Below are 57,671 nucleotides of genomic sequence, written 5' to 3' on the forward strand. Positions count from 1 at the left end.
CACCACCCCAGCCCCATCCGCCTCCGTGATGATGATGGTGATGGTGATCATAGTGATTGTGTCCTCCATGGTGATGATGTCCACCGTTATGATTGTGCCCACCATGATTGTGTCCTCCATGATGATTTCGATAATACAATCCATTATTTTCTATATAATTCATGTTTCTCCGCTCCTTTTCGATTTTTTCATTTTCATATGCGTTAAGAGTGGGATAAAAAATGGGATAGTACACTGTATGTAGGACAAATGCGGAAAGTATAGGTGAAATGTCTATATTTTGTAAAAAAAGCAAAACACCTTATAATAAAGATGTCATATTACATCTTCTATTTAAGAAGTCTATATTGAAAAAAGATTAGGGGAATTATATAGAAATGAAGAAGCCTATCGTTCAATTACTATTAATATTTACAATTGTATCTATCGTTCTGTTCCTATTAAATACATCGTATATCTCGTTATATACATTTGTCGGTGCTCTATGGTCCATCACAATCGTAGGAATTTCATTCGTTATTTTTATAGAAAATAGATCTCCACAAAGTACGTTAGCATGGTTTTTAGTATTAGCACTTCTTCCTATTATAGGTGTGCTATTATACGCTATTTTCGGGCGCAGCCGCTGGAGAAGAAAAAAACATCTCCATCGTTCAGAAGAACAAAGAAAATTATTCCGTGAAATATTAGAAGGAAGAAGACTAGAGTTATTACTCACAGTCCCACTAAATGAACGTTCCATACATTTAACAGAAGTCATACAAAAATTTGGAGGTGGTCCTGCCGCAGATAAAACAACTACAAAACTTTTAACAAACGGAGATCAAACATTTTCAGAAATTTTGCGAGCTATAGAGCAGGCAAAGCATCATATACATATTCAATACTACATTTATAAATCTGATGAAATTGGTACAAAAGTTCGAGATGCTTTAATACAAAAAGCAAAAGATGGTGTTATTGTACGCTTCCTTTATGATGGCCTTGGAAGTAATACGTTACGACGACGATTTTTGCAACCTATGAAAGAAGCTGGGATTGAAATTGTAGAATTTGACCCTATTTTTTCAGCTTGGTTACTTGAAACTGTCAATTATCGTAACCATCGAAAAATTGTTATTGTAGATGGAAAAATTGGTTTTACCGGAGGACTCAATGTCGGTGATGAATATCTTGGCCGTTCCAAGAAATTTCCTGTTTGGCGTGATAGTCATTTAAAAATAGAAGGAAAAGCATTATATAAATTACAAGCAATCTTTCTAGAAGACTGGCTCTATGCCTCTAGTGGTTTAAATACTTATTCCTGGGATCAATTCATGAATAGACAATACTTCCCAGGTAAAGAGATTTCAAATGCAGAAGGTGCTGTTCAAATCGTAGCAAGCGGACCAAGCTCCGATGATAAAAGTATTCGTAATACATTATTAGCTGTTATGGGCTCTGCAAAAAAATCCATTTGGATCGCTACACCCTACTTTATTCCAGATCAAGAAACTTTAACATTATTACGCTTAAGTGCAATTGCCGGAATAGATGTACGGATTTTATATCCAGGTAAAAGTGATAGCATCATTAGTGATCAAGCATCTCAATCCTATTTCACTCCGCTTTTAAAAGCTGGTGCTTCTATTTACAGTTATAAAGATGGTTTTATGCATGCAAAAATTGTACTCGTTGATGATACAATTGCAACTATTGGAACAGCGAACATGGATGTACGTAGCTTTGAATTGAATTACGAAATTATTAGCGTGCTTTATGAATCAAAAACAGTTCACGACATTAAACGTGATTTTGAAGAAGATTTTAAACATTCAACTGAAATTAAATGGAACTCTTTCCAAAAAAGAAGTATAAAAAAACGCATATTGGAGTCTTTCATGAGGCTCATTTCTCCTTTACTGTAGGCAATCAACTTCATCTTGATTGCTTTTTCTTTTCCCTTTATCCTCCTTCCTTTTCTTTGCATACCATATTAAAACAAGTTATCATAAGATGTATTACTTTATGAAAATAATGTTAGGTGGGAAATACATGTTAGAACAATTTCATATACATGCTGATTTAAAACAACAGCTTTCTACGATTCATGAAAAGAATAAACAAGAAGCTGGTGAAAATGCACATTTAATCGGAACGAAAATATATAAAGCGTCTGATAATAGCATTATTGAAGATGCGATTACAGCACTTCTTCTTGGCAAGAACATTCTATTAAAAGGACCGACTGGTAGTGGTAAAACAGTACTAGCGGAAACTCTTTCTTCTTTATTCCAAAAACCAATGCATAGCATTAACTGCTCTGTCGACTTAGATGTAGAGGGTATTTTAGGATACAACACACTACAAACGAAAGATGGTGCATCTGAAGTTTCATTCGTTAACGGTCCTCTTATGAAAGCAATGAAGAACGGTCACTTCCTATATATTGACGAAATCAATATGGCAAAACCTGAAACGTTACCACTTCTTCACGGCGCATTAGATTACCGTAAAATGATTACAAACCCATTTACACAAGAGGTTGTATACGGTGATGACGAATACCGTGTAATTGCTGCGATTAACGAAGGTTACGTTGGAACAAGTGAACTAAATGAAGCGTTAAAAAACCGTTTCGTTATTATTGAAGTTCCTTACATTCAAGGTGATACATTAAAAGAACTATTATTAGCAGAATCAAAATTAAATGATGTTGCAACAATTGAAAAGTTTGTTGCCTTTGCAAGCGACCTTATGCCTTTAGCTCGCGATGGACGTGTAAGTGAAGAAGCAGCAAGTATTCGTGGTATTATCGACGCATGTGATTTAGGTGTATATATTCCTGTTATGCGAGCGATTGAACGAAGCATAATTGCAAAACTTAATGATGAAACAGAACAAATGACTGTCCGTGAATTAGCAGAAAGTTATTTCTTTGAGGGATAATTTATGAGACAAATTTTTAGTGACAAAAAAATTGATGCGTCGCTGTTTCTACAAATGGAAAACTTAATGTATGCCCTTCTAAAAGAAGACGATGCCTATCTTGAATATGGCTATAAAGCATACTACGACGAAATTGAAAAGAAAGTTGTCATTAGTCACTTTTGGGATGATCGAAAAGAAGAAGATACAGTAATCGGATTAAAAAGCGAAGTGTTCTTAAAAGCACTTGGTAATAAACATTACTCGGACATGACTTTAATTCGTTCTTATGCGATTGAATTGCAAGAATCGCCCCTAAAAAAGTTTTTAACACAATTATTTGTTCTATTAGAAGATTTACGCGTTGAGGAAATCGTAAAGAACTTACGTCCTGGCACGAAGCATGTTTTTAAACGTCGAAAAGAAATGTACCGCAATTATTTCGGCTCTCAAAATGAAATAAACCGTGTTCGTAATTATCACGGTGATCGTCTATTTTGCCTATGCTATCTTTCATTAACTAGCGATAAATACGAAATGTTTAATAATGAATATTTTGAGCAAATTGAAGCGATTTTACATGAAACATTCCAAGCACGTAATACAGAAGATATTATGTATATCGTTGAGAAAATTCGCTATCGCTTAGAGGCGCTTCTTGAAAGCGATATGCTTAACAACTATTTCGGACATGCTCCACTTTACTTATCTGTCCTTGCAGACGAAAAGAACTGTCGCGTCGAAGATTTAGCAAATGATGATACGCAGCTTATAGATGACGATGAAAATAAAAACAAAATGGATGAAAGTTTCTCCACATGGCATCGTGAAAATAAAAATAACGAAAACGAGAACTTTTTACGCTTTGAATTAGAAAGCGGAACAAAAACTAATATGATGGGTGATACTGCCCGTGAATCAGAAGATGGCGACCAAGCACTTGGTTCTGTACAAGGTACTTCACAAAAAAGTACACAATCCAACTTTGATGGCGCTGATACAGAAGAAGCAAGGGCTTCACACGCTTCTAGCCAGCACGACGGTGCATACGGTAAGTATAATGTAGGTGCTTCTCATACATTTAAAGAAGCTCGCAAACCAAACTCAGATGAGAAAAAAGATTACCAAGCTATCAAATCAGTCGTCAATAAAGATGTAAAAGAATTAAAGAAAATTATCGAAAAAACAATTGAAAATAAAACGAATGCGAATAGTGATAAATATTACGGAAGACTTCGTAAGAAATTCCTTCGTATTTATACCGAAAAACAACCGCGTATGTTTTATAAAAAAGGACAAGAGTCACAAGAACTCGATGTTGCATTCCAACTATTAGTTGACTGTTCTGGTTCTATGTATAACAAAATGGAAGAAACGAAGAAGAGTGTTGTACTATTCCATGAAGCTTTAAAGTCTTTAAAAATCCCGCACGCTATTAGCGGATTTTGGGAAGATGCCTCTAGCGCTAAACCTGAAGATAAGCCGAACGTTATCCATGAAGTTGTAAATTATAAAAACTCAACGTTGCCAAACGTTGGTCCAGAAATTATGCAACTTCGTGAAGAAGAAGATAACCGCGACGGATATATTATTCGTATCGTTTCTGAAAAACTTGCCAAAAGACCTGAGAAACATAAATTCTTACTAGTCTTCACAGACGGTGAGCCTTCTGCGCTAGACTATCAACAAGACGGAATTTTAGATACGCATGAAGCTGTTAAACTCGCGCGTAAAAGTGGTATGGAAGTAATCGGTATCTTCATCGAAGAAGGCGAAGCGAAAGAAGCAACTTATCAATTGATGAAAAACATTTATAACCATCACTTCTTAGTTGCAAATCATGCTGAAGATTTACGATTGAAGATTAAACCATTGCTGAAAAAACTATTACTGAAGACGATTGAATAGAAAATAGGAGCCTTGTGGCTCCTGTTTTTTCGTTCAATTACTTTGTTTCTGGTTGAAACTTGTATGGAATGGCTACTTCTAATAAAGATTCAAATCCTCCGTCATAGTATGGGAAACGCTCATTCGCAATTGTTCGATCTACCCACTCTATTGCAGAAATTTCACCTTCATCTTCCGCAATAAGTTCCCCTTTTACTACATTCGCTCGGAATGTAAAAAATAGTGCATGATTCCCTGATTCTTCAAAGAATTTTTCATTGATCGCAACAAGCCCCCCAGCCAAGGCGGTTAAACCTGTCTCTTCTTTCACTTCTCTTATTAGTGCTTCCTCTAATATTTCACCTTTTTCCACAGCCCCACCTGGCAATGACCAAACGTTTTGTTCTACATTATGTACCATTAATATTTTATCTGTTTCTTCGTCATGTATTAGTGCGTATACGACATCAACTCTTTGCATAAGACTTCTCTCCTCCCAAAAATAATGAAGAGCCGATTCCTAAGAATCGACTCTTCCTATTAATTCATCACTAACTCAGCTGTGAGCTTTTTTTTTAACTTAGCCAGCATGTCAGTTGTCATTTTGTCTAAATCGTATTCTACTTTAAAGCCCCACTCTTTCATTGCTGCTGTTGCGTCAATAGAGTTCGGCCAGCTATCAGCAATTGTTTGACGAGCTGGATCTACTGCATAATCCATTGTAAACGTCGGAATGTGTTTACGAATTGACGCTGCAATTTGCTCTGGCTCGAAGCTCATTGCTGTAATGTTAAATGCATTTCTATGCACTAGCTTACTTGGATCAGCTTCCATTAATGAAATGATCGCTTGTAAAGCATCAGGCATATACATCATGTCCATATATGTTCCTTCAGCAATGTATGAGGTGTATGCACCTTTTTTAATCGCCTCATAATAAATTTCAACTGCATAATCAGTCGTTCCGCCTCCTGGAGGCGCTACGTAAGAAATTAAACCTGGGAAACGGACACCGCGCGTATCTACGCCAAATTTTTGATGATAATAATCACACAGTAATTCTCCTGCCACTTTGTTTACCCCATACATCGTAGTAGGACGCTGAATTGTATCTTGCGGTGTATTATCTTTTGGCGTTGATGGACCAAATGCACCGATAGAACTTGGCGTGAAGAACTTACAGTTTAATTCACGAGCTGCTTCTAGAGCATTTACAAGTCCACCCATATTTAAATTCCATGCAAATAACGGATTTTTTTCTGCTGTTGCTGAAAGTAAAGCTGCTAAATGAATAATTGTATCTACTTCATTACGCTTTGCGATATCATGTAGTTTTTGTCCATCTGTTACATCTAACGTTTCAAATGGACCAGACGTTACTACTTCACTATCTGTTTCACGAATATCTGTTGCAATAACATTTGATGCGCCGTATACATCACGAAGTTTCATTACTAGTTCAGAACCAATTTGCCCTAAAGAACCGGTTACTAGAATTTTTTTCATTTTCCCCACTCCTCATTTGCAAGCTATTCAAAAGATGTCGTTACTTAAATGATGCCCATTTCTTTTCCTACTTTTTCATACTTAAGAATTGCTTCATCTAACATTTCTTTCGTATGAGCTGCTGTAGGCATATTACGAACGCGCCCTGTTCCTTTTGCTACAGTTGGGAACACGATAGATTTTGCGTATACACCTTCTTCATTTAGACGTTTACTAAATTCTTGTGTTAATACTTCATCCCCAATGATACAAGGTGTAATTGGCGTTTCACTTTCCCCAATGTTAAAGCCAAGTTCTTTTAATCCTTGTTTTAAGTAGCGACCATTTTCCCATAAGCGATCGTGTAACTCTGTGCTTTCCATTAAGATTTCAATTGATCTCATGCAAGCTGCTGCATCAGCTGGTGTTAATGCTGTAGAGAATAAGAATGGACGTGAACGAACTTTTAACCAGTCAATTAAATTTTGTTTCCCTGCTACATATCCACCAATTACCCCAATTGCTTTTGATAATGTACCAATTTGGAAATCAACTTTATCAGAAAGACCGAAGTGCTTTACAGTTCCTGCACCTTTTCCAAGTACACCTGAACCGTGTGCATCATCTACGTATGTCATTAAATCTAACTCTTCTGCAATCTCAACAATTTCTGGTAGTTTTGCAACATCTCCATCCATTGAAAAGACACCGTCTGTAATTACCATTAATTTATTGTAAAGACCTGATTCTTTCGCCGCAATTGCTTTTTGGCGTAAATCTTCCATATCCGAATGTTTATAAACAATAATTTTTGCTTTTGATAGACGACTACCATCAATAATAGAAGCATGGTTTAATTCGTCTGAAAGAATTGCATCATTTTTATCCATAACAGCTGAAATCGCTGCCATATTACAGTTAAATCCTGATTGATAAGCAATTGCTGCTTCTGTATGTTTAAACTTTGCAATTGTTTCTTCTAACTTAATATGCAAATCTAAAGTACCGTTAATTGTACGAACAGCCCCTGCTCCAACACCGTACTTATGAATAGCACCAATTGCTGCTTCTTGCAAACGGCTATCTGTTGCTAATCCAAGATAGTTGTTTGAAGATAAGTTAATATATTCTTTTCCGCCAATTGTAATGATTGGTCCATTTGAACTCTCAAGCGGATCAATTACGTTATAAAGCCCCTTTGATTTTAAATCCTCTAAATTTTCTTCTAAAAATTTCGCAAGTGTTTTACTAGACATCGTGAAGCCTCCCATCGTTCATGTAAGCGGATTATTGTCTTAATAGTTCTAATAATCCCTCTACTAGCTTAACACGTTTTCAGAATTTATTATAGAAAAATAGTTTAAAGTAACCGCTTACAATTCTAGATTATATATGATTCATTACAATAAATCTATCATTTACTTTTCATATTTGATAGAATTAAAAAATATTTCGGGAGGTTTCAAACATGGCATTTACAGAATCTGATGTATACAATAACACAGCATTTTTCGAACAATATATGAAACGAAGATACCGAGAAAATAGCCCAAATGAATCCATTGAAAAACCAGTATTCTTTCAGCTCATTGGTCATGTACAAGGAAAACAAATTCTCGATTTAGGCTGTGGTGATGCTAAGTTTGGCGCGGAATTATTAGAGAAGGGATGCTACTCTTACACCGGCATTGAAGGCTCCGAACTTATGTATGAAAAAGCTAAAAAACAACTAGAAAATAAAAATGGATCTGTTCATTTTTTAAACCTCAAAGATTATACCTACCCCTCTTCCACTTTTGATTTAGTAACATCTAGACTCGCCTTACATTATATTGAACATCTTGATACTATTTTTCAAAATGTATTTCAAACTTTAAAAACAAATGGCACCTTTACCTTTAGCGTTCAACATCCCGTTATTACTTCTTCATTTGAAAGCTTACAAACAAGTGGTAAAAGAACGAGTTGGCTCGTCGATGATTACTTTAAACTAGGCAAACGGGTTGAACCATGGATTGACCAAGAAGTTATTAAATATCATCGTACAACGGAAGAGTATTTCACATTATTACAGCAAGCCGGATTTACCATTACATTATTAAAAGAAGCTACACCAAATCCAACCTATTTTCAAGATGAAGAAGAGTATAAACGTCGCTTACGTATTCCTCTCTTCCTCTTATTTTCTTGTACCAAATAAAAAAAACGATGAATCACTCATCGTTTTTTTATCTCATTGCCTGAGCAACTTCTTTAACTACACGTCTTCCTCTTCCGTGAGGGATACAAAGCGGTGTTCCAAACAACGGATCCGTACTAATTTGACACTCCATTCGGAATACATCACGTACTAGTTTCTCATCTACCACTTCTTCAGGTTTACCTTGTGCATATATTTGTTTATCTTGAATTGCTACAATGTTATCTGCATAGCGGCATGCTAAATTCAGATCATGTAATACCATAACAATTGTTCTTTGTTCTATTTCATTTAATTCGAATAATAAATCTAGCACTTCAATTTGGTGAGTCATATCTAAATATGTAGTAGGCTCATCCAGTAAAATAATATCTGTATCTTGTGCAAGCGTCATTGCGATCCAAGCACGTTGACGTTGTCCACCTGAAAGGGCATGCACATCACGCTCAGCAAATTCTGTCATACCTGTTGCTGCAAGTGCCTTCTGTACCATTTCCTCGTCTTTTTCTGACCATTGCTTCAGCCATGTTTGATATGGATAACGCCCTTGCTTTACAAGTTGTAATACTGTAAGTCCTTCTGGTGCTTGTGGCCCTTGCGGTAAAATCGCCATTTGACGAGCAATTTGCTTCGTTTGCATACTTTGAATTGCTTGATTATCTAACAAAATATCACCATTTGTTGGCTTTAATAATCTGGCTAGTGAACGTAATAAAGTTGATTTCCCGCAACCGTTAGAACCAATAAAAATTGTAATTTCTCCTTTTGGAATTTCTAAGTTCAGCTCATCAATAATAATTGTTTCACCATAAGACAACGTCAAGCGTTTCGTCTCCAATGCTTTTTGCATATTCATCTCCCTTTATGAATTCCGACTTTTATAAAGTAAATAAATGAAATAAGGTGCACCAATTGCTGATGTAAATACCCCTGCTGGAATTTCAAGTGGTGTGAAAATTGTACGCCCTATTAAATCTGCAGCAAGTACTAGAATTGCACCGACAATAGCTGCAACTGGGAGCAATGCACCGTATAAAGAACCAACTAATCTTCGTGAAATATGTGGTGCCATTAAACCGACAAATCCAATCCCTCCAGCAAAAGCTACCGCACCACCAATTAAAGCTGTACTAAGTAATAACATAAATACACGCGACTTTGTTAAAGGAACCCCAAGTCCTACCGCTATATCATCCCCTAGCTCTTGTGCATTTAAATGCCTAGCTGCGATAAATGATATTACTGTTAAAATGAGAACCCAAGGTGCAAGTACCATAACATTTTGCCAAGAAGAGCCATAAACGGTACCCGTAATCCATACATTCGCTTGGCTCGCTTGATAAATTGGTGCTAACAACATAAATAATGTTGTTGCCGCCTTCGTTAATGCCCAAAATCCAACACCAATTAAAACGAGAATAATTGGTGATAATCCATCATTTTTCCATGCAAATAAGTATACAAAAACCGCTACAATCGTTGCTCCTGCAAAAGCTGCTAACGGCATATAATGAATGCTTACAGTTAGCGCATTATTTTTATCACTAAATAGCGCTAAAAATAATACAACTGCGACACTTGCCCCGCCCGTAATCCCGATGATATCAGGAGAAGCAAGTGGATTTCGAACGAGCCCTTGTAAAATACAGCCCGCTACTGCAAGCGCAATTCCTACGAGGATAGCAATTAAAATACGTGGCATACGAAACTTATTTACAACCATATTTGACATCGCATCGCCATTTCCAGTAATTGCTTGCCATACGTCATAAGGAGCAATTTTCATGTCCCCCATACCTGCACTCGCAAAGAATAATCCTATTAAAACAACTAGTAAACTTAACAAGACGAGACAAGCTCGTTTATACATTAAAAACGAGAGCTCACCTTTTCCTATACGAAACGGAATATATTTCTTCATTTGCTAAGCCCTCTCTTACGTGCAATATAAATAAAGAATGGAGCTCCAATAAATGCTGTCATAACTCCTACTGGTACTTCTTGTGGCATAATGACATATCTTGCTGCTATATCAGCCAATATTAGTAGTATTGCACCTAACAATCCGCTATAAGGCACTCTCCATCTGTGGTCAACTCCAACAAGAAATCTCGCAAAATGCGGAGTAATAATTCCAATAAATCCAATTGGGCCAGCAACCGCAACTGAACCACCAGACAACAGTACAATAATAAGTAACACGAATGATTTCATTAAAATTGTTCGTTGTCCAAGTCCTTTCGCGACGTCTTCTCCCATCATCAATGTATTTACTTTCCCTGCCATCATAAGAGATGCAATCCATCCTATTAATAAATATGGGAATACAGATTGTAAAATTTCTAACTTTCTCCCTTGCACAGATCCAGCAAGCCAAAATAATACCTCTTCAAGTGCTTTTTCATTTAACACAAGTAATCCTTGTGTTAATGATGAAAATAATGCACTAATTGCGACCCCTGCTAACGTTAACTTAAGAGGAGTAGTCCCTTCTTTTCCTAAAGAACTAGAAGCAAATACAAGTACAGCTGCAACCGCCGCTCCTAAAAAGGCAATCCATGTGAAAGCTGATAATGATGTTACTGAAAAGATTACAATTGCTACAACTATAAAGAACGCAGCACCTGAATTTAATCCAATAAAATCTGGAGAAGCAAGTGGATTCTTAGTTAAAGTTTGCATAAGACAACCAGCAATGGCTAAACTAGCACCAACACTAGCTGCAATTAACGCCCTAGGCAGACGTACATTTTGAATAATAATATGTTCATTGGAACCGTTAAAATGGAAAAAAGCATCCAATGCTAGTTTCCAACTCGTATTTGTATATCCGAAAATAATACTTCCCCAAATACAAATAACGACTGCAATGATTCCAACAAATAATCCAATCCATTTTGCTCGATTTGTTTTTAATAACATGCAGCGTTTCCCCTTCAATGTATAATGATACGTTGTTAGTGTATTTCAACTTAATTCTCATTGTCAACGGAAATGAGAATTATTTTCACCCATATGTATTGACAATCAAAAGATAAAGGCTTAATATCATGCTTGCTATTGAAAAATATTCTCAACATATAGGGGGTACATAATGAATTTCATGCGGAAGAAATCGTTTACAGTATTTGTATTTTTACTAGCATTTTCAATGCTTTTAAGCGCTTGTGGAAAATCAAATAACAAAGAAGAATCTACAAAAGAAGATAATAAAAAAGAAGTGGTTACTGTAGAACATGCAATGGGTAAAACAGAAGTTCCTGCTAATCCAAAACGTGTAGTTATCTTAACAAATGAAGGAACTGAAGCTTTACTTGAATTAGGTGTGAAACCAGTTGGTGCTGTAAAGTCTTGGACTGGTGACCCATGGTATCCACATATTAAGGATAAAATGAAAGATGTAAAAGTTGTTGGTGATGAAGGACAAGTTAACGTTGAAACAATCGCTTCTTTAAAACCAGACTTAATTATCGGTAACAAAATGCGCCACGAAAAAGTGTACGAACAATTAAAAGCAATTGCACCTACTGTGTTCTCAGAAACATTACGTGGTGAATGGAAAGATAACTTCAAATTTTATGCAAAAGCATTAAATAAAGAAAAAGAAGGTCAAAAAGTTGTAGCTGATTACGAATCACGTATGAAAGATTTAAAAGGCAAACTTGGCGATAAAGTAAATCAAGAAATCTCTATGGTTCGTTTCATGCCTGGTGATGTTCGTATTTATCATGGCGATACATTCTCTGGTGTTATTTTAAAAGAACTTGGATTTAAACGTCCTGGAGATCAAAACAAAGATGATTTTGCAGAGCGTAACGTATCTAAAGAGCGTATTTCTGCTATGGATGGTGACGTATTATTCTACTTCACATTCGATAAAGGAAATGAGAAAAAAGGATCTGAACTAGAAAAAGAATATATAAACGATCCTCTATTTAAAAATTTAAATGCAGTAAAAAATGGTAAAGCATACAAAGTGGATGACGTTATTTGGAATACAGCTGGCGGTGTAATTGCTGCTAACCTATTACTAGATGACATCGAAAAACGCTTTGTTAAATAATATTTCCTTAACCAGCTCCCTTCTGTGGAGCTGGTTATTTTTCAATTCACTTAAATGTCACATTATTTCGTTTTGTATTTTTATTCCCAATATGTTATATTGAGAAAGTAAATAGAATATATTTTCTTTATATCAGAATAAATATTTTAATCTAAATTTTCTGATTAATCACTATTTTATTTTCTTTTAGAATTCAATTATTACATTTGAAAACGCTTATCATCTCGTTTTCAGGGCAAAATACAGTAACGGTTGAAGAAAAATAGAACTTTTTTAGAAATTTTCTTTCTATTTCCATATAATTCTATTGACTTCTAAATATTTTGTAAATTAAAATGATTACATAAATATCCGTTATACAGGATTAGGGGGAAACAAAAATGGATGCAGCTTTAAAATTAGACAAAGCTGGAGAGCAACAATCACCAAAAAAACATCCACCAGGGTTGTACTTGTTGTTCTTAACAGAAATGTGGGAAAGATTTAGTTATTATGGAATGCGTGGCCTTTTAGTTCTTTATTTAACAACTGCTGCGGTTAGTGGCGGGTTAGGATTTGATAAGGCATTTGCAGTGCAATTATACGGTTATTTTACAGCAGCAGTATATTTCATGCCAATTCTTGGCGGATGGCTAACTGATCATTACATTACAAGACGTCATGCCATTACTCTCGGCGGAATTATTATGGCAATCGGTAACTTTGTACTATTCTCAATGAACACAAAAACAGGACTTTTCCTTGGATTAATATTATTAGTTATTGGTAATGGATTCTTTAAACCAAATATTTCTACACTGTTAGGTGAATTGTATGATGAAAATGATTCACGTCGTGACAGTGCATTTACTATCTTCTATATGGGTATTAACGTAGGTGCTTTCTTTGCTCCACTTATTTGTGGATTTTTAGCAGAAGACTTCTTTAAAACAAGCGTTGATGGCGTTATGGTTATGGGATATAAATACGGATTCTTAGCAGCTTGTATCGGTATGATTGTTGGGCAAATTGTTTTCAACTTATTAGCTCCTCGCTACCTTGGTAAAGCTGGAACAACAGTTGTCGGTAAAAAATCAAAAAATCAACCTACAATTGAAAAGAAACCTTTAACAAAACAAGAAAAAAATCGCACTTGGGCAATTGTAATTTTAACTTGTTTCGTAGTATTCTTCTGGGCAGGCTTTGAACAAGCTGGTAGTTCTTTAACACTTTATACAGATAAATTTGTTGATCGTACAATTTTCGGATGGGAAGTGCCAACATCTTGGTTCCAATCCGTTAATCCAGCGTTCATCGTACTCCTTGCACCATTCGTATCTATGCTATGGTTAAAACTTTCTAAATCAAAGCGTGGCGATTTAAAAATACCAACAAAAATGGCATTTGGTATGATTTTACTAGGTATAGGTTACCTGGTTTTAACATTAGCGGTTCTAAAAACCGGAAGTAGTGAAGCTGATATAACTGTTAAAGCAAACTTATTATTCATCGTTATCACTTATATGTTCCATACAATTGGAGAACTATTCTTATCACCAATCGGATTATCTATGGTAAGTGCAATTGCACCTGTTAAATTAGCATCATTATTAATGGGTGTATGGTTAGCTGGTTCAGGTATGGCTAACTGGTTAGCTGGTAAACTTGCTTCCTTTACACAATCATTAGGATACCTTGAAGTATTTGCAAGTATCGGGATTATCGTTATCGTCTTAGGATTTGTACTTCTTCTATGCTCTAAAAAAGTTGCAAGTATGATGGAATAACAAAAAGACGCTTCTAAAATTAGAAGCGTCTTTTTTATTATTTCTCCTCTAAAGCTGTCACGTCCACATGAACGCTCTCACCAGGATTAGATACATCATACACTTGAGCACTCCCCTTCTGCTCATCACAGCTCTCAATCCATACTGGTACGCCCTCATATGTAACGTCAATTCTACTTGAAGAAGATAAGATTTGTTTCACACGTTTCACATCCATACTACTATCCCTCCTTTTGCTTACTACACTCCTTTTTATTTTTTCTTTTCCTTTTAGAATATATTCCGTAAGGCAGCATGTTGATTGATAGTCATTTCTTCCTAACATGCTAATATTTACTCTCTCGCTACCTTTCTGACAAATAAAAAAAGACGTATATTCTACACGTCTTTTTCCATAATATTCAAATTTTAAGAAAATAATGTTTTTACTACCGCACTTACTTTATCATTATGGATTTGATAATACACTTCTAATCCTCGTCTTTCAAAGCGTACTACTTTATTTTGCTTTAACTTCGTTAAATGTTGTGAAACAGTTGATTGTGGAATTTCTAATACTTCCTGTAGCTGTGTTACATTACATGTTCCTCTTTGCATAAGTTCCATTACTAGACGTAGGCGAAGTGGGTGAGCTAACGCTCTTAACATTTGTACATCTTCTTCTGAAATACGACATTCGAATTGATTTTGGCTCATAAAGTTCCCCTCATTTTCGTTTTTATTTGCGTTTTTATGTTCTTTTTATTTATTTATATATCTGTTCTTATATTTCCTGTTACGACATAACTTTATCAACCTATAAAGCCGAAAAATTTTTCCATCTTCATCAGCAAAAATTCAGGAAAAAATCCTTGCTGATTTTGAATATTATACTATATGATATAACGAAAAAGCAAAATAATGGCCTACGAATACTTTGCTTGCAAACGTTGTTTTATCAGGCTTTTTGTTATATTTTCACCTCATTGAAATGCACAGTAACGGTATTGTAAAATACCGTCTATAATTGATAACCTATCGTAATGTAGTTGAACTATAATTAACCTCTTTGTTACGCTAAAAGGAATTTTCAGTAAAAAGAGATGATGTGATATTAAAAATTTGTTTCTTATTTTTTATTCGTATTGCAAGCGGTTGGATTGTTGTGCAAAACTTCCTATTAAATCCACTCACCGTTCCCCCCACTAGATCAAACAGGACAGATAATTGCATATATCAAACTTTATACTTAATATAAAAGACTTCATCTAATATACGCCTATAAGGAACATGCCATCTGAATAAGCAAAATAATATGCACATAGTTTATACAGCACACTTAAATTCATTTGAGTGTGTTTTTTGTCTACTTTATGAACAAAGCTTTTCTTTTAACACTATTATGGAATAATTATACTTTTTTACGTTGACAATAGTGTTGAAGGAGAATATACTAAGCATGTAAGTTGATTGTGAATAGTTTCACAAATAATGTGAATTTCTTCACATATAATAGATAGGAGTTGTCATTATTATGAGTACTTGGACACAAATTTATGACCCATTAAACAATATTTGGTTATCTGCACTAATCGCAGCACTTCCAATCTTTTGTTTCATCATTTGTTTAATGGGATTCAAAATGAAAAGTTACATGGCTGGTCTTTATAGTGTGATTGTCGCTATTATCCTTGCAATATTTGTTTATAAAATGCCAGCAACAGTAGCTGTAGCATCTGCCGGATTCGGTGTTTTATCTGGATTTTATCCAATTTGTACTATCGTTATCGCCGCAATTTTCCTTTACAAATTAACTGTTAAAACAGAGCAATTCAATATTATTCGCGATAGTATTTCAAGCATTACAAATGATCAACGTTTACAAGTATTATTAATCGCTTATTCTTTCGGTGCTTTCTTAGAAGGCGCAGCTGGTCTAGGAGTTCCAGTTGCTATTACAGCTGCACTACTTGTAGGTATGGGCTTTAATCCATTAAAAGCAGCAGGTATTTGTTTAGTAGCTAATATTGCTGGTGGTGCTATGGGTGCTATGGGTATTCCAGTTACAGTACCAGCACAATTAACTCAACTTGACGCATTAACTATTGGTCGTCAAACTGTTCTTATTTTACCTTTCATTAGTGTTATCTTACCTTTCTTACTTGTTTCAATGGTCGATGGAATTAAAGGTATTAAAGAAACTTGGCAAGGTATTCTTGTAAGTGGTGTTTCTTTCGCTATTACTCAATTCGCTGTAACTTACTTCTTAGGCGCAGAACTTACTAATATTTTCGCAGCCGTTGTAAGTATGATCTCTCTTGCATTATTCTTACGTGTTTGGCAACCAAAATCTTCTACTAAAGAAGAAAAACAAGAAACTAAAGTATCACACACATTCAATCAAATTTTATATGCTTGGTCTCCATTCGTATTCTTAACTGCATTTGTAACAATCTTTAACTTAAAACCGATTAAAGCTTTATTTGCTCCAGATGGTGCGTTAGCAAACTTAGTATTTAACATTCAGTTCCCTGGTCTTCATAATGCTGTTATGAAAACTACACCAATTACAAAAGCTGATACACCTTTCGCAGCTGTTTTCAAATTTGATGTATTCTCTTCTACAACTACTGCGATTGTACTAGCAATTATCGTTTCACTTATCGTTTACCGCGTAAAAGGTAAAATGGTTAAAGAATTAATGATTGAAACAATGAAAGAATTAAAAGCTCCAGTATATACAATTTGTAGCGTTATCGCATTAGCTTACGTAGAGAACTACTCTGGTATGTCATCTACACTTGGACTTGCATTCTCTTCTACTGGTAATGCATTCCCAATTCTTTCTCCAATCTTAGGATGGATTGGCGTATTCATTACAGGTTCAGTAGTTTCAAGTGGTTCTTTATTCGCACCACTTCAAGCAGTAACAGCAGACCAGTTAAACATCGTTCCTTCTACACTCGTTGCCTTAAACGTAGTAGGTGGTACAATGGCAAAAATGGTTTCACCACAATCTGTAGCAGTTGCTTGTGCCGCAGTTGGACTAGTTGGTAAAGAATCTGCTCTATTTAAAACAGCAATGAAATACAGTTTAATCTTCTTAGCTGTTATTAGCTTACTTCAATTAAACGCTGTATTTAATATCTTTTAAAAATAAAACACCGATCCAAGTGGATCGGTGTTTTTCACATTACATTTTTTTATTTTTTAATAAAGAAGCCCCAGCAATTTCAGGGTGAGTCATTTCGAATGGATCTAAAATAATATCCAATTCCTCTTCTGTCAGTACACCATGTTCTAAACATAACTCCCTAACAGATTTCCCTGTTTCAATTGCTTCACGTGCAATACGAGATGCTACTTCATAACCAATATGAGGATTAACTGCTGTAATAATTCCAACACTTTTCTCAACATATTGCTTCAGCAATTCTTCATTTGCCGTAATTCCTTCAATACAATATTCACGGAATACACGGAATCCATTATTCATAATACTAATAGATTGAATTAAATTAAATACAAGCACAGGCTCCATTACGTTTAACTCTAATTGTCCTGCTTCTGATGCTAAGCAAATTGTATGATCGTTTCCGATTACTTGGAATGCGACTTGGTTAATCACTTCTGCCATAACTGGATTTACTTTTCCTGGCATAATCGATGAACCTGGCTGACGTGCTGGCAATTGAATTTCAGCTAACCCAACACGTGGACCAGACGCCATAATACGAAGATCGTTTGCAATTTTAGACATGTTCATCATACATACTTTAAGTGCTGCAGATACCTCTGTGTATGCATCTGTATTTTGCGTTGCATCAACTAAATGCTCTGCACCAACAAGTGGGAATCCACTAAACGTTCTTAAATGTTTTACCACTTGTTCAATATACGTAGGATTTGCATTTAATCCTGTACCAACAGCTGTCGCGCCCATATTCACTTCATATAAATGTTGACGAGACTGTTTAATTCTTTTTATATCACGCGCAAGCACTCGGCTATACGCTTCAAATTCTTGTCCAAGGCGAATTGGAACTGCATCTTGTAAATGTGTGCGTCCCATTTTAATAACATGATCAAACTCTTTTGCTTTTTTACGAAAAGCAGAATGAAGTTCTTCCATTGTAATAAGAAGCTTTTCTAACATCATAAGAGTTGCAATATGAATCCCTGTTGGAAACGCATCGTTCGTTGATTGGGCCATGTTCACATGAGTGTTTGGGCTAATTTTCGCATACGCCCCTTTTTCATATCCCATACGTTCTAACGCTCTATTCGCAATTACTTCATTTGTATTCATATTAATAGAAGTTCCGGCTCCACCTTGAATAGGATCCACGATAAATTGATCATGAAACTTTCCATCAACAATTTCTTGCGCTGCTTCTGCAATTTCATGCCCAATGTCTTTAGCTAAGTAACCAGTATCTATATTCGCAAGCGCCGCCGCTTTTTTCACAATTGCCATTGCTGTAATGAGTGATGGATGAATGCGATATCCTGTAATTGGGAAGTTTTCTACGGCACGTAATGTTTGTACACCATAATAAGCTGCACTTGGTACTTCTTTTTCACCTAAAAAATCTTTTTCTATACGTATATCCTTCGTTGCTATCATTTTTATCACCTATACTTTTTCATTCTAAATCCTTATCCAAAAAATCCGCCCTCTAAAAACACGAGTATCATTCAGAAGAATTTTTCAGTATCCACCTTCACTATATAGCACCTTTTTTGAAAGCGCAAACATTTATTTTTCTGTATATCCTTTTTATTAAAGTTTATAGAAAATCATTCTTCTACTTTCCTTATTTCCACTCGTTTAATTTGATGCATATCCTTTTCAAGGACTTTAAAATAAAAACCGTGTTTCTCAATAATATCTCCTTCAGCAACGATTTGTTTTTGTACCATAATCCAGCCACCAATTGTATCTACATCATCAGCAATTAAATGTATGCCAAGCAAATCATTTACTTCACTAATAAGCACTTTTCCCTCTACGATTTTATAACCTTCACTTACATGCTCTATAGGAGGATTCTCATCTTCATCGTATTCATCTCGAATTTCTCCAACAATTTCTTCTAAAATATCTTCTAGTGTAACAATCCCAGCTGTACCACCATATTCATCATACAATACAGCTAATGGAATGTGTTTTCTTTGCATTTGTAATAGTAAATCATGAATTGGAATATTTTCTAGCACTTCAATAACCGGCCTTGTATATGGCATAATCGAGCACTCCTCATCCCGATTACCATCCATATAACGAATAAATAAATCTTTTACATTAACCATCCCAATAATTTCATCTTTATCTTCACCAAATACAGGATATCTCGTGTACTTTTCTTGCGCGATTACTTTAATATGTGTTTCAAATGGTTCGTCCTCATATAAGCCTACAACTTCCGTACGAGGTACCATAATTTCTTTTGCTACTCTATTATCAAATTCAAAAATATTATTTACATATTTAAATTCCCTTTGGTTAATCTCTCCGCTCTCATAGCTCTCAGATAAGATTAACCTTAATTCTTCTTCTGAATGAGCTACTTCATGTTCAGAAGCTGGATGTAATCCGAATAAACCAGTTACAACCCTCGCTGAACCATTCAAAGCCCAAATAAACGGATACATAACTCGGTAAAAGTAAATAAGTGGTTTCGATAACAATAAGCTAACTTGTTCTGCTTTTTGTATAGCAAATGTCTTTGGAGCAAGTTCCCCAATGACAACATGTAAAAATGTAATTACTGCAAAGGCAATAATAAATGAAACTGTACTGGAAATTGCAGGTGAGAATTTTAATTTTAAAAACAACGGCTCGAGTAAATGTTTAATGGTTGGTTCCCCTAACCACCCAAGCCCTAAAGCAGTAATTGTAATACCTAGCTGACAGGCCGATAAATATTCATCTAAATTTGAAGTTACCTTTTTAGCTGCCAGTGCACCTCGTCTTTTTTCGCTAACGAGTTGATCAATACGACTGCTACGTACCTTAATAATTGCAAATTCAACAGCCACAAAAAATGCTGTTAACCCAATAAGAATGACTACCATCAATAATTTTAAAATATCCACATATGCTCTTTAGCTTTCTTAGCTAAAGTTACACCTCCTTTTAAAAAGAAGTTTCACTTTAGTTTCTTCAATTATCGGAAAGCAACTCTATATAAAATCCACCAATTTTCAAACCTCATACAATTCTAAAGGTAAACCATCAGGATCTTGGAAAAAGACGAATTTCTTCCCCGTTATTTCATCAATACGGATTGGTTCCGTCTCAACACCACATTGGTTTAAATGCTTCACAGCTTCTTCTATATTTGTAACAGCAAATGCTAAATGTCTAAGACCGGCTGCTTCTGGAAAACTTTTACGCTCAGGCGGATTCGGAAATGAAAATAATTCGATTTGATACTCTTCTCCTACACATAAATCTAATTTATAAGAATCTCGTTCCTTTCTATATACTTCATTTATCTCTTTAAACCCTAATATCCTAGTATAAAAATCCTTTGACGTCTCATAATTCGAACAAATAATTGCAACGTGATGCAATCTACATATATTCATGCTCTCTCTATTCCTTTCTTTACCAAAGATGCATATTCTCCCTTGAAATGAAAAACATATATAGCAGAATATCTCTTTTAGGGGGCTTACCATGAAATTCATTACTTTTTTCGTCGGACTAATTGTTGTTTTCTTGCTCGCTTATATTGCTAGCAATAATAAGAAGCATATTAAATTTAAACCAATTTTTATCATGCTTATTATACAGTTAATTTTAACCTATTTACTATTAAATACAGAAATCGGCCTCATACTTATTAGAATCATTTCCAGTTTGTTTACCAAGCTACTCGAGTATGCTGCTGATGGAATAAATTTCGTATTTGGTGGTCTTGCAAATAAAGGTGAAATGCCATTTTTCCTTACTGTATTATTACCAATCGTCTTTATTTCTGTTTTAATTGGTATATTACAACATTTCAAAATACTACCATTTTTTATTCGTTGGATCGGGTACTTTCTTAGTAAAATAAATGGTCTTGGTAAATTAGAATCTTACAACGCTATTGCCTCTGCCATTGTCGGCCAATCAGAAGTTTTTATTACAGTGAAAAAACAATTAGCTCAAATTCCAAAACACCGTCTTTATACACTTTGTGCCTCTGCTATGTCAACCGTATCTATGTCTATCGTAGGTGCCTATATGACAATGATTGAACCTAAATATGTAGTAACTGCACTCGTTCTCAATTTATTTAGTGGTTTTATTATCGTACTCATCATTAACCCTTACGACGTTAAAGATGACGAAGATATTTTAGAAATCAAAGGTGAAAAACAAAGCTTTTTTGAAATGCTTGGAGAATACATTCTTGATGGTTTTCGTGTAGCCATTGTTGTCGGCGCTATGCTCATCGGATTCGTCGCATTAATTAGTTGTATTAATGACCTGTTCCTCATTATATTCGGTATTACGTTCCAACAATTAATCGGCTATGTATTTGCACCTATCGCATTCCTTATCGGTGTACCCAGTTCTGAAATTGTCGCGGCTGGCAGCATTATGGCAACGAAGCTTGTAACGAATGAATTTGTCGCAATGATGGACCTTAGTAAAATTTCTAATAGCCTTTCTCCCCGTACAGTTGGTATTATTTCTGTTTTCCTTGTATCTTTTGCCAATTTTTCTTCCATTGGTATTATTTCAGGTGCGGTAAAAGGACTAAACGAAGAACAAGGAAACGTTGTTGCGAGGTTTGGCCTTAAATTACTATATGGAGCTACTCTCGTTAGTATTTTATCTGCAATTATCGTAAGCATTATGTTGTAATTAGGTAAAATTTTATCATTTTCTTATCCCTATCTTTTGTATACAATAACGAATAGGTGTCTTATAAATAATCAAGACATCTATTTTTTATACATGTACAATCGCTTTTATTTAGCGTAAAATATTTTTTATGTGTTTGAATACACTTCTAAATGTATACACTTTGATAGTTTTAAAGGAGAAAAAATGATGAAATCCGACACGAACAACAATACGCGAGCCAAAAAAGGACGCTCAAAGAAAAAACGCCTACTTTGGTTCCTTCTTATTCCATTACTAATTGTAGCACTTGGAGCAGGAGGCTACTCCTTCCATATATACAGTAAAGCAAAGTCCGTCTTAAATAATGCTTATGCTGAACTAGGTCGAGGAGATAAGTCCAGTAAACGTGAAAAAGCTGTTAAACCTATGACCGACAATATTTCCGTACTAATTATGGGTGTTGATGAAAGTGATATTAGGGAAAAAGGTTATGGAAAAGCAACTCGAACAGATGCGTTATTACTTGCAACAATTAATAAAAACGATAAATCCGTTAAACTTGTAAGCATTCCACGTGACTCACGCGTCTACATTAAATCACGTGATAAATACGATAAAATCACACATGCGCACGTATTCGGTGGTGTAGACAGCACAATTGATACGGTAGAGAACTTTTTAGATGTTCCAGTTGACTACTATGTAAAATTCAATTTTAAATCCTTTATTAAAATTGTTGATTCTCTTGGTGGTATTACTGTAGACGTTCCAGTTGAGTTCACAGAGCAAAATAGTAAAGATGAAGCAGATGCCATTCATCTAAAAAAAGGACGTCAACATTTAAATGGAGAAGAGGCACTGGCACTAGCTAGAACTCGTCATATCGATAGTGATTATATGCGTGGTCAACGTCAACAGCTTGTATTAGAGGCCATTGCTGAAAAGGCACTATCTCTTAATTCCATTAATAAAATCGGTGGCCTACTAGACGCTGTCGATAAAGATTTAAAAACTAATTTAACTTTTGATGATATGATGACAATTACAAAAAATTCAATGGATTCAAATTTAAAAATGGAAAAAATGCAAGTAGAGGGTACAGATAAATATATAGGTGGTATTTATTATTACGTTCCAAATGAAAAAAGCGTCGATACTATTTCAACTACCCTTCAAAAACATCTCGGTGTTACGAATAAAAATGAACATAAAAAATTATAATAAAAAGGCTGCTAGATCTTTCTAGACAGCCTTTTTATTATATTTTTCAACATATTTTTCATACACATTGTGACAAGAAGTGACAATTATTACAGCGGTGTAACATTTTTTATGAAAACATTACACACACAGTGAAAATAATAGTATACTAGTACGTACATAATGTTATTTTCATCATTTTTATACAAAAAATGTAATACATATATTTATACATAAATTTCTGGGGGGAAATAAATGAAGCTAAGTAAAATACTGATTGGTTCTGCAATTGCTGGGGGCATATTACTTTGTGTAGGCGGTGTTGGGGGATATCAATATGTATCCAAATTAAATAATCAATTAGATACTACTGCATTACCAAATACTACATTTGAAGGTATTTCTCTCGACGGAAAAAATAAGAAGGATATTCAAGCAATTATTAATCAAAAGGTAACTGAGTTAGATCAAAAATCCCTTACCTACATATTCCAAAACGATAAACAAACTTACACATGGAAAGATTTAGGGATAAATTATAAAGAGAAAGATATTATTGACAAAATCTTCAAAGAACAAGAAGGAAACGTAATGAATCGTTATAAAATGCGTAAGCAAGCTGAAAACGGTGAATTAAAACGTGACTATAAATTAACACCACAATTAAATGCAACAGCTTATGAAACCTTTATAAAAGATAAATATAATGAAACATTAAAAAATCCTGTTAACGCAGAATTAAGTATTGAAGGCTCAACAGTAAATATTAGTCAAAGCCAAAACGGAGAAAAAATTGATAAAGGGAAACTAAGCGGTTTAACAAATGAAGCTATTACTACTGGTAAATCAGATGTTACATTACCAGTTACATTCATAAAACCAGAACGTTCTACAGAAGACATACAGAAAATGGGTATTAAAGAAGTCATTGCTGAATATTCTACTCCAATGGCTGGCCGTAACGGAAATCAATCATTTAACGTAAATAAGTCAGCTAATACTTTAAGTGGGGTTATTGTCGCACCTGATGAAACATTTAGTTTTAACGGTCGCGTTGGCGTAACTGATGCTGCACATGGTTATAAATCTGCAGCAGTATATTCACAAGGTAAAGTAATACAAAGTGCAGGCGGAGGAGTTTGCCAAGTCAGTAGTACATTATACAGTGCAGCTTTAAGGGCAGATTTAGGCATTGTTTCTCGAAGCAATCATTCTATGCCAGTAAATTATTTACCACTTGGGCAAGATGCAGCAGTAGCAGATTATGGTCCAGATTTAAAATTTAAAAATAATACAGGCAATCATATTTATATTCAAGCATTTTCAAATGGAGGTAGTATTACTACACGCATTTTCGGTACAAATACTGGTAAAAATGTTGAAGTTTCTTCTCAAGTAATTAGTAGAACTAGTGATAAAATCACCGCGGTTACGTATAAAAAAGTAACACAAAACGGGGAAGTAATATCAAATGGACAAATTTCAAAAAGCGTATATAAAAGCGCTCCAAAAGAATAGATAATATCAACCGAATAGCATAAAGAAAAAGGCGTGATTAAATCACGCCTTTTTCTTTTGCAGTAATAGTAAAAAAGTTTCAAGATGGTCTTTCGTTTCTTCTAAAGACCACATACGATTTCCTTGCTTCGCAGCTAATACACACGCCTCTTCCCACGCGTTCTTTTTCTTCATATTTATTAATTCATCACGTAATTTCAAAACAATTTCTTCGTCTTCTTGTTCAATAAACTCTTCCATCACGCTTACTATTTCATCCTCATGAATACTTAACGTACAGTACGATTTAAGAAAGTATTGTAATGTCGTATACATAATGTACTCCCCCTTCTTATTTATCAGATGGATAAGAAGTAATAATCTTAAACCCTAATTCTCCTGACTTATCTCTTGCTAAAACAGTAACAGTTTTTACTAACTTGTCTTTTACACTCATATTTTTCTTTATTACCGTTTTTCCAACAGGAAATGAATGAGTTGTATTTAATACGAGACGAGCCTCTTTAGAATTTTTTAACCAATCTTGAATTTCCTTGTCATGTTGCTTCAAGCTATCTTTTACAGCTTTCGTCGCTGTTTCTTTATCATAGTATGTACTTGCGGCTGACACTTTATCTGTCTTCAAGCGATTCTTCAAATCCTCTTCTGACTTGCCTACATGTCTTTCAATCGTATGACCATTTTTAGGTGGTCCTTCCATTTCATCTAAAATATTATCACTAATTTTTTCTACCGATGTAGCTTGATTCCCTGTCTGTTTCTCTGTTTTTTGTTCTTTTCCTGCACATCCGCTTAAGATCAGCATTAATGCCAATAAACTACTGAAGAAAAGACTACTTATTCGTTTCATCATATCACCTCTTCCATGATTATTATCGCAACTTCACTAAAAGTCAATTTCACAACGAAAAAATCTATCAGTTTTCATTTTTTTCATCTATTTTTCCATATTTACCCCAGCAATTTCATCAACCCTCTATTTTTCGCCTTTTATAATATATACCCCCTATATTTTTCGATTATTTCCCAGATAAAATCACCGATAACATAACTATAAAACTCTTTTATACAAAGGTTTTTATAGTATTTTTAAAAACATTTTAAAATACCCCTATTTTTATATACCTAATACCCATATAAGGTATAAAATACCCTTCTTATCAACGTTTTCTACATTATGTAAATTTCCCCTTGCCTATACAAACGAAATGTGGTGTAATGCAAAAAAAGATAAAGGATTTTAAACAATGGCTGAAACGATTCAAAATTTCTTAACAGAATACTATTCAATCGCAATTCCACTTAGTATCTTAATTAACATCATCATTAGTCTTTTAGGTTTTATCCCTAGTATTTTTTTAACCGCCATTAATATACAGCTCTTTGGCGTAACAAATGGTACTGTTATTTCGATCGTAGGCGAAGCATTAGGGGCTATTATCTCGTTTTATATTTACCGCATGGGCCTTCAAAAGTTCACTCACGATAAAGTAAATAAATACCCAAAGGTAGAGCGTCTTCTTTATGTAGAAGGTAGAGAGGCCTTTCTACTCGTTCTATCGTTTCGCTTGATACCTTTCATCCCATCAAGTATCGTGACTTTATTTGCGGCTCTAGGTAAGATGTCATTACTCTCCTTCAGTATTGCCAGCACAATAGGGAAAATACCGGCATTGTTAATCGAAGTATATTCTGCCTATCATGTCATGAACGGAACAAATGAAGCAAAGTGGATTGTAACAATCGCAGGCGCTATTGGATTGTTTTATTTGTGGAAAAAATGGAGAAAAAAAAAATAAAGAAGGAGCATAGGCTCCTTCTTTATTTTTGAGGTATTTTATTAATAGCTATCCTTTTTAATCCTTAGTTAATACCAACAGCACTAAATGATTGCTTAACTGCTGCTACTTCCGCAGAAGTCGCACCATATAAATCAGCTGCAGCTTGTACTGCACCAGCACGAGCTTGGCTAAATGTAGTAGATTGCGTGAAATATTGTGTGTTTGCACGGTAATAAATTGCACCTAACTTATCTTTACCAATGCCCGTTACAGTTACACCCGAATGCGTACCACCATTTGCTAATAAATAAGCTTGTTTGTTAATGATACCACTGTTTGTATGAACCCCACCGTTATCACTAGTACCAGTGTAACGCTTAGAATAATGGTCTGGATCACCGTATTTCGCTGGATCACTCATAGAGCGAAGCGCATCTCCTGCTTTACCAGGCGTATAAATATCTTCACCAATCTCCCAATCCGGGTTACGGTTATCATAGAATTCTACTAAAGTACCAAAAATATCAGAAATTGCTTCATTTAGCGCTCCTGATTCATTTTGATAAATTAAGTCCGAGCTATTTTCAGTAACAGCATGCGTTAATTCGTGACCAATTACATCAATTCCACCAGATAATGAAGTGAATGTTACACCATCACCATCTCCGTATACCATTTGTGAGCCGTTCCAGAATGCATTATTATACTTACTTCCGTAATGAACTGTCGATTTTAACGGAGCTCCTGCATCATTAATAGAGTTTCTGTTAAATGTAGCTTTATAATAGTCATATGTTTTACCTGCATAGTAATGAGCATCTACTGCCGCTGCATCATACGCCGCATTGAAAACATTATCTGCATCTACCCATAAAGTTCCTGGTAATGTAGTACGATTTTTCGCATCATATGTGAAAATCGTTGCTCCGCGCGTATTATCTTGTAAGTAGTAAGAAGATGCAGATAACGTTGTATTAAGTGACTTCGTATCTCCTAATACACCTTTACCAGTACCCACTGCATTTGTTCCTGTTACAGGCTTTACAGCCGGTTTCGCTTCTTGTTTAGGAGCCTCTTGCTTAACTGGTGATTTATCTTCATTTGTTACATGATCCAATTTATTATATTTATTTAATACTTTACCGCTGTCTGCTTCAATGAAATAGTAGTAGTTTCCTGGACTTGGATCTAAGAAGTTTAGATTTACAACGTATGCATATGTTGTTTCTTCACCATTTTGATATACATATAAGTCCGCTTTTGGTTCTACCTCATATTTCGGTGTTACCCCTAAATCTTGTTGCGCGATTTCAATTGCTTTTGCGCCTTCAATCTTATTTTTATTTTTCAACTTTTCCTTTTTGTCTAAATCAGGTGCAACTGTTCCAGACAATACTTTTAAAGAACCGTCTTTACTTACGTGAGCCACTTGAGTAGAACCCCATACAGGCACTCCTTCGTAAACTTGTTGCATACGTACTACTGTTGAATCAGTTACAGCATCTTTCTTCACTTGTTTCACTTTGAAAGAATCTTGCGCACTCTTTTCCCCTAGCTTGTAATCACCTTTTGCTGCATTTAAGTAATCAAACACAACAGATTCCGCTTTCTTACCAGTCGCTCCAGTTAGATCACCAGAAATAAACTCAGGTGACTGTACTGTCTCATTGTACTTCTTCGTAGAGAGTACATTTTTAGAATCCGCAAATGCAGAGCCTGTCCCTCCAAATGTTGTAACTGCCATTCCTGTCGCTAACACTAACGCTAAACTTTTCTTTTTCATGAACCTTCCCCCTAATAAAAAATTTTTTTGAAAAAGAGTAGTTTTATATTAGCATTATGTTTCCACTATTAATATACTAAAAATTCAAATAATTATTTTCTCAAGTTTTGTAGAATTTTGAGGAACAAATATTGAAAAAACCCTTTCCTGTTGGAAAGGGGTTTCTGTTAAGAATTTATTAATTCTACTACTTTTTCTCCTTGACCATAAATATCCGATGTCCAAGCATATTGCGGTTCCAATACCACTAATACAGCTACCAAAGCCAAAGCACCAATAATTATTTTTTTCATATTATTTTCCTCCCTTTTCTTCTAATAAATTAATTGCTAATTTATAGTAGTTATTACTTTCCTTAAATTCTAGTAATTCCTCGTGATATCCTGCTAGTTCTAAATACACCATTTTTAATTCCTTTTTATTTTCTTCGCCTCTAAAAAATGGGATTGCCTCAACTTCTAAAAATCTTTTATAAACATCTTTCGTTTCAAAGTATTTATTCTTAAGCATTGAAAGTATATATAGCATACTTTTATACTTTTCATCCCTCTTGGCAACATCTATCCCTTTATTAATCCAATCTTTCGCTTCTTCAAATTCTTTTAATTCAATACACTGCAAAGCGATCTCATACACTGCATCAATATAATTTAAATCCTCTTCCTTTTTGTACTTTAGGCATTGTAAATAATAATCTTTTGCTTTTGCATAATCTTTTAAGTTATAGTACAAAAAGCCTAAATTATTTAAAGCAATAGCTGTTATACTTTCTTTATCAGCAAAAGAATTTGCTTCCCTCAAAATATTATTATAAATAGATAGTGCTTCATTATATTGCTTTTTTTGTATATAACTCAACGCAATAAGTAACTGGCAATTTATCACATAACGGAATTTATATTCATTCTTAAATCCTTCCATTGCTACATTAGCAAAATGTAAAGTCATATGTTCAACTTCTAATTCATTATAAACAAGAGCTAAATTGAAATATATTCCATTCTCATGATAACCTTGTTCCTTTGCCATTACTTCTGTTCGAGTCAAATACTCCAATGCCTTCTTATATCTATGTTGTAAAAAATAATATAACCCTTTGCTATACGTATATAATAATTTTTGGAATGGTGAATACTTTTTGTACATCTTCTTTAAGCTCTCTAACTCTTTTTCGACAGCAGGAAAATCCCTTTTCATAATTAAATAACGTGTATACAGCAGTTTATAATAATTTATAATTTCAAAATCCAACACATGCTTCATTTCACCTTGCAACTCTTCATATATACGTTCTACTTGTTGCTTGTCTAAATGAACTAGTGCATTTAACCATTCATCCAGCTTCCCCTTCACATCTTCTTCTACATCTCTCAAATCCGTCACAGCAATTTCTAGTCTTGTGCAGAGCAATTGTAGAATTTCTTCTGATGCTTCAATCTTTCCATTTTCAATCTTACTTAAGTATGAGACAGAACAAATGCCCTGACATAATTCTTCTTGTGTCATTTTTTGCTGTAGCCGTTTATAAAAGACTTGTTTGCCTATTTTTTCTAATGTTTGTTGCATTGTCCTCCTCCATTCTCATTACCCCCATTACTCTAATAATACATAAAATCTGGAGAAATATAAATTGATAAATATAAATTTTCTAAAAAATATGCATGATTTCATTTTTTTCTCTCTTGACTTCACATCAATATCTCTTCTTTGCTACGAATGGTGAAAAATTGGTATACTATAACCAAATTATGGAGGTGTTCTCGCGATGACTCATTATAAAGACGATAGTTATGCCTTACATACAGACCTATATCAAATCAACATGGCTTATACATATTGGAAAGATGGTATTCATAATCGCCGTTCTGTTTTTGATTTATATTTTCGAAAGCTTCCATTTGAGAACGGCTACGCTGTTTTTGCTGGCCTTGAGAAAATTGTAGAGTACATAGAAAATTTCAGTTTTACTGAAAGCGATATCGCTTATTTAGCAGAATTACAATTTGAAGAAGAATTCCTTCATTATTTACAAAATATGAAATTCACTGGGACGATTCGCAGTATGCAAGAAGGTGAAGTTGTATTTAATAACGAGCCTTTATTACGTGTTGATGCACCACTTGGTGAAGCACAAATTATTGAGACTGCCCTCTTAAATATTGTGAATTACCAAACATTAATTGCCACAAAAGCAGCACGTATGAAACATGCTGCAAGTAATGATGAGCTTTTAGAGTTCGGCACAAGACGTGCCCATGAGTTCGATGCTGCCCTTTGGGGGACGCGTGCTGCCTTTATTGGTGGTTTCTCCTCTACAAGCAACGTTCGTGCTGGGAAACGCTTTGGGATTCCTGTAGCTGGCACACACGCTCACTCTTTCGTTCAAGCATATCGCGATGAATACGTCGCGTTTAAAAAATACGCTGAAACTCATAAAAAGTGCGTCTTTCTCGTTGATACATATGACACATTGAAATCTGGTGTTCCAAATGCGATTCGTGTTGCAAAAGAATTTGGGGATCGTATTGATTTCTATGGCATACGTCTTGATAGTGGTGATATGGCTTATTTATCGAAAAAGGCACGAAAATTATTAGATGAAGCAGGGTTTACAAATACAAAAATTATCGCTTCTAGCGATTTAGATGAATACACAATTATGCACCTTAAATCTCAAGGAGCAAAAATTGACGTATGGGGCGTTGGGACAAAATTAATTACGTCCTTTGAGCAACCTGCATTGGGGGCTGTTTACAAACTAGTTGCGATTGAAGATACTGACGGAAAATTAAATGATACGATTAAAATTTCATCTAACCCTGAAAAAATTACCACTCCAGGACTGAAACGAATTTATCGTATTATCAATCGGGTAAACGATCATGCAGAAGGCGATTATATTGCGTTAGATTCTGAAGAACCTGGAAAAGAAGAGCGCTTAAAAATGTTCCATCCAGTTCACACATATATAAGTAAATTCGTAACAAACTTTGAAGCCCGTGAACTGCATAAAGATATTTTCGTTAACGGTGAAAGAACATATGAACTACCAAGTATATTAGATATTCAAAAATATAATGAACAGAGTCTCTCTCTATTTTGGGAAGAATATATGCGAACTTTAAATCCTGAAGAATACCCTGTCGATTTAAGCCAAGAGTGTTGGGATCATAAAATGAATTACATTCAAACTGTTCGAGAACAAGTTGAAAAAAACATACAAAAGTAACCAGAGAAATTTCTCCTTCTCTGGTTTTTTCAATACTATATGGATATTTGTAAAAAATATATTAAAATAATACGACGAATGTTTTTAATTTGTAAATTTTAATATAATACTATTTAAAAGTAAAATAATATTTGATATTATTTTATTGAATCAATTTCAACAAAATCACTAATAAAAAAGGGGACGCAGGTTGCGTCCTCTTTTTTATAAATCTTTCACTCGTAATACACGCATTGCATTTAACACTGCAAGTAGTGTCACACCAACATCTGAGAAAACAGCTTCCCACATTGTTGCAATACCAAAGGCACCAAGTAATAAAACGATCCCTTTTACACCTAGAGCAAAGATGATATTTTGCCACACTATACTTCTTGTGCGTTTTGCAATTTTTACAGCTGTCGCAATTTTTGAAGGCTCATCAGTCATAATAACGATGTCTGCCGCTTCAATTGCTGCATCTGACCCTAAACCACCCATCGCAATACCAACGTCTGCACGGGCTAATACTGGTGTATCGTTAATACCGTCACCAACGAAGGCAATTTTTTCTTTTCCGTGCTTCGCTGCATCAATTTTTTCAATCTCTTCTACTTTTTGTTGCGGTAGTAATTCCGCATGAACTTCATCTAAGCCTAATTCTTTACCAACAGCTTCACCAACTGGTTTTGCATCACCAGTTAACATTACTGTCTTTTTAATACCTAGTTCTTTTAACTTTTGAATCGCTTGTTTCGAATCCTCTTTTACCTCATCAGAGATAACAATATAACCTGCATATCTTCCATCTACAGCAACGTGAACTAATGTACCTACTGTTTCTGGTTGCTTAAATTCAATATTTTCTTTTCTCATTAATTTTGCATTACCTGCAAAAATTTCTTTTCCTTGTACTTTTACAACTGTACCGTGACCAGAAATTTCGTTATAATCATCGATTATTTTTTCATCAATTGATTTTCCATATGCCTTTCGAATAGATTGGGCAATTGGATGGTTAGAATATACTTCAGCAAATGCCGCATACTCTAATAACTCTTCACTTGTAGTACCTTCGCTCGGTTCCATTTTTGTAACTTTGAAAACACCTTTTGTTAATGTTCCTGTTTTGTCAAAAACAATATATTTCACATCATTTAAAGCTTCTAAATAGTTACTACCTTTTACTAACACACCACTTTTAGATGCACCACCAATACCTCCAAAGAATCCAAGAGGAATGGATACAACTAACGCACATGGACAAGAGATTACTAAGAACACTAAAGCTCTATAAATCCACTCAGAGAATGTAGCTCCTTCTAAAATAAGTGGTGGAATAAACGCCATGATTGCCGCTGTAATAACTACAACTGGAGTGTAGTAACGTGCAAACTTCGTAATAAAGTTTTCCGTTGGTGCTTTTTTACTGCTTGCATTTTGAACTAAATCTAAAATTTTCGATACAGTTGATTCACCGAATTCTTTTGTAACTTCAATTGTCAACACACCGTTTTGGTTCACAAAGCCACTTAATACATCATTTCCAACTTCAACTTCACGTGGTACAGATTCACCTGTTAATGCTGAAGTATCTACCATTGATGTTCCTTCAATTACTTTTCCGTCTAACGGCACTTTCTCACCTGGCTTAACGATAATATAATCGCCAATTTGTACATCTTCTGGTGATACTTGTTTCGTTTCATTTCCAACCTTTACATTCGCATAATCAGGACGAATATCCATTAATGAAGTAATTGATTTTCGAGAGCGGTTTACCGCAATGCTTTGGAATAGTTCTCCTACTTGATAAAATAGCATTACTGCTACAGCTTCTGAGTATTGTTGAATTGCAAAAGCTCCTACAGTTGCAATTGCCATTAAGAAGTTTTCATCAAATACTTGGCCACGAGTTATGTTTCTTACCGCTCTCCAAACGATATCTCCACCTATTAATAAATAAGCAAGGACGAATAACGGAATTGTTACCATTTGTGGTAAGCCCGCTAATGCAGCAATTGCTGTCAAGATTCCGCCGACCACTAATCTCCCTACCATCTTTTTCACATTTGCTTCACCATGATCATGACTATGCCCGTGGTCATGACCGTTCTTCTCTTCACGAACAACTTTCACGTCTGGCTCTAACTTTTGAACGACATTTGTTATATTTGCTACAGTCGCTTCTAGTTCTCTTTTATTCGCAACTTCTACTCGTAGTTTCTTCGATACGAAATCAACAGTTGCTTCTGAGACAGCTGGCATTTCCTTCACTTTATTTTCAATTTTCATTGCACAGTTCGCGCAATCTAAACCTTCTAATATAAATACTTCTTTAGCAATTTTATTTTTTTGTTCTTCTTGCACTTTAATATGCGGTTCTAATTTTGTAACGAGTTGTTTTGCTTCCGTAACAACTTCGTTTTCTTTATTTTGTGCCGTTTCTAAAATCATTGTCTTTGTTGCAAAGTTTACAGAGCAAGAATTTACTCCTTCTATATTCCCAACACCTTTTTCAATTTTCATTGCACAATTCGCACAATCTAAACCTTCTAACATCAGTTTCTTTTTCACTAACGCTTCAGCCATCGTTCTCCCTCCTCGCGTTCTTTTTATTCTTCTTCGTTTACGTGTTCAAACGCTTGCTCGAAGATATGAATTACGTGCTGGTCAGCTAACGAATAATAAACAACCTTTCCTTCTTTACGATTCTTCACAAGTTTCGCTTGCTTTAACACACGAAGCTGATGCGAAATAGATGATTGTGTCATTCCTAATAAATAAGCTAAATCACAAACGCACATTTCAGCTTCAAATAGTGCATGTAATATTCTCGTACGTGTACGGTCACCTAATACTTTAAATAGTTCTGCTACTTTACTTAAACTTTCATCAGTTGGAATTGTTTGTTTTACTTGCTCTACAACTTCTTCATGAATTATCGTTTGAGAACATGTCTCTTGTGGTGTTTCTACTTTATTTCCAGCCATTATAGCTCACCTCTTTAATTGAACATATGAACAATCATTCATATATCTTATACTCTTATTATATGAGCGCCTACTCATATGTGTCAATGAAATCTGAATTTTTTTTATGAACATTCCGTTCACATTTTAATAAGTCGTATACATATTTTCCGCACCCTCTATATTCTCATACAAAAAAGGATGCACAATTCGCACACCCCTTTTTACTTACTTTTCATTTTCACCGCATCCACAATTAAAGAAACAAATCCTAACTGATTATCCCGATTTCTATGGTCAAAACGTTTCGAACGATAAATAAATCCATCTTTCTCATTCCAATCATTATAGTGAAACTTACCATTCTCATCACAGTATTCTAAGAGCCTCACTTGAAAACCTGCTGATTCAAACATGGACGTGATTGTTTTATAGTTATGAACAATTTTATGGCTTGCTGCAGGATGATCTAATGGACCAGGTCCACCTACTTGTACCCCTTGTTGATATTCTTCATCTGGAAAAAATGCATCTGGTACTGCACAACGAATATATCCATTCTCCATTAAAAACTCATAACAAATTTTTGCAGCTTCAATTCCTTCTTCATATGATAAATGCTCCCATACATGTTCTGCCAAAATTACTGATAAAGAATTAGGTTGAAATTTATCAAGCCAAGTTTCTCTCCGTAATAAATTTAATTCTTCTTCATTCGTATGTAACCAACCAGGGTTATTATTATAACCCTCTGCTCCAACTACAACTTTTGTTTCTTCCATTTTGCTCCCACCCTTTTTCATATTCCGACATAAAAATTCAATAAAGTAATATACATTCCCTTTATTTCAACAAAAGAAAAAGCCTTGCGCGCTCCCTAGACGCACAAGGCTTACTATACTTATATCCCTTTTAATTAAGCTTTTAATTAGCTTGTTCTAAATTATCCTGCGAACTTCCATCGTCTTTTAAATGACTATGTTTTTTCGAATAAACAAAGTATACAACTACTCCGATCGCTAACCAAGCACCGAAGTACATCCATGTTTTTAATGGTAGATTTACCATTAAGAATAGACAACATGCAATCGAAATAACCGGCAAGATCGGTACAAGTGGTACCATAAATCCACGTTGTAACTTTGGATGTGTTTTACGAAGAATAATAACTGACACACCAACCATCGCAAATGTTAACAACGCTCCAATATTCGCTAAATTCGACAATTCTTTTAAATCGATAAATCCAGCAATTAAAGCACTACCAATTCCTGTTAACCAAACTGTAAATGTTGGCGCTTCTGTCTTTTTATTAATTTTCGCGAAAGATTCTGGCAATAAACCGTCACGGCTCATCGCAAAGAATACACGTGTCGTTGCATAAATGTAAGCAAAAATTACTGCCATAATACCAATTACAGCTCCAATTGCGATTACACCTGCTACTTTATCTTGTCCTACAACTTCTAACACATATGCCATAGCTTCTGGTACATCTAATTCTTTATAAGAAACCATACCCGTCATAACGAGACAAACTACAACATAAATGATTGTACAAATGACTAACGAAGCGATAATACCAATCGGTAGATCACGTTGCGGATTTTTTACCTCTTCAGCAGAAGTTGCTAATGCATCAAATCCTAAGAAAGCAAAGAATACTGCTGCTCCCCCCGCGAAAACTCCACTTAAACCGTACGGTGCAAATGGTATCCAGTTTTCTGGTTTCACGTAGAATACACCAACTGCAATGAATAAAACAACGATACCAATTTTAATTAATACCATTATGTTATTCACTCGTTTACTTTCTTTCGTACCTCTTGATAATAACCAAGTTATAACTAATGTAACGATAACTGCTGGTAAATTCACTATACCACCTTGAGACGGAATTGTTAGCAGTGCTTTTGGAATTTCAAGCCCTAATCCACTCACTAAGTTATGGAAGTAACCAGTCCATCCGCCAGCTACTGCGGCAGTCGTTACAACATATACGGATAGTAATGTCCATCCCATTAAATGAGCTACAAACTCACCAATTGTTGCATATGAGTATGTGTACACACTACCTGAAACAGGAAGTGTAGAAGCAACCTCTGCGTAACATAATGCTGCAAATCCACAAACGATGGCTGCAATCATGAATGAAAAAATAACTGCTGGACCAGCATCTCTTGCTGCTACTAATCCAGTTAATACTAGAACTCCTGTACCAATTATCGCACCAATCCCTAGCATTGTTAGGTCAAATGCCCCTAGCGTTTTCGTCAAAGTTTTACTTTTACTTTCCCCTAACAATTGCGTAACGGATTTCTTTTTAAATAGGTTGGCCACGATGTATGCCCCCTTTTGCCAAGAAGAGCTAAGAGATCTTCACTCTTAGCTCTTATCATGTTGTTTTATATATTGTTCGATTTTGTTTTGTATAATGCTTCTATTAGCAAGATACTGTTTCTGCTTCTAATAATTCTTTAGCACCTTTGTACTCTACACCGTGAGCTTCTGCAACTGCTTCGAATGTTACATAGCCATCTAATGTGTTAATACCTTTTAGTAATGCAGTGTTACCTAGGCAAGCTTCTTTGTAGCCTTTGTTAGCAATTTGTACTGCATATGGTACTGTTACGTTTGTTAATGCAAGAGTTGATGTACGTGGAACCGCACCTGGCATGTTTGCAACTGCATAATGAACAACGCCGTGTTTTTCATAAGTTGGGTTATCATGAGTTGTAATACGATCAGTTGTTTCGAAAATACCACCTTGGTCAATCGCGATATCTACAACAACAGAACCTGGTTCCATTGATTTAATCATTTCTTCTGTTACAAGTTTTGGAGCTTTTGCACCTGGGATTAATACTGCACCGATTACAAGATCAGACTCTTTAACAGCTTCTGCAATATTGTAAGGATTAGACATTAAAGTTTTTACTTGGTTTCCGAAAATGTCATCTAATTGACGAAGACGTTCTGCACTTAAGTCGATGATTGTTACATCCGCACCTAGTCCAACTGCAATTTTAGCAGCATTTGTACCAGCTTGTCCACCACCGATGATTGTTACTTTACCACGTTTAACCCCTGGAACACCTGCAAGTAAGATACCTTTACCGCCTTTGTTTTTCTCAAGGAATTGTGCACCAATTTGTGCAGCCATACGACCAGCTACTTCACTCATAGGCGCAAGTAATGGTAATGAACGGTTTTCTAATTGTACTGTTTCATATGCGATAGAAACAACTTTTTTCTCGATTAAAGCTTTTGTTAATTCTGGCTCTGGAGCTAAGTGTAAGTATGTGAACAAGATTAAGCCTTCACTGAAGTGTTTGTATTCGCTTTCAATTGGTTCCTTAACTTTCATAACCATTTCCATATTCCAAGCTTCTTCAGCTGTATCAACAATTTTTGCTCCCGCTTCAACATACTGAGCATCTGTGAAACCAGACCCTAAACCTGCACCCTTTTGAATGAATACTTCGTGATTGTTACGAATTAAATGTACAACACCTGCTGGTGTCATTGCCACACGGTTTTCGTTGTTTTTAATTTCTGCTGGTACCCCAATACGCATAATGAAATGCCCCCTTATAATTAACAGAAAAAAGAGATTCTTTTTTCTTTTTGTAATAATTAATAACTTATGTCCTTATTCTAGCATAACTTAAAAGTTATGAAAACGCTAACATATCATTTTCCTAAAGTTTTTATATTTAGAATAGTGTAAATATATAAAACATTGATTCTATTAGGGGTTTCGTGTCATTCCATTATCTTTCACTCTATTTTTATTATACTGCTTCAAAATAAACAGCAATCATTTATTATTTGACAATAATGTAACAATGTAAGAAACCTAAGCGATAACGTATACATATACAGTTATTACTTTACTCAATACTTTAGAGATATATTCTTTTCACAAAAAAAACAGCTGCTAGCATTTAGCTAGCAGCTGGGTAACTTATAAATAACTTAGAAAATAAATCATCTGTCGTTTCAGTAATTTTATCAAACAGATCACTTTCTTCCGCTTCTTGCTCTTTTAACATCTTAATTGTTTCACGTGCATCTTCAGGGTAATCGGTTATAATACCATCTACGTTTAACTTATAATATGCCTTTAAATTTTCCATATCATTTACTGTCCATACGTAAATTGGTTTGTTTAACTTCCTTGCTTCTTTTACTAATTTCTTATTTAACATATATTCTTCTGCTACGTAAAAATCAGCCTTCACATTCTTTAAGTTAGCTCTACTTGCATACAGTATATACCCTACTTTTATATCTGGATTTGCACGCTTAAACTCTTTAATAAGTGGATAGTGTAACGTTTGAATTACACATTGCTTCTCAAATTCATTATCTTTAATCGTTTTTAAGACTTTGTTTACAAAATCTTTTTCGCCCCCATGAAGCTTCACTTCTATATTAAGTTTGATTTTGCCATTTGCTAGCTTAATGATTTCATCAAGTGTACTTATTTGTCCTGAAAGTCCATCTTGACTAAGGGTAAGCTGCCTTAACTCCGCCATCGTTAAATCTGACACATGCACATTGGCATTTGCGAGACGTTTCAGCTTCAAATCATGTATAACCGCTAGTTCACCGTCTTTCGTTTGTAATACATCTATTTCAGCGTAGTCTGCTTTTGCATCAATAGCACCTTGCACAGCTTCTTTCGTATTTTCTACGCCTTTTGATATATACCCGCGGTGCGCCATAATAATCGGTTCTTTATACGAATTTGAAATAAACGTTACAATGAAGGCAACGACCATTCCCGCAGTAATAATTCCTACAATGTATACGCCAATGAATTTCCAACGATGTTTTTGGAAGAAACATTTATCTGCTTTCGTTTTCGAATAATCTAATCCTTCTTCTAATAAAACATCCTCAACTGGAACCTTTTGTAAGTATAATCGCGTAATCGCCATAATATAAAATGGCGTCACGATAAAGCTGAATAAATACAATGTACTCGTTAAAAATACAGAAATCGTTGATTCAGCTAATAATGCAAATGTTCCTTTCGGGTTTGTAAATTCATAAACACCCCATAGGCACAATAAATACATTCCCAAAAACACGACATATACAATTCCAATTGAGATAAAAAATCCTACTAAAAAGAATAGTACTTTAAAAAAGCTTTCCTTTACTAAAGTTGCACTTTTACGTGCTGCCACGCGAAATGGTTTTTGCTCTAAAACAACAATAGGTAGAACGAAAATCCATCGAAGATTCAAATACGCGACTACAGCAAAGAACGTGTAATAACCAACTTGTCCCATCGTTGTCTTAAACAGTTCTCCTGTAATAAAGTTAGGAATTTGAATTTGCGGGATTAATGCCGTTTCATATCCCATATTTAAAAGAGGCAACAATACGACAGCATATAAAATAAATCCTGGTAAGCAATATGTGAAAAGAGTAGGTAAATACGTTACCGTTTTATATAAAATCGGACGTAATTTCACCTTCTGTCTTTTATGAGCGAAATACGAAATAATAATAAGCACCGCAAATTCTGTAAAGATAAGAAACAGTGCTAACAATGATAAAATTACGATTGCTAAGATGCCATAAGGCGTCTTTAAAAACGCTAATAATTCATCATTTGTCGCATTTGCATAACCACCAAAATACAATAACTTATTAAAAATAATTCCAAATAGTGGAACAAACACAATCGCTGCTAATAATTTATAAGCAAGTTGAAAAGTTAATACATTCCAAAAAGCAAATTTAACTGTTTGAAAGGAATGTCTCATTACTCCTGGTATAGATAGTTTTTTACGGTGTTGCATATATTCCTCCAAATTCTAAAACGGTATTTGAGATGGATTCCATATTTCCAGTCCTAATCCATCTTTTTAATAATAATATATTCCGCTTAACATGAACACTCTTATACATATAATGAAAAAAGTGATGGCTACTTCCCATCACTTTTTCATTTATTCTATTTTTTCTCTAGCCCTTGTCCAAATGCTTTCAAGAAGCTAAAACCGAATGTAATAGCTCTATTGATATCTGGATCTTTTAATACTTTAAAGAAATCCATCACTTTTGTTTTTTTACCACTATTTAATTCATCTGTTGCAAATTGCAATCCTGTAACTAAACTTGACGTAATTTGCTTCGTTATTTCTGGGTCAACTGAAGATAACGCTTCTCCTGCCCCCATCATATTGTTGAGTGCATTTTTAACTGGTTCACGATTTAGTTGCTCCACAGCGATTTTTGAAACATCTTCCTTCGCAGCAAGTAAACTAATTGCCGCATCTAATATACCAGCCTTCTGCAACTGTGCTAAAAGCTGCATTGTTTCTTCTACTGCTTCACGATTATTAGATAGCTCATTTAGAAGTTCATCTGCTACTTGCTGTTTCTGTTCTTCCTCTGTTACAACTTTCTTTTTAATTACAGTAATTTCTTTCGCCACTATCTCCGCCCCCTAGTCCACAAGTGATACGTATTGTTTTCTTTGCCATTTTCGCTCGATTTCAACACCGTTTTGCGGATTACGCTTTTTATCTCTCGGGTTTGAAGATGGTAACGGACGATTCCCTTTTTCACGTAATACACGCATCTTTACCATTGTTTGTTTGTACGCTGGTGTACACGTATAAAGATCTGTCGCCGTTCCAGTTAAAATATTGATTGCCTCTTCATTTACCGTTGCATGCATCGGTAAATATAGCTCTTTCCCCGTTACACGATCTGTAACAAGTGCCTGTACTTTAATTTTCCCAAATGGTGATGCTAATTCTACAAGGCCACCATCTTTCACATTGCGCTCTAGGGCAAGTTCAGGCGAGATTTCAACGAACACTTCAGATACTTTAGATAAAATACCAGCCGATTTATTCGTCATATTCCCTTCGTGGAAATGTTCTAACATACGACCATTATTTAAAAGTAAATCATACTCATCTGGCGCTACAACTGGTGGTACCCATTCATCTAATGATAGACGAGCTAGTTTATCCGGGAAGTTAAATCCGTCCACATATAATAGCGGTGTATCGCTACCATCATGGCTACCCCAACATAAACTATTCCATCCTTCTAAACGATCGTATGTTGCCTGAGAATATAAAGGTGCAAGCGATGCAATTTCATCCATGATTTCACTTGGACTTTCATAATTCCAGTCCCCGCCAAGCGCACGAGCTACTTTTTGTAAAATCCACCAGTCTGGCTTTGAATCACCAAGCGGCTTCAATACTTCATATAATCTTTGAATACGGCGCTCTGTATTCGTAAATGTTCCCTCTTTTTCTAAGCTTGGTGCTGCCGGTAAAATAACATCAGCAAAACGAGCTGTTTTCGATAAGAACATATCTTGAACAACAAGGAAATCTAAATTCGCTAAAATATGTTGTACATGGTTGGCATTCGAATCTACTAAAGCCATTTCTTCACCCATAACATACATACCACGCAGTTTTCCTTCATCTGCTGCCAGTAACATTGCAATATTATTTAAGCCTGGTGCTTTCGGAATTGTAGTACCGTATGCTTTTTCAAATTTCGCACGAAGCACATCATCTGAAACCGCTTGGTAACCTGGAAGCCAGTTTGGTAATGTTGCCATATCACAAGCGCCTTGTACGTTATTATGTCCGCGTAATGGGTATGCTCCTGCACCAGGACGACGATAGTTACCCGTAACAAGCAATAGATTTGAAATTGCTGCTGAAGTTGTACTTCCTCCAGTATTTTGAGTTACACCCATTCCCCAAAGTACACAAGTACCATCTGCTTCATATACCATACGTGCCATTTCTTTCAGATTTTCTTTCGAAATCCCCGTAATTTCTTCTGTATAATCAAGCGTATACTTTTCTACCATTTTGCTATATTCATCAAAATTCTTCACATTTTCAGCTATGAACTTTTTATCGTGCCAATCTTGATCAATAATATATTTCGTAATACCAGCGAGCCATACGTAATCAGTTCCTTGGCGCGGATGAATGAATAAATCCGCACGCTCTGCCATTTCATGTTTACGAAGATCCGCCACAATTAATTTTTGGTCATGTAATTTATGAGCACGTTTTACACGCGTTGCAAGTACAGGATGTCCTTCTGTCGGATTTGCTCCAACGATAATGACAAGGCCTGCTTCCGCAATATCTTTCACTGTTCCAGCGTCCCCGCCCATACCGACAGTTTTAAATAAACCGTCTGTTGCTGGAGATTGACAATAACGGGAACAGTTGTCTACATTATTCGTTCCATATATTTGACGGGCTAGTTTTTGCATAAGATAATTTTCTTCATTCGTTACTTTCGAAGAAGAAATAAACCCAAATGCATCACTTCCATATTCCGATTTAATATGCTGCATATTGGATGCAACAACTTCAAGAGCCTCTTCCCATGAAGCTTCAACAAACATATCTCCTTGGCGAATTAATGGCTTTGTAATACGATCTTCACTGTTTACAAAATCCCATCCAAATTTGCCTTTTACACATGTTGAAATACCGTTAACCGGCGCATCTGAAACAGGCTGCACTTTCAAAATGTGGCGGTCTTTCGTCCATACTTCAAATGAACAACCTACACCACAAAATGTACAAACTGTTTTTGTTTTATTCACTTTCGTCTTACGCATCGCAGCCTCTACTTCTGAAACTGCTAAAATACTACTATATCCCGGCTCTACATCCTTTACAAAATCAATCATCGGATCTAACACATCCGGTTTCAATCCTGTCATGAATCCAGCTTCACCTAACATTGATTTCTCCATCAACGCATTACATGGACATACTGTTACACATTGCCCGCAACTTACACAAGATGAGTCATTTATACTTACACCATTGTCCCATATAACACGTGGACGGTCTAAGCTCCAATCAATCGATATAGTTTCATTCACTTGTAAGTTTTGACATACTTCTACACACTGTCCACAAGCAATACATTGATTTGGATCATATCGATAAAACGGATGTGACATATCCACTTCACACGCACTTACTTTTGGCTCATACGGATATTTCTGTTCCTCAATTCCCATCATATGTACTGTATTGTGGACTTTACAGTTACCATTATTGTTATCACAAACGGTACAATACAGTAGATGATTCTCTAATATTCGATCCATTGCCTCAGTCTGTGCCTCTTTTGCACGCTGGGACTGTCTTTCGATATGCATACCGTTCTCTAATTTCGTTGAACAAGCACGCAATAACTTTCCATTTACTTCTACAATACACGTATCACAAGTTTGAATTGGATCTACTTCTGGTACATGACAAATTTGAGGATGTTCCAAATTACTCTCGTTAAATAATTGTAGTATCGTCTTTTCACCTGATGCAGAAAATTCTTTACCATCGACGGTTACACGGACTGTCTGTTCTGCCATAGTTTCCCCTCTCCTTACAACCAACTGTACAACACAATCATGAATCCGTTTTCAAAATCGCATTACTGTACATATTTTTGAAACGCTCTACCCAAATACTTTCTTATGAAGTCGATTCTAGATGTTATAAGGTATAACTACGAAAGCTTGAAAATATCACTATTCTACAGTTCTATTATATCGTACATATACAATAATAACCAAAATAATCTGTGATCTTCTTGTTAATAGGTGTTTTTATTTTTCCCATTGTTTTATGATAAATGTGGGAGAGAAATACATATAAAAGGGGAATTAAATATGGGGCCTACGCAAGAGACTTATACAATTGTACGTTATCAATCTGGTACATTTTCAAAACAACTGGATGAGATTGTTACAGAATCTCCTATTACTATTAAATTGAATGGTGAAGAATATGTAACAGTCGTATGCACACCAAATTATATTGAAGATATGGTAATTGGTTTTTTAATTTCTGAGGGGATTATTTCTTCCTATAACGATGTTGAAGAACTATGGGTTCAAAAAGATAACGGAATTGTCCATGTAAAATCATCAAAAGTGAATCCGCTCTATCAAACTTTATATAATAAACGATACGTCACTTCTTGCTGCGGAAAAGGTAGACAAGGTTTTATTTTCGTAAACGACGCAGCAAAAGCAAAAGACTTACATGATATACATGTAAAAATTACTCCTGAAGAATGTTTTTACTTAATGAATACTTTACAACAATCTTCCACTACCTTTCGCCAAACTGGTGGTGTTCACAATACCGCGCTATGTGATCGAAATAATATCCTTCTATCAAGAATGGATATCGGAAGACATAATGCATTAGACAAAATATACGGTCATTGTTTACGCAATGATATATCTGTTAAAGGAAAAATTATCGCATTTAGCGGACGTATTTCATCTGAAATTTTACTCAAAGTTTCAAAAATCGGATGTGAAATTGTTCTATCTAAATCTGCCCCAACAAAACTAGCATTGCAACTTGCCCATGATTTAGGTATTACAGTCGTAGGGTTTATTAGAAATGACTCTTGTAATATTTACACACATCCAACACGAATTGATGGCTATCAATCCAATGTTTAAAAAATAACTCCTCAATCGAGGAGTTATTTTAGTTATAAAAATGTAACATATTAAACACTTGAATAGTTAATAAAGTTAATATATAATTTCATTACATAATTAAAACAAAATATTGTAGCATATATCTTTTCATTCTTTTACAAATTAAAAGAGACTTCTAACAAAACGCATACACATTCTTATAAAAGCAATGGATTTATTTTATTTAAAATCGACCAAGGAGGTTACAACGATGGAAATTCGCTTATTAACGACAGAGGACGCAGAAATATATTTAAAAGTTTGTATGGAAGGTTTAACGAAGAACCCGGAAGCTTTTAGCTCTTCTTATGAAGATGTTCTTAAACATGAGGATCCTGTAGCTGCTATGGCAAAACGATTAAGCAATCCGGATAAGTATACTCTAGGGGTCTTCAAAGATAACGATTTAATTGGTATCGCTACTTTAGAAACAAAGCCTTTCATTAAACAAGAACATAAAGCAAAAATTGGCTCCGTTTTTGTTTCCCCAAAAGCGCGTGGCCTTGGAGCAGGACGAGCTCTAATTAAAGCAATTATTGAAAATGCCGATAAATTACATGTAGAACAACTTATGCTCGATGTTGTAGTTGGTAACGATGCAGCAAAAAAATTATATGAGTCATTAGGTTTCCAAACTTACGGCGTACAAGAGCGTTCATTAAAACATAACGGTCAATATTGGGACGAGGAACATATGGTTCTGTTCTTAAATGATTAATACTTCAATATAAGGTGAAACTTTACTCAGTGGGGGAGTTTTCCAAAAACATCTTTCTTAATAAGAAAGATGTTTTTTTCATTACAACAATGTAATCTTCATGTCACCTTTATCGATCGTACCAAACCTTTCCATTCATTATACTAAAAATATAAAGTGAAACTTTACTCAGTGGGGAACTACATCCCACGCTGATCGCATGTACTTGATATGTAGAGGAGAATGTGACATGAAACAAAACAAACGAGCTATGCTTTTAATATTTACTACAGCAATTGTAACTTCTGGATTAGCAATTTCACCTTGGTTTATTATATGAACACTCCCCCTAACAATGAAAAAAAGCTGATTGCTCCTTAAGAAGCAATCAGCTTTTTTTATATTATAAAATCCCCAAAATTTTATTTACGCAACTTATAATAATAACCATAGATACGGCAACGCACATGACAACCGTATTACGATCTTGCTTTTCTTTTTTTGAAATTTCTTCTTTTGAATTCATGTGTATGATCTCCTTTTAAAAAAAGTGTGAGATAGGAAATTTTTCTTATCCGATGCGAGGTGAATACGAAAACCCTCTCTATCTCACATACACAATAGAATGGAATTGTCATTTTATAAATAAAATGACATGACGTTATGTCGCAACATAGGGTATTTTGTGTCGCTACGTTTTCTATTATAAAAAATAGTTGTGCAAAACTAGTGCATTTTTTATGTCAATTACTCTGAGCGAAAAAATCAGCCCTCCATTCAATCACATAAAAAGAGTTTTTTATTATTTTCATGTAAACTATACAAGTAGAATGAACAGTTTGGGGTGCACAAGATTATGGTAAAAATTTTATTAGTAGACGATGAAGAACGTATGTTACGATTATTAGATCTGTTCTTAAGCCCTCGCGGCTATTTTTGTATGAAAGCTACCTCTGGCCTTGAAGCACTAAAATTAATCGAACAAAAAGAATTCGATATTATTTTATTAGATGTTATGATGCCAAGTATGGATGGATGGGATACTTGCTATCAAATTCGTCAAATTTCCAACGTTCCTATCATTATGTTAACAGCTCGCAACCAAAACTACGATATGGTGAAAGGCCTCACGATGGGCGCAGATGATTATATTACAAAACCATTTGATGAGCATGTATTAGTCGCACGAATCGAGGCTATATTACGCCGTACAAAAAAAGATGGCTTTGTTAGTTTCAATGGTATTGAGTGGGATAAAACGAAACATACTGTCACAGTTTATGATGAAAAAATCTCATTAACTCCTATCGAATTTTCGTTACTCGGACTATTTTTACAAAATACAAACCGTGCTTATAGCCGAGATGATTTAATCGAAAAAATTTGGGGCTATGAAACAGATATCGAATATAGAACAATTGATTCACACATTCGTAATATCCGTGATAAACTACGCAAAAAAGGATTTCCTATTGAAGATTACCTAGAAACGGTCTATAAAGTCGGATATAAATGGAAAAGTGAATAATTACTTCGGTCAGTGGGAAATCGTATACCACTGACTCTTTATTATGAATAAGGTATGGTGAAAAAATGAGTAAACTTTCCCTTAAAATTGGGACATACTTTTTAATATTAGCTTTATGTATTGAAACAATTGCCTTCGTATCTTTTTATAAAAGCCTTTCAAAAATGCGTATTGTAGAGGAAACAGATGCTCTTTTAGAGAAAGGTAATCGCTATAGTAAAAAAATTAAAAGCCGCGAGAGACGGGATGAATATTATAAAGAAATGAAACACGCTGAACATAATAAAAATCCTAAACGTCCTGTGTACCCTGAGTTCGATATTACGAATGAGGCTGCACACTTAGTTGAATCGGAATCAATTTCTAACTCCGATATAGCTATCATTATTACTGACCATAACGGCAAAATTATTTCCACCTCAGAACCCGTAACAAAAGATATGCAAAAACAACTTACTTGTAAAACAGAAACTGTCCCAGACGGCGGATTGGTCGTTGAAAGGAACTGGAAAAAATCAAAGTTCATCACAACAGTAAGCCCACTTAACACAACAAAGTTTCAAGGAAAGCTATATATGTTATTAAAAACATCTTTCCTAGAAAATATGTTACTTAAACTCATGAACCAATTTCTTATCATTAGCGTTTTAACAATTATTTTAACAACAATTTCTGTCTTTGTTTTTTCACGCGTTATTACAGAACCACTTGTAAAAATGAAGAGAGCGACAGAAAAAATGTCAAAATTAAACAAGCCAATTCAATTAGGTATTAAACGAAATGATGAACTCGGAAGTTTAGCAAAAACAATTGAAGATTTATCGAGTGAACTTACGTATATGAAAAAAGAGCGCAATGAATTTCTCGCTAGTGTCGCTCATGAACTATTAACTCCATTGACCTATATGAAAGGTTATGCGAAGGTAGCAAAGAGAGACTCTTTAACAAAAGAGGAGCGAGAAGAATACTTACAAATTATTGAGGATGAAACGGATAGTGTAACCGATCTCGTCCAAGATTTATTTATGCTTGTACAATTAGAACAACACCAATTTGTTATAAAAAAACAAAAAGTGCTTCTTCAGCCATTTTTAGAACGAATGGTTGAAAAAACAAAAACAACATTAACAAATAAGCAAATGCAACTTCATGTATATTGCAAAGATGATTTAGAAGTTTGCATAGACGAAAGACGTATGGAACAAGTTATGTTAAATTTATTACACAACGCTTATCAACATTCGCCAGAAAACACATCTATTACGATACGTGTACTCATGGAAACAGATTCTTTTACAATAAGTGTACAAGATGAAGGTGAAGGTATTCCTGAAGAAGATATCCCGCATATTTTTGACCGTTTTTATCGTGTTGATAAATCTAGAACACGAGCTACAGGCGGAAAAGGCATCGGGCTAGCTGTTGCAAAAGAAATTGTAGAATTGCATAACGGTTCTATTCTAGTAACAAGCCAATTAGGAGCGGGAACAAACTTTATAATCGAGCTACCTTTTGAATAATATGCGTGTGAAAACACCAGTAGTAGTAAACACTACTGGTGTTATTTTGTTCATAACAACAGCTCATATAAGCTAAGCTTTTGAAATTATTCTTATTTCAATATAAAATAAAGGTACATTTGCAAAGATTTGGAGGGTGATATAATTGGATATCCATGTATTAACAAAAGACGAAGCAGAAATTTACTTAGAACTTCGCGTAGAAGGATTAAAGCAAAACCCTGAAGCATTCAGCTCTTCTTATGAAGATATTATTAATAAAGAGTGTGCGATTGAATATAAAGCACAAAAATTAGCACAAGATGAAAACTATACGCTAGGTGCATTTAAAGATGGAAAATTAATCGGGGTTGCAACACTGGAAACGAAACCATATGTAAAACAAGAACATAAAGCTAAAATCGGTTCTGTATATGTATCTCCAAAAGCACGCGGACTTGGAGCGGGAAAAGCACTTATTAAAGAATGTCTTGAGCTTGCTAAATCTTTAGAAGTAGAACAAGTTATGCTTGATGTTGTCGTTGGCAACGATGGAGCGAAAAAACTTTATGAATCATTAGGTTTTAAAACATTCGGTGTACAAGAACGTTCATTAAAATATAACGGACAATATTGGGACGAAGAGCATATGGTCTTATTCTTAGATGAAAATAAATAATAAAAAACATCCTCATGTTTGGAGGATGTTTTTTACTTTCTTGTAAACCATGCCTTATGTAATAATTGAATCGCTTTTGCAATCTCTTCCTCTGATAATATCGCAAACCCAAGTAAAACTACACTCTCAGGCGCCGTACCGTCTTTATAGTACGTAGACACAGGATATATTTTGATACTATGTTTCGCAGCTTCTTGAATTAATTCTTCTTCCCGCATTCCATTATGCACTTTTAATAAAATGTGTAATCCCGAATCTTCTCCTATCACTTCAACACGATTAGAGAAATACTTCTCTATTTCAAAAACAAGTCGATCTCTCTTCTTTCGGTAGACAACACGCATTTTATGAATATGTTTTTCCCAATATCCTTCATTTAAAAATCTTCTAATCACTTCTTGATCTATTCTTGAAACACTTTGTGTATAAAATAAATATTGCTGTTGATACTTTTTAATTAATTTCTTCGGCAACACCATATAGCTCATCCGTAGCGATGGCAATAATGCTTTAGATAGCGTCCCCATATAAATAACTTTCCCCTCTGTATCTAACCCTTGCAGCGCCGGTATAGGCTTTCCAGAATAGCGAAATTCACTATCATAATCATCTTCAATAATATACCTGCTCTCTTCTTTCTTTGCCCATTGTAAAAGCTGCACCCTTCTCGTAATAGGCATAATCATTCCATATGGAAACTGATGGGAAGGTGTAACAAATACAACATTCGCATTGCTATTTTCTAAATCTGCAATACAAATTCCATCTCTATCTAAAGATAACATTTGGACTCTTGCTTCTCCCTGTTCAAAAACAACCATCTTCCTATGATACCCTGGGTTTTCAACTGCATAATTGCTTCCCTTTAACAATTGAAACAATAGTTTCACTAATATTTGTGTTCCCGCTCCTAATACAATTTGACTAGCTGAACAGCGCACACCTCTAGATTCATACAAATAATTCGTAATCTCTTCTCTTAAGCTTGCTTCTCCTTGAGGGTGTCCTAGAAAGAGAAGTTCGTTATTATGCGGCTGCCATACTTCATTTACAATTTTCCGATACATATTGAATGGAAAAGCATTTGTATCAATTCCTGTTTGTGTAAAATCAAATTTATAACTCTTCTCCTGAAACGGTACTTCTTCTATTCTATCTCCGCTATCCTCTACATGAACCATTTGCTCAATTTTGCATACAAAATAGCCTTTTCTCGATATCGACTCAATATAACCTTCTGCAAGTAATTGTTCGTACGCTGCCTCTACTGTATTTTTACTTACCTGTAAATGTATCGCTAACTTTCGCTTAGCCGGTAATTTCGTAAAAGGGACAATCGATCCATCTTTAATTTCTTTTTTTATATACTCATACAATTGCACATATAATGCCTTTTTACTATTCATATTTAAATTAGGCGTTAATTCTAACATAATATCTGACCCCTTAATAAAACTAAAATCTGATACTTTTTATAGTACCAGAAGTTATATATAATTCCTTTTATCATGTCACACATAAAAAATCAAATACTGGAGAGGAGAAACATGATAATGAACAATGGTAGACGTATCGGACTCATTATGATTATTACAGGGGCTACATTATGGGGATTATCTGGTCCAATGATTCAGTGGCTATTTCAGCATACTAATGTATCCTCAATTGATTTTTTAACAATTCGATTGTTGCTTGCAGGAATATTTATTTTGTCTTTCTTACTTATAAAGAAACAAAACATATTTCAAATTTGGAAACACCCTAGATATTCTATACAACTTATTATTTTCTCTATTCTCGGCATGCTTGGTGCGCAATACGCCTTTATCGAAACGGTTCATATTAGTAATGCAGTCACAGCAACATTATTTCAATTTCTAGGTCCTGTTCTTATAACCATGTATGTTGCATTTGAACAAAGAAAATTCCCTGCTTCCATGCAACTATTCGCAATTATAGCCGCGCTAATAGGAACATACTTTATTATTACAAATGGCTCAATTGAAAATATTGTTTTATCCAAAGAAGCTATTATTTTTGGACTATTAACAGCAATCGGATTTGCATTTTATACCCTTCATCCGGCTTCTCTCATTAAAGAATGCGGGACAACTGTAGTAATTGGTTGGGGAATGTTAATCGGAGGAATTGCACTACTTATTTATAATCGTTCATTCGGGTGGAATCAATTTTCACAAACCCTCACACTAAAAACTTTTTCTATGCTTATTCTTATCATTATTAGTGGTACCCTTTCTTTCCTTCTATATATCGGTAGTCTTAAATATTTAGCAGCAACAGAAACAAGCATTTTATCTAGCATTGAACCCCTTGTAGCTGCCATCGTTTCAATCACTTGGCTAAATGAATCTTTTGGAACATATCAATTATTAGGCGGCGTATGTATCGTTCTGTCCGTTATTTTTTTGACGATGCCTCAAAAAGAAACCGAACCAACCTATACAACGGAACAAATATAAAATGAAACTTTAATTAGTGGGGACTATCTCCCACTAATTATTAACCTACACCAATCGGGCTTTTACGGGATAAAAAATGTCAAAAGAGGTCGTACAAAACTTACGACCTCTTTTTATACTTTAAAGGAATTGTCCCGCCTTCTAGCAAATACAATTACACTAACAATAAAAACTAGGAGTGTGGCACCATGAAAAAAATCGGAACTATGCTACTTCTCTCCTTCCTCATCACTGGATGCACACCAGCACAACCTGATTCAAAAGCATCTAAAACTGAAGCTGTCGCAACGTCATCCAATCAAGTGAACGCACCTTCCTTCTTTCATCTTAGTGTTTTAAAAGATGTAAATTGGGAAGAAGCCCCCTCATTCATAGACGGAAAAATACCTTTAAAAGGCATCGAAGGAAAAATCGCAATGGCTGATAGTCCTATTATCGCGAATGAACAAAATGAAATAATGTGGTACTTTCTAGATTCTGAAATACCAACTGGAAAATTGTCTATTATTGCGCTAAAACAAGGATCTGTAACTCCGACACAAGTACTCTTTCAAAAAGAAACTTCCAAACAAACTTGGACCACTTCAAATACAATCGATTCTACTGCAAACGAACTCCCTCTCACTATGTCACTACCTTCATCTGGATTATGGTTATTAAATATATATGTGAATGAAAAATATTATGATCAGTTTGTAATCACTGCTGAGTAAAGTGACAAAAATAAACCACTTTCTTACAATAATGTAATTTCTACGTCATGTACTTCGATAGTTGAATTATCTCTCTTCTCTTATACTTAAAGTAAGAAATGAAACGAGGAGAGATGAAAAAAATGATAGAAGTAATCGTAGCAGTAACTGAGGTTTTAGTGAATGGTAAACAAGTTGCAATGGAATTAAATAAATAGTGAAGAAACATAAATAATTCTACACTTCTTCATTATTTTGATTTCTTATCTCAAAAAAGCAGTGCCTTTTAGGCACTGCTTTTCGCTATTAATAACGTGGTATTTTCGTAATTTGTGCCACGCCTGAATCAATAGCTGCTTTCGCTACTGCTTCTGCAACACTTGGAACAACTCTTTTATCTAATGGATTCGGGATTACATAATTCGCATTACGTTCTTCATCAGTAATGATGTTAGCGATCCCATATGCTGCCGCTAATTTCATCTCTTCTGTAATATCAGTTGCGCGCACATCTAACGCACCGCGGAATATTCCGGGAAACGCCAATACATTATTTACTTGATTCGCATAATCCGAGCGCCCAGTTCCTACTACAGCTGCACCAGCCTCTAATGCATCCTCAGGGAAGATTTCTGGAATTGGATTCGCCATTGCAAACACAATTGCTTTCTCATTCATCGTCTGTACAAGTTCTTTCGTTAATACGTTAGGAGCAGATACGCCAATAAAAATATCAGCTTGTTGAATCGCTTCTTTTAACGTTCCACGCACATGTTCACGATTTGTCTTTTTTGAAACTTCAATTTGTGCTTCGTTCATCCATGTTTCACCTTCACAAACAATACCTTCTAGGCTAACTAACGTAATGTGCTTTGCACCAGCCTTTAATAATAATTTTCCAATTGCAATTCCTGCCGAACCCGCACCGTTAATAACGATTTTCACATTATCCATTTGTTTGCTAACAACTTTTAATGCATTAATAACAGCTGCTAAAACGACAATAGCTGTTCCATGTTGATCATCATGGAATACAGGAATATTCGTTTCTTCTTTTAATCGTTTTTCAATTTCAAAACAACGCGGTGCTGCAATATCTTCTAAATTAATCCCTGCAAATGTAGGCTCTAAATTTTTTACAAGGGTAACGATTTCATCTACATCCGTTGTGCCTAAACATAATGGGAAAGCATCTACATTCGCAAACTTCTTAAACAAAATACTTTTTCCTTCCATAACAGGCATAGCCGCTTTCGGTCCAATGTTTCCTAAACCGAGTACCGCTGTTCCATCTGAAACAACTGCCACCATATTGCCACGTGCTGTATAGTCATACACTGTTTCTTCATCTGCCGCAATTGCTTTACACGACTCCGCTACACCTGGTGTATACGTCAGGCTTAAATCATCCGCTGAATTTACCTCCACTTTACTTGTAATTTCAATTTTCCCTACTAATTCTTTATGCAATAACAATGATCTTTCATTAATTTGATTTTCTAACATACTTATAATCTCCCCTTAATTTGACAAGCTAGCTATATGAATATAGCTAGCTTGTTTGATCATGAAAACATTTTTAATAATATTGTCGCCGTTACAACCATTGCCGCCCCGCCTAAACGAGTTGAAATTTGCGCGAACGGCATTAATTCCATACGATTTGAAGCCGATAAAATAGCAACATCTCCAGTTCCGCCTAAACCGCTATGACATCCAGTTACAATCGCCGATTCAACTGGATACATTTTCATCACTTTCCCTACAAGAAAACCTGATGCTACCATTGTAAGAACAACCGATGCGCACACAACAACATATCCTACTGAAAGAACTGCTGCTACGTCTTTTAACGGAATATATAGCAATCCTAATCCAACCATTAAAGGCCAAGTTAAATTCTTCGAAATAAATTTATATAAATGGAATGCTCCTTGCTCCATTTTTGCTGGCATTAATTTAAAGTATTTCACAAGTGCTGCTGAGAAAATCATAATGATTGCCCCAGGAATACCGATGAACTTAGAAGCAAATCCTCCGAAGATGAAGAACGTACACGCAATTAATAAACCTGCTCCCATTAATGAGAAGTCAATTGGCTTCTCTGTATTTTGTTCTTTTAATAATTCTGCTTGATTGTCTGTTTTCACTAATACACCGTTACCACTAAGCTCCGGTTTCTTCTCACCTAAACGCTTCATATACCCTGCACTTACAATTGCGAACATATTTCCAATAATAGCTGCTGGAATAAGCTGTGATACAAACGTTGCTGACGATTCATTTAAAATATCACTATAAGCTAGCGACAATGGTAAAATCCCTTCCCCGATACCACCACTCACAATTGGTACGATGATAAAGAAGAATGTGTGCTTCATTTCAAATCCAAATAATGAACCGACCAATAACCCTACTGCTACAGAAGCTAACGTCCCTACTACTAAAGGAATAAACATGCGAACGAAACCTTGTACTAACACTTTACGGTTCATTCCTAAAATACTTCCGACTACTAAACAAGAAATATATAAATATAAAAAGTTCGATTTTTTCATTAACATAGTCGCAGCTTCCATTGAAGCTGGATTCATCCAGTTAAAAAATACAAGTAATGATGGAATAAATAACGAAAGTATTGCTGGACCGCCGATATTTTTTAAAATTGGAATTCTCATCCCAATATCGCCTAAGAAAATCCCCATGATCATAATAACTGCAAATCCACCAATCATATCTGCTGGCAATTTATTATATACAGATGCCCCATAAATAATAGCAGCCAATACTACATATAACGGTAAAGGTATAACACCGATTTTTACATTCATAATTTTAGAAGCGAAAGATTCTCTTTGTACTTCATTTCCTTCAGAAAATGATACCGCTTCCACATTCTTTTGAATTCCCATATGGCACCCCCTCGTTTTCTTAATAACAATATTAAAACGCTTTCAATAGTAAAAATAGTTTTTGTAAGTTTTGTAATTGATTTTGTAATTAAAAAAAGTATAAGCGACTTATATTAAGTCGCTTATACGTAAAACTCTATTTTCTTTTGATCAACACATCTTAATTTACTTACAGGTCTGCCCACATGTTGGTACATCATTTCGTTTTCTAACACCCCAATGTCAGTCAAAAACATTACATATTTTCGAATAGAAACTCTTGAAATTCCAACTAATTGTGCCATTTCATCTGTTGTAAACACCCTTCCATTCAACGACTCGATCTTCTGCCAAATTAATTGCAATGTTTGCTTCGTTAACCCTTTCGGAAGCTCTTTCGTGACAGTAGGCGCCCTTTTTTCTTTTTGTAAAATTAACGAATCTAATTCCGATTGACTAATTTTTTGTTGTTCTTTCATAAAAGTAAGTTTTTCTCGATATATAGTTAATGCCTCTTTAAATCGTTCAAATGTAAATGGTTTAATTAAATAATCTACTACGCCATATTGTAATGCTTTTTTAATACTTCCCATATCATGTACAGCTGAAATCATTATAATATCGATTTCTTTTTCTTGGTTCCGGATATACATTAAAAGCTCAAAACCAGTCTCTTCAGGCATAAAAATATCAAGTAATACTAAATCTACTCGTGATTTCTCTAATATTTCGATCGCCGACTTTACTGAGTTAACTGCTTGAACAAGCTCAAACCCTCCTACTTGCTCTAAATAATGCGTATTTAACATTGCTACCATCGGGTCATCTTCTACAATTAAAACTTTAATCATATTTGCCTCTCATCCCTACCTTTAGGTATTTCAATTGTTATCGTTGTTCCCTTTCCTACTAATGAATGCATATGAATTTCCCCATTTATTCGCTGTATACTTTCTTTTACAAGATACAAACCATAACCGCGGTTATCTCCCTTTGTGGAATAACCTTTCGTAAATAATTCCTCTATTTCTTTTTCTTGTATACCTTTTCCCGTATCTTGCACTGTAATAGTTAATATATCCCCTTGTTGTATCTTAACTTCAACTTGTTTCTGTTCACAATTCGTAACTGCCTCTAATGCATTATCAATTAAATTTCCAACAATCGTAATAAGTTCATGGATAATACTTTCATCATCTATTTCCGGCATATAAGAATCTTCACTTATAATTAATTTTATATTTTTCTCTCTAGCATAGCTGAGCTTCCCGAGTAAAAAACCAGCAAATACTGGACTTTTTATTCTTTTCATAACTCCACCAATTTCATATTGATGCTCTGATACCATGCCGCTTATATACTTCTGTAATTCTTCATACTGTTTCATATGTGTAAGCCCTAATACGACATGCATCTTATTCATAAACTCATGAGATTGTGCCCGTAATGCTTCTGCATATAGTCTAATACCAGTTAGTTCCTCTGCTAGTTTTCTAATCTCTGTTTTATCACGAAATGTTGCAATTGCACCAACTATTTCTCCTTTTACATATAAAGGAACTCGATTCGTCACAATCGTAATTCCGTAAATATTTTGTTCTTCGTTTAATTGTACTTCTCCCGTTTGCAATACTTCTTTTATACGTGAATTTGGCATATACAACTCAACATCTTTACCGATAAAATCTTCTTCAAGTCCGCTTTTTTTAAATAGACGTTTCGCTTCATTATTAATTAACGTTACTCTAGCCTCTTTATCTACAGCAATAATACCTTCCTTTACAGATTGTAGCATCGTATTTCTTTCTTCAAGAATTTTTGCTATCCTGTGCGGCTCAAGACCGAATAAACTTTTCTTTATATGTCTAGCTAGCAATATTGCTCCTATAATTCCGACTAATACACCAACTCCGACACCAATATAAATGATATGTCTACTTTCCTTAACTCTCTCTTTTACATTATCTGCTGAAATACCAACAGCCACTGCTCCAAGTTGTTCACCTGTTTCAGAAAATATTGGTACAAACACTCGCATGGAAATACCTAAAGTTCCTTCTGCTAACGATACATGTT

Annotated in this window: 49 protein-coding genes and 1 pseudogene (1 of these 50 running past the window's edge); 19 read left to right on the forward strand and 31 right to left on the reverse strand. The window is 35.0% G+C overall.

Features of this window, described 5'->3' with window-relative positions; translation table 11 throughout:
- Positions 1-163: pseudogene (locus GBN91_RS24045) on the reverse strand (cobalt transporter); the annotation flags it as partial.
- 214 nt (positions 164-377) lie between these two features.
- On the opposite strand from GBN91_RS24045, the gene GBN91_RS24050 reads away from it, so the two are divergent.
- The 3 genes from GBN91_RS24050 to GBN91_RS24060 all read left to right on the forward strand — a co-directional run bounded on the left by GBN91_RS24050 (position 378) and on the right by GBN91_RS24060 (position 4,815).
- Positions 378-1,907, forward strand: coding sequence for a cardiolipin synthase (locus GBN91_RS24050; protein ID WP_000743031.1), 1,530 nt, complete (start codon positions 378-380; stop codon positions 1,905-1,907).
- Between the two features lie 127 nt (positions 1,908-2,034).
- The gene (locus GBN91_RS24055) at positions 2,035-2,928 is read left to right on the forward strand and encodes an ATP-binding protein (RefSeq protein ID WP_000892973.1); all 894 of its coding nucleotides are present in this window, start codon (positions 2,035-2,037) and stop codon (positions 2,926-2,928) included.
- A gap of 3 nt (positions 2,929-2,931) precedes the next feature.
- A complete protein-coding gene (locus tag GBN91_RS24060; RefSeq protein ID WP_001248851.1) occupies positions 2,932-4,815 on the forward strand; it encodes a vWA domain-containing protein in 1,884 nt (627 codons plus the stop codon).
- Positions 4,816-4,852: 37 nt separating this feature from the next.
- On the opposite strand, the gene GBN91_RS24065 is transcribed toward GBN91_RS24060, so the two are convergent.
- Genes GBN91_RS24065 through GBN91_RS24075 form a run of 3 tightly spaced genes read right to left on the reverse strand, consistent with a single transcriptional unit; the run spans position 4,853 to position 7,535 of the window.
- Positions 4,853-5,275 carry an NUDIX hydrolase gene (locus GBN91_RS24065; RefSeq protein ID WP_001189940.1) on the reverse strand — a complete coding sequence of 141 codons (423 nt, stop codon included), beginning with the start codon at positions 5,273-5,275 and terminating at the stop codon, positions 4,853-4,855.
- A gap of 59 nt (positions 5,276-5,334) precedes the next feature.
- On the reverse strand, positions 5,335-6,300 hold the full coding sequence (locus GBN91_RS24070; protein ID WP_152122543.1) for an L-threonine 3-dehydrogenase: 966 nt from the start codon (positions 6,298-6,300) through the stop codon (positions 5,335-5,337).
- A gap of 44 nt (positions 6,301-6,344) precedes the next feature.
- Positions 6,345-7,535, reverse strand: a complete 1,191-nt coding sequence (locus GBN91_RS24075; RefSeq protein ID WP_000095905.1) for a glycine C-acetyltransferase — start codon at positions 7,533-7,535, stop codon at positions 6,345-6,347.
- A 212-nt stretch (positions 7,536-7,747) separates the two neighbouring features.
- Here GBN91_RS24075 and GBN91_RS24080 point away from each other — a divergent pair, with 212 nt between their 5' ends.
- Positions 7,748-8,479, forward strand: coding sequence for a class I SAM-dependent DNA methyltransferase (locus GBN91_RS24080; RefSeq protein WP_152122545.1), 732 nt, complete (start codon positions 7,748-7,750; stop codon positions 8,477-8,479).
- A 28-nt stretch (positions 8,480-8,507) separates the two neighbouring features.
- Here the strand turns inward: GBN91_RS24080 and GBN91_RS24085 are convergent, their stop codons facing one another.
- The 3 genes from GBN91_RS24085 to GBN91_RS24095 are packed head-to-tail and all read right to left on the reverse strand — an operon-like array spanning position 8,508 to position 11,401.
- Positions 8,508-9,329, reverse strand: a complete 822-nt coding sequence (locus GBN91_RS24085; RefSeq protein WP_033695236.1) for an ABC transporter ATP-binding protein — start codon at positions 9,327-9,329, stop codon at positions 8,508-8,510.
- Between the two features lie 12 nt (positions 9,330-9,341).
- Positions 9,342-10,400 (reverse strand): FecCD family ABC transporter permease, encoded by a 1,059-nt coding sequence (locus tag GBN91_RS24090; RefSeq protein ID WP_000760056.1) that lies wholly within the window; start codon positions 10,398-10,400, stop codon positions 9,342-9,344.
- Positions 10,397-11,401, reverse strand: coding sequence for a FecCD family ABC transporter permease (locus GBN91_RS24095; protein ID WP_000925232.1), 1,005 nt, complete (start codon positions 11,399-11,401; stop codon positions 10,397-10,399). Before GBN91_RS24095 ends, GBN91_RS24090 begins: the two co-directional genes overlap by 4 nt.
- Positions 11,402-11,573: 172 nt before the next feature.
- Here GBN91_RS24095 and GBN91_RS24100 point away from each other — a divergent pair, with 172 nt between their 5' ends.
- Positions 11,574-12,542 carry an ABC transporter substrate-binding protein gene (locus tag GBN91_RS24100; protein WP_001010276.1) on the forward strand — a complete coding sequence of 323 codons (969 nt, stop codon included), beginning with the start codon at positions 11,574-11,576 and terminating at the stop codon, positions 12,540-12,542.
- 380 nt (positions 12,543-12,922) lie between these two features.
- Positions 12,923-14,308 carry a peptide MFS transporter gene (locus tag GBN91_RS24105; RefSeq protein ID WP_000338327.1) on the forward strand — a complete coding sequence of 462 codons (1,386 nt, stop codon included), beginning with the start codon at positions 12,923-12,925 and terminating at the stop codon, positions 14,306-14,308.
- 37 nt (positions 14,309-14,345) lie between these two features.
- Here the strand turns inward: GBN91_RS24105 and GBN91_RS24110 are convergent, their stop codons facing one another.
- Together GBN91_RS24110 and GBN91_RS24115 are read right to left on the reverse strand one after the other, a co-directional pair.
- Positions 14,346-14,525 carry an acid-soluble spore protein H gene (locus GBN91_RS24110; protein WP_000382679.1) on the reverse strand — a complete coding sequence of 60 codons (180 nt, stop codon included), beginning with the start codon at positions 14,523-14,525 and terminating at the stop codon, positions 14,346-14,348.
- A 191-nt stretch (positions 14,526-14,716) separates the two neighbouring features.
- On the reverse strand, positions 14,717-15,004 hold the full coding sequence (locus GBN91_RS24115; RefSeq protein WP_000081428.1) for an ArsR/SmtB family transcription factor: 288 nt from the start codon (positions 15,002-15,004) through the stop codon (positions 14,717-14,719).
- A gap of 817 nt (positions 15,005-15,821) precedes the next feature.
- Here GBN91_RS24115 and GBN91_RS24120 point away from each other — a divergent pair.
- Positions 15,822-17,441, forward strand: a complete 1,620-nt coding sequence (locus GBN91_RS24120) for an L-lactate permease (RefSeq protein ID WP_000109103.1) — start codon at positions 15,822-15,824, stop codon at positions 17,439-17,441.
- Positions 17,442-17,480: 39 nt separating this feature from the next.
- On the opposite strand, the gene aspA is transcribed toward GBN91_RS24120, so the two are convergent.
- From aspA to gloA2, 3 genes are all read right to left on the reverse strand, one after another.
- Positions 17,481-18,914: an aspartate ammonia-lyase gene (aspA, locus tag GBN91_RS24125; RefSeq protein WP_000562131.1), complete on the reverse strand. Its 1,434-nt coding sequence runs from the start codon at positions 18,912-18,914 to the stop codon at positions 17,481-17,483.
- Between the two features lie 173 nt (positions 18,915-19,087).
- Positions 19,088-20,386, reverse strand: coding sequence for a hemolysin family protein (locus GBN91_RS24130; protein ID WP_000353314.1), 1,299 nt, complete (start codon positions 20,384-20,386; stop codon positions 19,088-19,090).
- Between the two features lie 108 nt (positions 20,387-20,494).
- Positions 20,495-20,881 carry an SMU1112c/YaeR family gloxylase I-like metalloprotein gene (gene gloA2, locus GBN91_RS24135; RefSeq protein ID WP_152122547.1) on the reverse strand — a complete coding sequence of 129 codons (387 nt, stop codon included), beginning with the start codon at positions 20,879-20,881 and terminating at the stop codon, positions 20,495-20,497.
- 91 nt (positions 20,882-20,972) lie between these two features.
- Here gloA2 and GBN91_RS24140 point away from each other — a divergent pair, with 91 nt between their 5' ends.
- The 3 genes from GBN91_RS24140 (at position 20,973) to GBN91_RS24150 (ending at position 24,851) form a co-directional block, all read left to right on the forward strand.
- Positions 20,973-22,151 carry a NupC/NupG family nucleoside CNT transporter gene (locus GBN91_RS24140; protein ID WP_006925013.1) on the forward strand — a complete coding sequence of 393 codons (1,179 nt, stop codon included), beginning with the start codon at positions 20,973-20,975 and terminating at the stop codon, positions 22,149-22,151.
- A gap of 186 nt (positions 22,152-22,337) precedes the next feature.
- Complete coding sequence (locus GBN91_RS24145) at positions 22,338-23,354, forward strand: LCP family protein (RefSeq protein WP_002163841.1); 1,017 nt, start codon at positions 22,338-22,340, stop codon at positions 23,352-23,354.
- Positions 23,355-23,588: 234 nt separating this feature from the next.
- Positions 23,589-24,851, forward strand: a complete 1,263-nt coding sequence (locus GBN91_RS24150; protein WP_000777355.1) for a VanW family protein — start codon at positions 23,589-23,591, stop codon at positions 24,849-24,851.
- Between the two features lie 42 nt (positions 24,852-24,893).
- Here GBN91_RS24150 and GBN91_RS24155 read toward each other — a convergent pair whose 3' ends face one another.
- Entirely contained in the window at positions 24,894-25,166 is a 273-nt protein-coding gene (locus GBN91_RS24155) for a hypothetical protein (protein WP_000288803.1), read from the reverse strand.
- Between the two features lie 16 nt (positions 25,167-25,182).
- Entirely contained in the window at positions 25,183-25,701 is a 519-nt protein-coding gene (locus tag GBN91_RS24160; protein ID WP_000822694.1) for an RNase A-like domain-containing lipoprotein, read from the reverse strand.
- 397 nt (positions 25,702-26,098) lie between these two features.
- On the opposite strand from GBN91_RS24160, the gene GBN91_RS24165 reads away from it, so the two are divergent.
- Positions 26,099-26,650, forward strand: a complete 552-nt coding sequence (locus GBN91_RS24165) for a TVP38/TMEM64 family protein (RefSeq protein WP_152122549.1) — start codon at positions 26,099-26,101, stop codon at positions 26,648-26,650.
- Between the two features lie 64 nt (positions 26,651-26,714).
- On the opposite strand, the gene GBN91_RS24170 is transcribed toward GBN91_RS24165, so the two are convergent.
- The 3 genes from GBN91_RS24170 to GBN91_RS24180 form a co-directional block, all read right to left on the reverse strand.
- Positions 26,715-28,415 (reverse strand): M4 family metallopeptidase, encoded by a 1,701-nt coding sequence (locus tag GBN91_RS24170; RefSeq protein WP_086384858.1) that lies wholly within the window; start codon positions 28,413-28,415, stop codon positions 26,715-26,717.
- A gap of 167 nt (positions 28,416-28,582) precedes the next feature.
- On the reverse strand, positions 28,583-28,708 hold the full coding sequence (locus GBN91_RS24175) for an NprX family peptide pheromone (protein ID WP_000720172.1): 126 nt from the start codon (positions 28,706-28,708) through the stop codon (positions 28,583-28,585).
- A gap of 1 nt (position 28,709) precedes the next feature.
- Positions 28,710-29,981, reverse strand: coding sequence for a helix-turn-helix domain-containing protein (locus GBN91_RS24180; protein ID WP_001187959.1), 1,272 nt, complete (start codon positions 29,979-29,981; stop codon positions 28,710-28,712).
- Between the two features lie 199 nt (positions 29,982-30,180).
- On the opposite strand from GBN91_RS24180, the gene GBN91_RS24185 reads away from it, so the two are divergent.
- On the forward strand, positions 30,181-31,644 hold the full coding sequence (locus GBN91_RS24185; protein ID WP_000150184.1) for a nicotinate phosphoribosyltransferase: 1,464 nt from the start codon (positions 30,181-30,183) through the stop codon (positions 31,642-31,644).
- A gap of 204 nt (positions 31,645-31,848) precedes the next feature.
- On the opposite strand, the gene GBN91_RS24190 is transcribed toward GBN91_RS24185, so the two are convergent.
- From GBN91_RS24190 to fdhF, 8 genes are all read right to left on the reverse strand, one after another.
- Complete coding sequence (locus GBN91_RS24190; protein ID WP_000796569.1) at positions 31,849-34,215, reverse strand: heavy metal translocating P-type ATPase; 2,367 nt, start codon at positions 34,213-34,215, stop codon at positions 31,849-31,851.
- 23 nt (positions 34,216-34,238) lie between these two features.
- Positions 34,239-34,616, reverse strand: a complete 378-nt coding sequence (locus GBN91_RS24195) for an ArsR/SmtB family transcription factor (protein ID WP_000918378.1) — start codon at positions 34,614-34,616, stop codon at positions 34,239-34,241.
- 203 nt (positions 34,617-34,819) lie between these two features.
- The gene (locus GBN91_RS24200; protein WP_000393177.1) at positions 34,820-35,377 is read right to left on the reverse strand and encodes a class I SAM-dependent methyltransferase; all 558 of its coding nucleotides are present in this window, start codon (positions 35,375-35,377) and stop codon (positions 34,820-34,822) included.
- Between the two features lie 142 nt (positions 35,378-35,519).
- Positions 35,520-36,935 carry an amino acid permease gene (locus GBN91_RS24205; protein WP_152122551.1) on the reverse strand — a complete coding sequence of 472 codons (1,416 nt, stop codon included), beginning with the start codon at positions 36,933-36,935 and terminating at the stop codon, positions 35,520-35,522.
- A gap of 103 nt (positions 36,936-37,038) precedes the next feature.
- The gene (gene ald, locus GBN91_RS24210) at positions 37,039-38,172 is read right to left on the reverse strand and encodes an alanine dehydrogenase (RefSeq protein WP_001219744.1); all 1,134 of its coding nucleotides are present in this window, start codon (positions 38,170-38,172) and stop codon (positions 37,039-37,041) included.
- A gap of 370 nt (positions 38,173-38,542) precedes the next feature.
- Positions 38,543-40,414, reverse strand: a complete 1,872-nt coding sequence (locus GBN91_RS24215) for a glycerophosphodiester phosphodiesterase (protein WP_001164717.1) — start codon at positions 40,412-40,414, stop codon at positions 38,543-38,545.
- A 155-nt stretch (positions 40,415-40,569) separates the two neighbouring features.
- Positions 40,570-41,052 carry a helical membrane plugin domain-containing protein gene (locus GBN91_RS24220; protein WP_001040540.1) on the reverse strand — a complete coding sequence of 161 codons (483 nt, stop codon included), beginning with the start codon at positions 41,050-41,052 and terminating at the stop codon, positions 40,570-40,572.
- Between the two features lie 12 nt (positions 41,053-41,064).
- Positions 41,065-44,001, reverse strand: coding sequence for a formate dehydrogenase subunit alpha (fdhF, locus tag GBN91_RS24225; RefSeq protein ID WP_006925034.1), 2,937 nt, complete (start codon positions 43,999-44,001; stop codon positions 41,065-41,067).
- 300 nt (positions 44,002-44,301) lie between these two features.
- Between fdhF and fdhD the strand changes: the two genes are divergently transcribed.
- Both fdhD and GBN91_RS24235 read left to right on the forward strand, forming a co-directional pair.
- Entirely contained in the window at positions 44,302-45,108 is an 807-nt protein-coding gene (gene fdhD / locus GBN91_RS24230) for a formate dehydrogenase accessory sulfurtransferase FdhD (protein ID WP_016121822.1), read from the forward strand.
- A gap of 232 nt (positions 45,109-45,340) precedes the next feature.
- Positions 45,341-45,847, forward strand: a complete 507-nt coding sequence (locus GBN91_RS24235; RefSeq protein WP_000405875.1) for a GNAT family N-acetyltransferase — start codon at positions 45,341-45,343, stop codon at positions 45,845-45,847.
- 382 nt (positions 45,848-46,229) lie between these two features.
- On the opposite strand, the gene GBN91_RS29515 is transcribed toward GBN91_RS24235, so the two are convergent.
- Positions 46,230-46,352: a hypothetical protein gene (locus GBN91_RS29515; protein WP_001085006.1), complete on the reverse strand. Its 123-nt coding sequence runs from the start codon at positions 46,350-46,352 to the stop codon at positions 46,230-46,232.
- A gap of 330 nt (positions 46,353-46,682) precedes the next feature.
- On the opposite strand from GBN91_RS29515, the gene GBN91_RS24240 reads away from it, so the two are divergent.
- From GBN91_RS24240 to GBN91_RS24250, 3 genes are all read left to right on the forward strand, one after another.
- Positions 46,683-47,354 (forward strand): response regulator transcription factor, encoded by a 672-nt coding sequence (locus GBN91_RS24240; protein ID WP_000238957.1) that lies wholly within the window; start codon positions 46,683-46,685, stop codon positions 47,352-47,354.
- 65 nt (positions 47,355-47,419) lie between these two features.
- Complete coding sequence (locus GBN91_RS24245) at positions 47,420-48,874, forward strand: HAMP domain-containing sensor histidine kinase (protein WP_000041024.1); 1,455 nt, start codon at positions 47,420-47,422, stop codon at positions 48,872-48,874.
- A 145-nt stretch (positions 48,875-49,019) separates the two neighbouring features.
- Positions 49,020-49,532, forward strand: coding sequence for a GNAT family N-acetyltransferase (locus GBN91_RS24250; protein WP_000351212.1), 513 nt, complete (start codon positions 49,020-49,022; stop codon positions 49,530-49,532).
- A 32-nt stretch (positions 49,533-49,564) separates the two neighbouring features.
- Here the strand turns inward: GBN91_RS24250 and pdxR are convergent, their stop codons facing one another.
- Entirely contained in the window at positions 49,565-50,965 is a 1,401-nt protein-coding gene (gene pdxR, locus GBN91_RS24255) for a MocR-like pyridoxine biosynthesis transcription factor PdxR (protein WP_097962013.1), read from the reverse strand.
- Positions 50,966-51,085: 120 nt separating this feature from the next.
- Between pdxR and GBN91_RS24260 the strand changes: the two genes are divergently transcribed.
- Positions 51,086-52,012, forward strand: a complete 927-nt coding sequence (locus GBN91_RS24260; protein ID WP_001059054.1) for a DMT family transporter — start codon at positions 51,086-51,088, stop codon at positions 52,010-52,012.
- 188 nt (positions 52,013-52,200) lie between these two features.
- Entirely contained in the window at positions 52,201-52,725 is a 525-nt protein-coding gene (locus GBN91_RS24265; RefSeq protein ID WP_152122553.1) for a DUF4871 domain-containing protein, read from the forward strand.
- Positions 52,726-53,010: 285 nt separating this feature from the next.
- Here GBN91_RS24265 and GBN91_RS24270 read toward each other — a convergent pair whose 3' ends face one another.
- The 4 genes from GBN91_RS24270 to GBN91_RS24285 form a co-directional block, all read right to left on the reverse strand.
- Positions 53,011-54,210 carry an NAD(P)-dependent malic enzyme gene (locus GBN91_RS24270; RefSeq protein WP_016121819.1) on the reverse strand — a complete coding sequence of 400 codons (1,200 nt, stop codon included), beginning with the start codon at positions 54,208-54,210 and terminating at the stop codon, positions 53,011-53,013.
- A gap of 59 nt (positions 54,211-54,269) precedes the next feature.
- Entirely contained in the window at positions 54,270-55,616 is a 1,347-nt protein-coding gene (locus GBN91_RS24275; protein ID WP_000512722.1) for a 2-hydroxycarboxylate transporter family protein, read from the reverse strand.
- Positions 55,617-55,738: 122 nt separating this feature from the next.
- The gene (locus tag GBN91_RS24280) at positions 55,739-56,446 is read right to left on the reverse strand and encodes a response regulator (RefSeq protein ID WP_000598664.1); all 708 of its coding nucleotides are present in this window, start codon (positions 56,444-56,446) and stop codon (positions 55,739-55,741) included.
- Positions 56,443-57,671, reverse strand: partial view of a sensor histidine kinase gene (locus tag GBN91_RS24285; protein WP_016121818.1) — the 3' portion only. It continues 376 nt past the right edge of the window; 1,229 of the gene's 1,605 nt are visible here — the last part of the coding sequence; its start codon lies beyond the right edge, outside the window; the stop codon is at positions 56,443-56,445. The genes GBN91_RS24280 and GBN91_RS24285 overlap by 4 nt, the downstream gene beginning before the upstream one ends.

The sequence above is a fragment of the Bacillus sp. B1-WWTP-T-0.5-Post-4 genome, assembly GCF_009183795.1.
Taxonomy (GTDB): domain Bacteria; phylum Bacillota; class Bacilli; order Bacillales; family Bacillaceae_G; genus Bacillus_A; species Bacillus_A cereus.

What these genes read in the sequence shown, in the direction of transcription:
- GBN91_RS24050 (WP_000743031.1), top strand. Translation starts at nt 378, where the DNA reads ATGAAGAAGCCTATCGTTCAATTACTATTAATATTTACAATTGTATCT.
- GBN91_RS24055 (WP_000892973.1), top strand. Translation starts at nt 2,035, where the DNA reads ATGTTAGAACAATTTCATATACATGCTGATTTAAAACAACAGCTTTCT.
- GBN91_RS24060 (WP_001248851.1), top strand. Translation starts at nt 2,932, where the DNA reads ATGAGACAAATTTTTAGTGACAAAAAAATTGATGCGTCGCTGTTTCTA.
- GBN91_RS24065 (WP_001189940.1), bottom strand. Translation starts at nt 5,275, where the DNA reads ATGCAAAGAGTTGATGTCGTATACGCACTAATACATGACGAAGAAACA.
- GBN91_RS24070 (WP_152122543.1), bottom strand. Translation starts at nt 6,300, where the DNA reads ATGAAAAAAATTCTAGTAACCGGTTCTTTAGGGCAAATTGGTTCTGAA.
- GBN91_RS24075 (WP_000095905.1), bottom strand. Translation starts at nt 7,535, where the DNA reads ATGTCTAGTAAAACACTTGCGAAATTTTTAGAAGAAAATTTAGAGGAT.
- GBN91_RS24080 (WP_152122545.1), top strand. Translation starts at nt 7,748, where the DNA reads ATGGCATTTACAGAATCTGATGTATACAATAACACAGCATTTTTCGAA.
- GBN91_RS24085 (WP_033695236.1), bottom strand. Translation starts at nt 9,329, where the DNA reads ATGCAAAAAGCATTGGAGACGAAACGCTTGACGTTGTCTTATGGTGAA.
- GBN91_RS24090 (WP_000760056.1), bottom strand. Translation starts at nt 10,400, where the DNA reads ATGAAGAAATATATTCCGTTTCGTATAGGAAAAGGTGAGCTCTCGTTT.
- GBN91_RS24095 (WP_000925232.1), bottom strand. Translation starts at nt 11,401, where the DNA reads ATGTTATTAAAAACAAATCGAGCAAAATGGATTGGATTATTTGTTGGA.
- GBN91_RS24100 (WP_001010276.1), top strand. Translation starts at nt 11,574, where the DNA reads ATGAATTTCATGCGGAAGAAATCGTTTACAGTATTTGTATTTTTACTA.
- GBN91_RS24105 (WP_000338327.1), top strand. Translation starts at nt 12,923, where the DNA reads ATGGATGCAGCTTTAAAATTAGACAAAGCTGGAGAGCAACAATCACCA.
- GBN91_RS24110 (WP_000382679.1), bottom strand. Translation starts at nt 14,525, where the DNA reads ATGGATGTGAAACGTGTGAAACAAATCTTATCTTCTTCAAGTAGAATT.
- GBN91_RS24115 (WP_000081428.1), bottom strand. Translation starts at nt 15,004, where the DNA reads ATGAGCCAAAATCAATTCGAATGTCGTATTTCAGAAGAAGATGTACAA.
- GBN91_RS24120 (WP_000109103.1), top strand. Translation starts at nt 15,822, where the DNA reads ATGAGTACTTGGACACAAATTTATGACCCATTAAACAATATTTGGTTA.
- aspA (WP_000562131.1), bottom strand. Translation starts at nt 18,914, where the DNA reads ATGATAGCAACGAAGGATATACGTATAGAAAAAGATTTTTTAGGTGAA.
- gloA2 (WP_152122547.1), bottom strand. Translation starts at nt 20,881, where the DNA reads ATGAATATATGTAGATTGCATCACGTTGCAATTATTTGTTCGAATTAT.
- GBN91_RS24140 (WP_006925013.1), top strand. Translation starts at nt 20,973, where the DNA reads ATGAAATTCATTACTTTTTTCGTCGGACTAATTGTTGTTTTCTTGCTC.
- GBN91_RS24145 (WP_002163841.1), top strand. Translation starts at nt 22,338, where the DNA reads ATGATGAAATCCGACACGAACAACAATACGCGAGCCAAAAAAGGACGC.
- GBN91_RS24150 (WP_000777355.1), top strand. Translation starts at nt 23,589, where the DNA reads ATGAAGCTAAGTAAAATACTGATTGGTTCTGCAATTGCTGGGGGCATA.
- GBN91_RS24155 (WP_000288803.1), bottom strand. Translation starts at nt 25,166, where the DNA reads ATGTATACGACATTACAATACTTTCTTAAATCGTACTGTACGTTAAGT.
- GBN91_RS24160 (WP_000822694.1), bottom strand. Translation starts at nt 25,701, where the DNA reads ATGAAACGAATAAGTAGTCTTTTCTTCAGTAGTTTATTGGCATTAATG.
- GBN91_RS24165 (WP_152122549.1), top strand. Translation starts at nt 26,099, where the DNA reads ATGGCTGAAACGATTCAAAATTTCTTAACAGAATACTATTCAATCGCA.
- GBN91_RS24170 (WP_086384858.1), bottom strand. Translation starts at nt 28,415, where the DNA reads ATGAAAAAGAAAAGTTTAGCGTTAGTGTTAGCGACAGGAATGGCAGTT.
- GBN91_RS24175 (WP_000720172.1), bottom strand. Translation starts at nt 28,708, where the DNA reads ATGAAAAAAATAATTATTGGTGCTTTGGCTTTGGTAGCTGTATTAGTG.
- GBN91_RS24180 (WP_001187959.1), bottom strand. Translation starts at nt 29,981, where the DNA reads ATGCAACAAACATTAGAAAAAATAGGCAAACAAGTCTTTTATAAACGG.
- GBN91_RS24185 (WP_000150184.1), top strand. Translation starts at nt 30,181, where the DNA reads ATGACTCATTATAAAGACGATAGTTATGCCTTACATACAGACCTATAT.
- GBN91_RS24190 (WP_000796569.1), bottom strand. Translation starts at nt 34,215, where the DNA reads ATGGCTGAAGCGTTAGTGAAAAAGAAACTGATGTTAGAAGGTTTAGAT.
- GBN91_RS24195 (WP_000918378.1), bottom strand. Translation starts at nt 34,616, where the DNA reads ATGGCTGGAAATAAAGTAGAAACACCACAAGAGACATGTTCTCAAACG.
- GBN91_RS24200 (WP_000393177.1), bottom strand. Translation starts at nt 35,377, where the DNA reads ATGGAAGAAACAAAAGTTGTAGTTGGAGCAGAGGGTTATAATAATAAC.
- ald (WP_001219744.1), bottom strand. Translation starts at nt 38,172, where the DNA reads ATGCGTATTGGGGTACCAGCAGAAATTAAAAACAACGAAAACCGTGTG.
- GBN91_RS24215 (WP_001164717.1), bottom strand. Translation starts at nt 40,414, where the DNA reads ATGCAACACCGTAAAAAACTATCTATACCAGGAGTAATGAGACATTCC.
- fdhF (WP_006925034.1), bottom strand. Translation starts at nt 44,001, where the DNA reads ATGGCAGAACAGACAGTCCGTGTAACCGTCGATGGTAAAGAATTTTCT.
- fdhD (WP_016121822.1), top strand. Translation starts at nt 44,302, where the DNA reads ATGGGGCCTACGCAAGAGACTTATACAATTGTACGTTATCAATCTGGT.
- GBN91_RS24235 (WP_000405875.1), top strand. Translation starts at nt 45,341, where the DNA reads ATGGAAATTCGCTTATTAACGACAGAGGACGCAGAAATATATTTAAAA.
- GBN91_RS29515 (WP_001085006.1), bottom strand. Translation starts at nt 46,352, where the DNA reads ATGAATTCAAAAGAAGAAATTTCAAAAAAAGAAAAGCAAGATCGTAAT.
- GBN91_RS24240 (WP_000238957.1), top strand. Translation starts at nt 46,683, where the DNA reads ATGGTAAAAATTTTATTAGTAGACGATGAAGAACGTATGTTACGATTA.
- GBN91_RS24245 (WP_000041024.1), top strand. Translation starts at nt 47,420, where the DNA reads ATGAGTAAACTTTCCCTTAAAATTGGGACATACTTTTTAATATTAGCT.
- pdxR (WP_097962013.1), bottom strand. Translation starts at nt 50,965, where the DNA reads ATGTTAGAATTAACGCCTAATTTAAATATGAATAGTAAAAAGGCATTA.
- GBN91_RS24260 (WP_001059054.1), top strand. Translation starts at nt 51,086, where the DNA reads ATGAACAATGGTAGACGTATCGGACTCATTATGATTATTACAGGGGCT.
- GBN91_RS24265 (WP_152122553.1), top strand. Translation starts at nt 52,201, where the DNA reads ATGAAAAAAATCGGAACTATGCTACTTCTCTCCTTCCTCATCACTGGA.
- GBN91_RS24270 (WP_016121819.1), bottom strand. Translation starts at nt 54,210, where the DNA reads ATGTTAGAAAATCAAATTAATGAAAGATCATTGTTATTGCATAAAGAA.
- GBN91_RS24275 (WP_000512722.1), bottom strand. Translation starts at nt 55,616, where the DNA reads ATGGGAATTCAAAAGAATGTGGAAGCGGTATCATTTTCTGAAGGAAAT.
- GBN91_RS24280 (WP_000598664.1), bottom strand. Translation starts at nt 56,446, where the DNA reads ATGATTAAAGTTTTAATTGTAGAAGATGACCCGATGGTAGCAATGTTA.